This window comes from Burkholderia sp. JP2-270, from assembly GCF_003233675.1.
Classification (GTDB): Bacteria; Pseudomonadota; Gammaproteobacteria; order Burkholderiales; family Burkholderiaceae; genus Burkholderia; species Burkholderia pyrrocinia_C.
Window position 1 is genome coordinate 57672 of the sequence record NZ_CP029824.1, and the last position, 57671, is coordinate 115342.

47 protein-coding genes and 2 pseudogenes (1 of these 49 only partly in view) are annotated in these 57671 nt (G+C 68.2%); 27 read left to right on the top strand and 22 right to left on the bottom strand.

The window, feature by feature from the left end; all coding sequences use genetic code 11:
* The 4 genes from dnaJ to grpE form a co-directional block, all read right to left on the bottom strand.
* On the bottom strand, positions 1–325 hold the start of the coding sequence (gene dnaJ / locus DM992_RS00235; RefSeq protein ID WP_111015253.1) for a molecular chaperone DnaJ. It extends 812 nt beyond the left edge of the window; only the first 325 of its 1137 coding nucleotides appear in the window; its start codon is at positions 323–325; its stop codon lies off the left edge, out of view.
* A gap of 267 nt (positions 326–592) precedes the next feature.
* Entirely contained in the window at positions 593–2545 is a 1953-nt protein-coding gene (gene dnaK, locus DM992_RS00245; protein WP_021162213.1) for a molecular chaperone DnaK, read from the bottom strand.
* A gap of 147 nt (positions 2546–2692) precedes the next feature.
* On the bottom strand, positions 2693–3103 hold the full coding sequence (locus DM992_RS00250; protein WP_111015254.1) for a thioredoxin family protein: 411 nt from the start codon (positions 3101–3103) through the stop codon (positions 2693–2695).
* 10 nt (positions 3104–3113) lie between these two features.
* Positions 3114–3659 (bottom strand): nucleotide exchange factor GrpE, encoded by a 546-nt coding sequence (grpE, locus tag DM992_RS00255; protein ID WP_027788315.1) that lies wholly within the window; start codon positions 3657–3659, stop codon positions 3114–3116.
* Positions 3660–4015: 356 nt separating this feature from the next.
* Here grpE and DM992_RS42210 point away from each other — a divergent pair, with 356 nt between their 5' ends.
* Positions 4016–4177: a hypothetical protein gene (locus DM992_RS42210; RefSeq protein ID WP_006476841.1), complete on the top strand. Its 162-nt coding sequence runs from the start codon at positions 4016–4018 to the stop codon at positions 4175–4177.
* On the opposite strand, the gene DM992_RS00265 is transcribed toward DM992_RS42210, so the two are convergent.
* The 3 genes from DM992_RS00265 to hrcA form a co-directional block, all read right to left on the bottom strand.
* The gene (locus DM992_RS00265; RefSeq protein WP_021162216.1) at positions 4149–4556 is read right to left on the bottom strand and encodes an RNA-binding S4 domain-containing protein; all 408 of its coding nucleotides are present in this window, start codon (positions 4554–4556) and stop codon (positions 4149–4151) included. The two genes, DM992_RS42210 and DM992_RS00265, sit on opposite strands and share 29 nt — an antisense overlap.
* Positions 4553–5626: a ferrochelatase gene (gene hemH, locus DM992_RS00270; RefSeq protein ID WP_111015255.1), complete on the bottom strand. Its 1074-nt coding sequence runs from the start codon at positions 5624–5626 to the stop codon at positions 4553–4555. Before hemH ends, DM992_RS00265 begins: the two co-directional genes overlap by 4 nt.
* Before the next feature lie 147 nt (positions 5627–5773).
* Positions 5774–6796, bottom strand: a complete 1023-nt coding sequence (gene hrcA, locus DM992_RS00275; protein ID WP_021162218.1) for a heat-inducible transcriptional repressor HrcA — start codon at positions 6794–6796, stop codon at positions 5774–5776.
* A gap of 131 nt (positions 6797–6927) precedes the next feature.
* On the opposite strand from hrcA, the gene DM992_RS00280 reads away from it, so the two are divergent.
* Positions 6928–7833 (top strand): NAD kinase, encoded by a 906-nt coding sequence (locus tag DM992_RS00280; RefSeq protein WP_111015256.1) that lies wholly within the window; start codon positions 6928–6930, stop codon positions 7831–7833.
* A 19-nt stretch (positions 7834–7852) separates the two neighbouring features.
* Positions 7853–9502, top strand: coding sequence for a DNA repair protein RecN (recN, locus tag DM992_RS00285; RefSeq protein WP_111015257.1), 1650 nt, complete (start codon positions 7853–7855; stop codon positions 9500–9502).
* A 112-nt stretch (positions 9503–9614) separates the two neighbouring features.
* Here the strand turns inward: recN and glnE are convergent.
* Positions 9615–12415: pseudogene (glnE, locus tag DM992_RS00290) on the bottom strand (bifunctional [glutamate--ammonia ligase]-adenylyl-L-tyrosine phosphorylase/[glutamate--ammonia-ligase] adenylyltransferase).
* Positions 12416–12645: 230 nt separating this feature from the next.
* Here glnE and DM992_RS00295 point away from each other — a divergent pair.
* From DM992_RS00295 to aroG, 5 genes are all read left to right on the top strand, one after another.
* Entirely contained in the window at positions 12646–16845 is a 4200-nt protein-coding gene (locus DM992_RS00295; protein WP_111015258.1) for a YhdP family protein, read from the top strand.
* Between the two features lie 51 nt (positions 16846–16896).
* Entirely contained in the window at positions 16897–17724 is an 828-nt protein-coding gene (locus DM992_RS00300; RefSeq protein ID WP_111015259.1) for a carbon-nitrogen hydrolase family protein, read from the top strand.
* An 85-nt stretch (positions 17725–17809) separates the two neighbouring features.
* Positions 17810–19276, top strand: coding sequence for a metalloprotease TldD (gene tldD / locus DM992_RS00305; protein WP_021163847.1), 1467 nt, complete (start codon positions 17810–17812; stop codon positions 19274–19276).
* Between the two features lie 140 nt (positions 19277–19416).
* Positions 19417–19605 carry a hypothetical protein gene (locus DM992_RS42580; RefSeq protein ID WP_162631556.1) on the top strand — a complete coding sequence of 63 codons (189 nt, stop codon included), beginning with the start codon at positions 19417–19419 and terminating at the stop codon, positions 19603–19605.
* Between the two features lie 70 nt (positions 19606–19675).
* Entirely contained in the window at positions 19676–20749 is a 1074-nt protein-coding gene (aroG, locus tag DM992_RS00315) for a 3-deoxy-7-phosphoheptulonate synthase AroG (protein ID WP_034182785.1), read from the top strand.
* Positions 20750–20823: 74 nt separating this feature from the next.
* Here the strand turns inward: aroG and hmpA are convergent, their stop codons facing one another.
* Positions 20824–22032, bottom strand: coding sequence for an NO-inducible flavohemoprotein (gene hmpA, locus DM992_RS00320; RefSeq protein WP_111015260.1), 1209 nt, complete (start codon positions 22030–22032; stop codon positions 20824–20826).
* Between the two features lie 95 nt (positions 22033–22127).
* Entirely contained in the window at positions 22128–22679 is a 552-nt protein-coding gene (locus tag DM992_RS00325; RefSeq protein ID WP_111015261.1) for a cob(I)yrinic acid a,c-diamide adenosyltransferase, read from the bottom strand.
* Positions 22680–22866: 187 nt separating this feature from the next.
* Between DM992_RS00325 and DM992_RS00330 the strand changes: the two genes are divergently transcribed.
* From DM992_RS00330 to proC, 6 genes are all read left to right on the top strand, one after another.
* Positions 22867–24225: an FAD-linked oxidase C-terminal domain-containing protein gene (locus tag DM992_RS00330; protein WP_111015262.1), complete on the top strand. Its 1359-nt coding sequence runs from the start codon at positions 22867–22869 to the stop codon at positions 24223–24225.
* 43 nt (positions 24226–24268) lie between these two features.
* Complete coding sequence (locus DM992_RS00335; protein WP_111015263.1) at positions 24269–25762, top strand: FAD-linked oxidase C-terminal domain-containing protein; 1494 nt, start codon at positions 24269–24271, stop codon at positions 25760–25762.
* A gap of 197 nt (positions 25763–25959) precedes the next feature.
* Entirely contained in the window at positions 25960–27048 is a 1089-nt protein-coding gene (glcE, locus tag DM992_RS00340; RefSeq protein ID WP_111015264.1) for a glycolate oxidase subunit GlcE, read from the top strand.
* A 2-nt stretch (positions 27049–27050) separates the two neighbouring features.
* Positions 27051–28277 carry a glycolate oxidase subunit GlcF gene (gene glcF, locus DM992_RS00345; protein ID WP_111015265.1) on the top strand — a complete coding sequence of 409 codons (1227 nt, stop codon included), beginning with the start codon at positions 27051–27053 and terminating at the stop codon, positions 28275–28277.
* A gap of 100 nt (positions 28278–28377) precedes the next feature.
* The gene (locus DM992_RS00350) at positions 28378–29076 is read left to right on the top strand and encodes a YggS family pyridoxal phosphate-dependent enzyme (RefSeq protein WP_111017751.1); all 699 of its coding nucleotides are present in this window, start codon (positions 28378–28380) and stop codon (positions 29074–29076) included.
* A 51-nt stretch (positions 29077–29127) separates the two neighbouring features.
* Positions 29128–29940, top strand: a complete 813-nt coding sequence (gene proC / locus DM992_RS00355; protein WP_111015266.1) for a pyrroline-5-carboxylate reductase — start codon at positions 29128–29130, stop codon at positions 29938–29940.
* Between the two features lie 96 nt (positions 29941–30036).
* Here proC and ubiA read toward each other — a convergent pair whose 3' ends face one another.
* From ubiA to DM992_RS43345, 4 genes are all read right to left on the bottom strand, one after another.
* Positions 30037–30900, bottom strand: coding sequence for a 4-hydroxybenzoate octaprenyltransferase (gene ubiA, locus DM992_RS00360; RefSeq protein WP_111015267.1), 864 nt, complete (start codon positions 30898–30900; stop codon positions 30037–30039).
* A gap of 180 nt (positions 30901–31080) precedes the next feature.
* Positions 31081–31245 carry a hypothetical protein gene (locus DM992_RS42215; RefSeq protein WP_204356096.1) on the bottom strand — a complete coding sequence of 55 codons (165 nt, stop codon included), beginning with the start codon at positions 31243–31245 and terminating at the stop codon, positions 31081–31083.
* Between the two features lie 110 nt (positions 31246–31355).
* Positions 31356–33542: a catalase/peroxidase HPI gene (gene katG / locus DM992_RS00365; RefSeq protein ID WP_111015268.1), complete on the bottom strand. Its 2187-nt coding sequence runs from the start codon at positions 33540–33542 to the stop codon at positions 31356–31358.
* Positions 33543–33664: 122 nt separating this feature from the next.
* Entirely contained in the window at positions 33665–33793 is a 129-nt protein-coding gene (locus DM992_RS43345; protein WP_275427572.1) for a hypothetical protein, read from the bottom strand.
* 3 nt (positions 33794–33796) lie between these two features.
* Between DM992_RS43345 and DM992_RS41430 the strand changes: the two genes are divergently transcribed.
* Complete coding sequence (locus tag DM992_RS41430) at positions 33797–34105, top strand: hypothetical protein (RefSeq protein ID WP_162631557.1); 309 nt, start codon at positions 33797–33799, stop codon at positions 34103–34105.
* 78 nt (positions 34106–34183) lie between these two features.
* On the opposite strand, the gene DM992_RS00370 is transcribed toward DM992_RS41430, so the two are convergent.
* Both DM992_RS00370 and recG read right to left on the bottom strand, forming a co-directional pair.
* The gene (locus DM992_RS00370) at positions 34184–35143 is read right to left on the bottom strand and encodes a LysR substrate-binding domain-containing protein (RefSeq protein ID WP_111015269.1); all 960 of its coding nucleotides are present in this window, start codon (positions 35141–35143) and stop codon (positions 34184–34186) included.
* A gap of 135 nt (positions 35144–35278) precedes the next feature.
* Positions 35279–37620: pseudogene (recG, locus tag DM992_RS00375) on the bottom strand (ATP-dependent DNA helicase RecG).
* A 167-nt stretch (positions 37621–37787) separates the two neighbouring features.
* Here recG and queA point away from each other — a divergent pair.
* The 6 genes from queA to DM992_RS00405 all read left to right on the top strand — a co-directional run bounded on the left by queA (position 37788) and on the right by DM992_RS00405 (position 45628).
* Positions 37788–38855: a tRNA preQ1(34) S-adenosylmethionine ribosyltransferase-isomerase QueA gene (queA, locus tag DM992_RS00380; RefSeq protein WP_111015270.1), complete on the top strand. Its 1068-nt coding sequence runs from the start codon at positions 37788–37790 to the stop codon at positions 38853–38855.
* 152 nt (positions 38856–39007) lie between these two features.
* Positions 39008–40195, top strand: coding sequence for a tRNA guanosine(34) transglycosylase Tgt (gene tgt / locus DM992_RS00385; protein WP_111015271.1), 1188 nt, complete (start codon positions 39008–39010; stop codon positions 40193–40195).
* 233 nt (positions 40196–40428) lie between these two features.
* Positions 40429–40752: a preprotein translocase subunit YajC gene (gene yajC / locus DM992_RS00390; protein WP_034182772.1), complete on the top strand. Its 324-nt coding sequence runs from the start codon at positions 40429–40431 to the stop codon at positions 40750–40752.
* 106 nt (positions 40753–40858) lie between these two features.
* Positions 40859–42880 (top strand): protein translocase subunit SecD, encoded by a 2022-nt coding sequence (gene secD, locus DM992_RS00395; protein ID WP_111015272.1) that lies wholly within the window; start codon positions 40859–40861, stop codon positions 42878–42880.
* A gap of 18 nt (positions 42881–42898) precedes the next feature.
* Positions 42899–43849: a protein translocase subunit SecF gene (secF, locus tag DM992_RS00400; protein ID WP_111015273.1), complete on the top strand. Its 951-nt coding sequence runs from the start codon at positions 42899–42901 to the stop codon at positions 43847–43849.
* Between the two features lie 219 nt (positions 43850–44068).
* A complete protein-coding gene (locus DM992_RS00405; RefSeq protein ID WP_204356097.1) occupies positions 44069–45628 on the top strand; it encodes a S41 family peptidase in 1560 nt (519 codons plus the stop codon).
* 19 nt (positions 45629–45647) lie between these two features.
* Here the strand turns inward: DM992_RS00405 and DM992_RS00410 are convergent, their stop codons facing one another.
* The 4 genes from DM992_RS00410 to DM992_RS00425 form a co-directional block, all read right to left on the bottom strand.
* Positions 45648–46925, bottom strand: a complete 1278-nt coding sequence (locus DM992_RS00410) for an MFS transporter (RefSeq protein WP_111015274.1) — start codon at positions 46923–46925, stop codon at positions 45648–45650.
* Positions 46926–47082: 157 nt separating this feature from the next.
* Positions 47083–47664, bottom strand: coding sequence for a YceI family protein (locus tag DM992_RS00415; RefSeq protein ID WP_034182767.1), 582 nt, complete (start codon positions 47662–47664; stop codon positions 47083–47085).
* A 63-nt stretch (positions 47665–47727) separates the two neighbouring features.
* Positions 47728–48288, bottom strand: coding sequence for a YceI family protein (locus DM992_RS00420; RefSeq protein WP_111015275.1), 561 nt, complete (start codon positions 48286–48288; stop codon positions 47728–47730).
* A gap of 8 nt (positions 48289–48296) precedes the next feature.
* Positions 48297–48857 carry a cytochrome b gene (locus DM992_RS00425; protein WP_111015276.1) on the bottom strand — a complete coding sequence of 187 codons (561 nt, stop codon included), beginning with the start codon at positions 48855–48857 and terminating at the stop codon, positions 48297–48299.
* Between the two features lie 257 nt (positions 48858–49114).
* Between DM992_RS00425 and DM992_RS00430 the strand changes: the two genes are divergently transcribed.
* From DM992_RS00430 to DM992_RS00460, 6 genes are all read left to right on the top strand, one after another.
* The gene (locus DM992_RS00430; RefSeq protein ID WP_034182765.1) at positions 49115–49789 is read left to right on the top strand and encodes a paraquat-inducible protein A; all 675 of its coding nucleotides are present in this window, start codon (positions 49115–49117) and stop codon (positions 49787–49789) included.
* The gene (locus tag DM992_RS00435) at positions 49786–50415 is read left to right on the top strand and encodes a paraquat-inducible protein A (RefSeq protein WP_111015277.1); all 630 of its coding nucleotides are present in this window, start codon (positions 49786–49788) and stop codon (positions 50413–50415) included. The genes DM992_RS00430 and DM992_RS00435 overlap by 4 nt, the downstream gene beginning before the upstream one ends.
* Entirely contained in the window at positions 50408–52027 is a 1620-nt protein-coding gene (locus DM992_RS00440; protein ID WP_111015278.1) for an MlaD family protein, read from the top strand. The genes DM992_RS00435 and DM992_RS00440 overlap by 8 nt, the downstream gene beginning before the upstream one ends.
* A complete protein-coding gene (locus tag DM992_RS00445; RefSeq protein ID WP_111015279.1) occupies positions 52024–52749 on the top strand; it encodes a PqiC family protein in 726 nt (241 codons plus the stop codon). Before DM992_RS00440 ends, DM992_RS00445 begins: the two co-directional genes overlap by 4 nt.
* 473 nt (positions 52750–53222) lie before the next feature.
* A complete protein-coding gene (locus DM992_RS00455; RefSeq protein ID WP_111015280.1) occupies positions 53223–55337 on the top strand; it encodes a site-specific recombinase in 2115 nt (704 codons plus the stop codon).
* Positions 55338–55492: 155 nt separating this feature from the next.
* On the top strand, positions 55493–56794 hold the full coding sequence (locus tag DM992_RS00460) for a class I SAM-dependent RNA methyltransferase (protein ID WP_111015281.1): 1302 nt from the start codon (positions 55493–55495) through the stop codon (positions 56792–56794).
* 59 nt (positions 56795–56853) lie between these two features.
* On the opposite strand, the gene DM992_RS00465 is transcribed toward DM992_RS00460, so the two are convergent.
* Both DM992_RS00465 and DM992_RS00470 read right to left on the bottom strand, forming a co-directional pair.
* A complete protein-coding gene (locus DM992_RS00465; RefSeq protein WP_111015282.1) occupies positions 56854–57318 on the bottom strand; it encodes an SRPBCC family protein in 465 nt (154 codons plus the stop codon).
* Positions 57311–57643, bottom strand: a complete 333-nt coding sequence (locus DM992_RS00470) for a winged helix-turn-helix domain-containing protein (RefSeq protein ID WP_072436302.1) — start codon at positions 57641–57643, stop codon at positions 57311–57313. Before DM992_RS00470 ends, DM992_RS00465 begins: the two co-directional genes overlap by 8 nt.
* Positions 57644–57671 lie beyond the last annotated feature (28 nt).

The following is a 57671-nucleotide window of genomic DNA, read 5'->3' on the forward strand; positions in this document are numbered from 1 at the left end:
CGGCGCCGCCCGCGGCCTGGCCGAAGATGTCGCCGAAGATGTCGCCGAACGCATCCGCGAAGCCGCCGAAGCCCTGTGCGCCCGCACCGCCCATGTTCGGATCGACGCCCGCATGGCCGTACTGGTCGTACGCGGCCCGCTTCTGGCTGTCCGAGAGCATTTCGTAGGCTTCCTTCACCTCCTTGAAATGCTCTTCCGCATCCTTGTTGTCCGGATTGCGGTCAGGGTGATACTTCATCGCAAGCTTGCGATATGCCTTCTTGATTTCGTCGTCGCTCGCATTCTTCGCGACGCCCAGAACCTCGTAGTAATCCCGTTTCGCCATATCGATTCACTGTGCCGCCACGCATCGCGCACGCGGCGGCTCCTTTCGCCCGCAGTAAAGTCTCTCGACTCGTCTGGCGCTGCGCCCGTCCGCGGACGGCTCGTGCAGCACCCGCCAAAAAACAAATGTGCCCGGAGGGCCGCAAAGCCCGCCAGGCGTGGAGTCGATCCGGCCATCCGGAAGGAAAGACAGACCGCTTGTCAGCCAGCCCGTCAGCCGCGCCGCGCGCGTGTTGCGCGCGCGGCGTGCGGCACCGGGCAACCCGGCTTAGTCCTTCTTCACTTCCTTGAACTCGGCGTCGACGACATCGTCGGCAGCCTGTTGCGCGCCGCCCGCGTGGGCCGCACCTTCCGCTGCACCCGCTGCGCCGGCCGCACCCGCTTGCTGGGCCTGCATGTCGGCGTACATCTTTTCGCCGAGCTTCTGCGAAACCTTGCCGAGTTCCTCGACCTTCGCGTCGATCGCAGCCTTGTCGGCCGACGTGTCCTTCAGCACTTCCTCGAGCGACTTCAACGACGCTTCGATCGCTTCCTTCTCGCCCGCATCCAGCTTGTCGCCGTACTCGGTCAGCGCCTTCTTCGTGCTGTGGACCAGCGCATCGCCCTGGTTGCGCGAATCGGCCAGCTCGCGCAGCTTGTGATCTTCCGCTGCGTTCGCTTCCGCGTCCTTGATCATCTGGTCGATTTCAGCCTCGGACAGACCCGAGTTCGCCTTGATCGTGATCTTGTTTTCCTTGCCGGTCGCCTTGTCCTTCGCGCCGACGTGCAGGATGCCGTTCGCGTCGATGTCGAAGGTCACTTCGATCTGCGGCACGCCACGCGGTGCGGGCGGGATGCCTTCGAGGTTGAACTCGCCGAGCAGCTTGTTGCCTGCTGCCATTTCGCGTTCGCCCTGGAACACCTTGATCGTCACGGCGCCCTGGTTGTCGTCCGCCGTCGAATACACTTGCGCGTGCTTCGTCGGGATCGTCGTGTTCTTGCTGATCATCTTCGTCATCACGCCGCCGAGCGTCTCGATACCGAGCGACAGCGGGGTCACGTCGAGCAGCAGCACGTCCTTGCGGTCGCCCGACAGGACCTGGCCCTGGATCGCCGCGCCAACCGCGACGGCTTCGTCCGGGTTCACGTCACGGCGCGGATCCTTGCCGAAGAATTCCTTCACCTTCTCCATGACCTTCGGCATGCGCGTCTGGCCGCCGACCAGGATCACGTCGTCGATGTCCGACACCTTGACGCCTGCGTCCTTGATCGCGATGCGGCACGGTTCGATCGTGCGCTCGACGAGGTCTTCCACCAGCGCTTCCAGCTTCGCGCGGGTGATCTTCAGGTTCAAGTGCTTCGGGCCCGACGCGTCCGCCGTGATGTACGGCAGGTTGATTTCGGTCTGCTGGCTCGACGACAGCTCGATCTTCGCCTTTTCAGCGGCTTCCTTCAGGCGCTGCAGCGCGAGCACGTCCTTCGACAGGTCGACGCCCTGCTCCTTCTTGAACTCGCCGATGATGTAATCGATGATGCGCTGGTCGAAGTCTTCGCCGCCGAGGAACGTGTCGCCGTTGGTCGACAGCACTTCGAACTGCATTTCGCCGTCGACGTCCGCGATCTCGATGATCGACACGTCGAACGTACCGCCGCCGAGGTCATACACGGCGATCTTGCGGTCGCCCTTCTCGGCCTTGTCGAGGCCGAACGCGAGCGCGGCTGCGGTCGGCTCGTTGATGATCCGCTTGACTTCGAGGCCCGCGATGCGGCCGGCATCCTTGGTTGCCTGGCGCTGGCTGTCGTTGAAGTACGCCGGCACCGTGATCACGGCTTCCGTGACCGGCTCGCCGAGGTAGTCTTCGGCCGTCTTCTTCATCTTGCGCAGCACTTCCGCCGAAACCTGCGGCGGCGCGAGCTTTTCGCCGTGCGCTTCGACCCATGCATCGCCGTTGTCGGCCTTGATGATGCTGTAAGGCATCAGGCCGATGTCCTTCTGGACTTCCTTCTCTTCGAAGCGGCGGCCGATCAGGCGCTTCACCGCGAACAGCGTGTTCTTCGGGTTGGTCACCGATTGACGCTTGGCCGGCGCGCCGACGAGCACTTCGTTGTCGTCCATGTAGGCGATGATCGACGGCGTGGTGCGCGTGCCTTCCGAGTTCTCGATGACCTTGACCTGGTTGCCTTCCATGATGGCAACGCACGAGTTCGTGGTGCCGAGGTCAATACCGATGATCTTTCCCATTTTTCCTAATCTCCAGAAATGCTTGTTTGCTGCGCAAAACCCCGCGTTTTGGGGCGGTTTCGCGCGCCAGAATTCAACTCTGTTCCCGAAATGCGTCCGGCCGATCCGTTTTCAAGACCCGCCGAGCGATGCGGATATTAAATTTTTTCAATCGCCGCCGGCTAGGGGATCGCTGCCCGCCGCTGCGATTTTCGCGCGCGCCGCCGACACGGCCGCCTGGAATTGCGCGAGGCCATGCCAGCCCGTCGCGCGGCCGAGCCGCTTGCCGCGGTGGAAGAAGAACCACGTCGGCACACCGTGCAGCCCGAAGCGGCGCCCCAGCTGGCGGTGTTCGTACACGTTGCAATGGAACCACTTCAAGCCCAGCGCGCGGATGGCGTCGGGCTGGGCGAGCATCGCCTTCTTCGCGATCTCGCAGTTGAAGCAGTCGACGCCCCAGAAGAACACCACCGCAAGCGCGTCTCCCGCGCCGTCGACCGCCGCGTCGAACGTGCCGGCGTCCAGCGCCTGCATGTCGAACGCGTCAAATGCGGCCGGATCGACGCCGGCGGGCCCCATCGCGACGCCCTTACTTCGGCTGCGCGACGGTGACGAGCGCCGGACGCAGCACGCGGTCGGCGATCGTGTAACCCTTCTGCAGCACCGTAACGACGGTGTTCGGCTCCTGCTCGGCCGGCACCATCGAGATCGCCTGGTGCTGGTGCGGATCGAACTTCTCGCCGACCGGGTTGATCGCGACGACGCGGCCCTTCTCGAGTGCGCTCGTCAGCTGGCGCAGCGTCAGTTCGACGCCTTCGCGCACCTTCGCGATGTCGCCGGACGTATCGTTGACGGCTGCTTCCAGGCTGTCCAGCACGGGCAGCAGGTGCTCCGCGAAGCTCTCGATCGCGAACTTGTGCGCCTTCGAGACGTCGTCCTGCGCGCGGCGGCGGACGTTCTCGGTCTCGGCCTTCGCCCGCAGGTAGCTCTCCTGCAGCTCGGCGACCTTGGCTTGAGCCTCCGCGAGCGCCGCGTCGGCTGCTTCGGCGGCGGGAGCAGCGCCTTGCGCCGCCTGCTTCTCGCTGCCGATATCTTCGGCCGATTGGGTAGACGGGTTCTCTTGCGTGTTTTCCATGTCGCTGAAAGTCGATTAGAGGTTGAAGCCAAATCGGCAACCGCCGGACCGTATACCCGGCGGCACCGCACATTGCTGGTGCAAATAAGGGTGAAAACTGCGATTTCAAGAGGGTTATTCGCCGGCATTCTCCAATGCCGCGAAACAACCGCGCGTCGCACCGGTGCATCGCACGCATAGTCCGCCAAAGCAGGCGAAACGGGCTGTAACAACGCTTACCTGGCAAGTACTAGCTTGGCACAGTCCCGCTGCACTACACTCCACTCAAGCGTCGGAAAAGCGTGTTTACCCTTAGCTGACCGACGCCTTACAACCACCCCCTGGCGCCGTTTTCACCCCTTCTCGAGGGGAGTACCGTGAAACTGACCTTTGCGATATCGGTGGTCGCGCTGGTACTCATTGCCGGCACCACCACCATCTGCCTGTCGGGAGCCGTGACCGACCGCACGACCGAATACGGGAGCGCGCGGGCGACGTTCGACCAGATGTTCAGCTCCCACCAGAAAATCTGTCGATGATGCGCCGGTCGCGCTTCGTCGGCCGGCCGTGCAATTCGGCCGCCGGCTCGCGATACGTGCGGCGCCGCTCCAGTTCGGCGAGCCGCGCGGCCCGCCCCGCTTCCGTTTCCTCGTAAAGCGTCTGCGCGACGCTCGCCGGCCCGCGCACGTCGCACACGCCGAGGACGGCAATGTGCCAGACGATGCCGTCGATCGCAATTTCGACCTCGTCGCCCACGCGCACTTCCTTCGCCGGCTTGACTGCAGCCCCGCCGATCTTCACGTGCCCCTTGTCGACCGCATCGGTCGCAAGCGAGCGCGTCTTGAAGAACCGGGCCGCCCACAGCCATTTGTCGATGCGCAGCTTCGCGCCCGGTTCGGTCGAAATCTTGTAATTCATCGCACCTCACCCGCCGTTTCGGGCTGCGCGGCCTTGACCGGCCAGCCCTGCAGATTCTCGGCGACGATCTCGCCGAGCGCGCCGATCCACGCGGGTGCGCCGTTCAGGCACGGAATCCGGTGGAATGCCTTGCCGCCACCGGCGAGGAACTCGTCGCGCACCTCCATGCCGATCTCCTCGATCGTCTCCAGGCAATCGGCCGTGAAACCGGGACAGAACACGTCGGCCCGCTGTACGCCGGCCTCGCCGAACTCGCGCAGCGTCGGCGCGGTATAAGGCTGCAGCCATTCGGCCTTGCCGAAACGCGACTGGAACGTGACGCGGCACTCGGTCGTCGACAACCCGAGCGCGGCCATCAGCAGCGCGCCCGTCTGCTGGCACTGGTCGTGATAGGGGTCGCCGAGGTCGAGCGTGCGCTTCGGCACGCCGTGAAAGCTCAGCACGAGCTTGTCGCCGGCCGCGAAATCCGGCCGGCCGTGCTGCGCCCAATACTGGCGCACCTGCTCGGCCAGCGCGTGGATATAGGCCGGATGGTCGGCGTAGTGCCGTATCGTGCGCACCTCCGGCTGGTTGCGCATGCGCGAGAGCGCGTCGAATGCGGCGTCGAATGCGGTGGCCGTGGTCGACGCCGAGTATTGCGGATACATCGGCATCAGCAGCACGCGCTCGACGCCGGCGCGCTTGAACTGCGCGAGCGCGTGCGAGATGTTCGGACTGCCGTAGCGCATCGCGTAGTCGACCTGCACGTGATAACCGTTCGACGCGAGCAGGTGCCGCACGCCGTCGGTCTGGCGCACGGTATGCACGCGCAGCGGCGAGCCCTCGGGCATCCAGACGGCCGCGTATTTCTTCGCGGACGCGCGGCCGCGCAGCGGCAGGATCAGCGTGCGCAGCAGCACCTGCCAGACGGCCTGCGGAATCTCGACGACCCGCGGATCCGACAGGAATTCGGCCAGATAGCGCCGCACGGCACGCGGCGTGGGCGCATCGGGCGTGCCGAGATTGATCAGCAGCACACCGATACGATGGGCGGCCGCGATACTCGAAGGCGGCTCAAGATCGAAACGCATGGGCAAGAACGTGCTCGGGGCACGGGACCGGACGGCTCTCAATTATAGCGGGCCGCCTCGCGCCGGTCGGCTGGCCGTTCGGCCGACTGTCGGCGCACGCGGCGCCGCGGCACGATGACGGGGCGGGATCGGGCTGGCGCTCGCAGGCTACTGCTGGCTCAGCGTGAGCGACAGCAGCCGCGCGGTGATGTCGACGATCGGGATCACGCGGTTGTACGCCATGCGGGTCGGGCCGATCACGCCGAGCGTGCCGACGATCTGCCCGTTCACCTCGTAAGGGGCGGTAACGACGCTCATTTCCTCGATCGGCACGAGTGTCGATTCGCCGCCGATGAAGATCTGCACGCCCTGGGCGTGGCTCGACACGTCGAGCAGTTGCAGGAGGCCCGTCTTTTGGTCGAATACGTCGAACAGCTTGCGCAGCCGGGCCATGTCGGACGACAGATCCGCCACCTCGAGCAGGTTGCGTTCGCCGGAAATCAGCACGGTGTCCTCGGTGTCGGGCACCTCGGTGCTGGCCGTCACGGCCGCATGCATCAGCGTGGTCATGTCGCCGCGCAACTGGTCGATCTCGTCGCGCAGGCGACGGCGCACCTCGTCGAACGACAGCCCGGCGAAATGCGCGTTGATGTAGTTGGACGCCTCGGTCAGTTGCGACGGCGAGTAGTCGCGCGGCGTCGCGAGCATCCGGTTCTGCACGTCGCCCTCGGGCGTCACGATGATCAGCAGGATGCGCTTGTCCGACAGGCGCATGAACTCGATCTGCTTGAACACGTGGCTGCGGCGCGGCGTCAGCACGACGCCCGCGAACTGCGACAGGTTCGACAGCACGCTCGCGGCGGCCGCCACGACGCGCTGCTGCGGCTCGCCGGCCTGCAGCGTGTTCTGCACCTGCCGCGCGACGGCCTCGGCGTCGATCGGCACCTCGACCGTCAGCATCGTGTCGACGAACAGCCTGTAGCCGCGCGGCGTCGGCACGCGGCCGGCCGACGTGTGCGGGCTCGACACGAGGCCGAGCTCCTCCAGGTCGGACATCACGTTGCGGATCGTCGCCGGGCTCAGCTCGAGCCCGGAGTAACGGGACAACGTGCGCGATCCGACTGGCTGACCGTCGGCGATATACCGTTCGATCAGGGTTTTCAGGAGGGTTCGTGCGCGAGGATCTAGCATGGTGGAAAATTTTAGCGCAACCGCGCGACCGCGGCGAGTGGCGTCGGCCACCGTTGCGCGGGCCGGCACGATCCGGCCCCGTCCGCGCGCAGCCGGTTCTTTTCGTCAACGAGCTATGGTGTAATGCCGGCATGAAAACCGGTAATCAGTTCAATACTGTCGCGCTCGTCGGCCGGAGCAACACGCCCGGCATCGCCGAGCCGCTCGCCACACTGGCTGCCAGCCTAGCAAAGCTGGGCTTCGAGGTCGTTTTCGAAGGCGATACCGCGCGCGAGTTCGGCATCACCGGCTATCCGGCGCTCACCCCGGCCGAAATCGGGGCGCGTGCGGACGTGGCGGTCGTGCTGGGCGGCGACGGCACGATGCTCGGCATCGGCCGCCAACTCGCGCCGTACCGGACGCCGCTGATCGGGATCAACCACGGGCGGCTCGGCTTCATCACGGACATCGCGGCGGCCGACATGCACGCGCTCGTCCCCGTGATGCTGGCCGGCAAGTTCGAGCGCGAGGAGCGCTCGCTGCTCGAGGCCAGGATCATGCGCGACGGCGAACCGATCTATCACGCGCTCGCGTTCAACGACGTCGTCGTGAACCGCAGCGGTTTCTCCGGGATGGTCGAGCTGCGCGCGTCGGTCGACGGCCGGTACATGTACAACCAGCGTTCGGACGGCCTGATCGTCGCCACGCCGACGGGCTCGACCGCGTATGCGCTGTCGTCGGCCGGCCCGATCCTCCATCCGCAGCTTCAGGGCATCGTGCTCGTGCCGATCGCGCCGCACGCGCTGTCGAACCGGCCGATCGTGCTGCCCGACGATTCCAAGATCGCGATCCAGATCGTCGGCGGTCGCGACGTCAACGTGAACTTCGACATGCAGTCGTTCACCTCGCTCGAACTGAACGACACGATCGAGGTGCGCCGCTCGAAGCACACGGTGCCGTTCCTGCACCCGATCGGCTACAGCTATTACGCGACGCTGCGCAAGAAGCTGCACTGGAACGAACACGCGTCGAACGAAGACGACGACACGGCGTCCTGACGCCCCACCGCCCGACACCATGCTCCGCCACCTCTCGATCCGCGACTTCGTCATCGTGGCCGCGCTCGATCTCGAATTCGACAGCGGCTTTTCCGTCTTTTCCGGCGAAACCGGCGCCGGGAAATCGATCCTGATCGATGCCCTCGCCCTCGCGCTCGGCGAACGTGCCGACGCGAGCGTCGTGCGCACCGGCTGCGGCCGCGCCGACATCACGGCCGAATTCACGCCGCACGACCGCGTCGCGCGCTGGCTCGACGAACACGCGTTCGACGCCGAGGACACCGTAATGCTGCGCCGCGTGATCGACGCGAACGGCCGTTCGCGCGCGTTCATCAACGGCACCAGCGCGACGCTCGCGCAACTGCGCGAACTCGGCGAGATGCTCGTCGACATCCACGGCCAGCACGCGCACCAGCTGCTGATGCGGCCCGATGCGCAGCGCGAGCTGTTCGACACGCATGCGGGGCTCGTCGCCGATGCCGCGAACGTCGCGCGCGCATGGCGCGTCTGGCGCGACGCGACGCAGGCGATCGACGCCGCGAAGGCGCACGAGCGCGAGCTGCAGCTCGAACGCGAAAAGCTTGCGTGGCAGCTCGCCGAGCTCGACAAGCTCGCGCCGCAAGCCGGCGAATGGGACGAAGTCAGCAACGAGCACAAGCGCCTGTCGCATTCGGCGAACCTGATCGAAGGCGTGCGCGGCGCGCTCAACGCGCTGTCGGAGTCCGACGACGCGATGCTCGCGCAGCTCGGCGCGATCGTGTCGAAGCTGCGCAGCCTCGCCGACTACGACACCGCGCTCGGCGACGCACTCGCGTCGCTCGAACCGGCCGAAATCCAGCTGCAGGAAGCCGTCTATTCGCTGTCGCACTATGCACAGCGCGTCGATCTCGATCCCGAGCGGCTCGCGCAGGTCGAAACGCGTCTCGATGCGCTGCACTCGACCGCCCGCAAGTTCCGGCTGCCGCCCGACACGCTGCACGAAGAACATGCGGCTCGCCGCGCGCAGCTCGCCGCGCTCGACGCGGCCGCCGATCTCGGCGCGCTCGAGGCAGTGCAGGCCAAGGCGCGCGAAGCCTATCTCGCCGACGCGAAACACCTGTCGAAGGCGCGCGCGCAGGCCGCCAAGGCACTGGGCACGGCCGTGACGGCCGGCATGCAGGAACTGTCGATGGCGGGCGGAAGTTTCGAAGTCGCGCTCGTGCCGCTCGCCGACGGCGGCCCGCACGGGCTCGAGCAGGTCGAGTTCCGGGTCGCCGGGCACGCCGGCGTGCCGCTGCGGCCGCTCGCGAAGGTCGCGTCGGGCGGCGAGCTCGCGCGGATCAGCCTCGCGCTCGCCGTGATCGCGAGCGCGGCGAGCCCGACGCCGACGCTGATCTTCGACGAAGTCGATACGGGGATCGGCGGCGGCGTCGCCGAAGTGGTCGGCCGCCTGCTGCACCAGCTCGGGCGCGAGCGCCAGGTGCTGTGCGTGACGCACCTGCCGCAGGTCGCCGCGCGCGGCGACCACCATTTCCAGGTCGCGAAGGGCGCCGACGACCGCGGCGGCACGGTGTCGACGGTCGTCGCGCTCGACCGCGCCAACCGGATCGAGGAAGTCGCGCGGATGCTCGGCGGGCTCGAGATCACGGCGACGACCCGCAAGCACGCGAAGGAAATGCTGGCGGCCTGACGCGGCCGCCGGGCTGTCCCGCTGCCCCGTCCATGCCGAACGGGCTCGCACCGTTCGGCTTTCAGCACTGAGCGCCTGCGCACGAAGCGCCCGCAACCCGCCCCGCCTTCGTTCAAACGCCCGTTTCGACTGCCCCGAACACCCGCGTCCACAGCGCCGTCACGGCCGCCCGCTCGTCTGCCACCACAGCAGGATCGACGCGCGCCTTCTCCATCCCGTCGAGTCGCAGCTTGTGCTGCAGCTTCCGGTACTTGCGGTAGGCCGCGCCGACGCGTTCGGCCTCGTCCTCGCCCATCAGCCCGAAGCGCGCGACCTCGCGCAGCAGCGCGATGTTGCCCGTGTTGCGGATCAGCTCGGCGTCGCTCGACGCGTGCAGCAGCACCCAGTACTGGACGATGAACTCGATGTCGACCATCCCGCCGCGATCGTGCTTCAGGTCGAACAGCTCGGTCTGGTTCGGGTGGCCGGCAAACACCTTGCCGCGCATGTCGACGATCTCCTTTGCGAGCACGCCGCCGTCGCGCGGCGTCGTCAGCACCTGCTGGCGGATCGCCTCGAAGTCCGCGCCGATCTGCGCGTCGCCCGCGCTGTAGCGGGCGCGCGTCAGCGCCTGGTGCTCCATACCCACGCGGTATTCGCGGCGTCGCCTTCGCGCAGCTGGTAGCGGCGGAACGCGTCGAGATCGGTGACGAGCAGCCCGGCCTCGCCGTTCGGCCGCAGCCGCAGATCGATGTCGAACAGCGCGCCCGCGCCCGTCGCCGTCGTGAGCCACGTGATGAGCCGCCGCGTGAAGGTCGTGTAGACGTCCGCCGAGCGCTCGTCGGGGTCGTCGTACAGGAAGATCAGGTCGAGATCCGATGCGTAGCCGAGCTCCTTGCCGCCTAGCTTGCCGTACGCGATCACCGCGAATTTCGGCACGTCGCGATGGCGCTTCGCGAGCTGCGACCAGACGACTTCGATCGTCACGTCGAGCACCGCATCGGCCAGCTCGGACAGCCGGTCGCTCACATGCTCGACCGACAGCTGCCCGGCGAGATCGATCAGCAGGATCCGGAACACCTCGGCGTGCTGCGCGTGCCGCAGCAGGTCCATCTGTTGCTCGGGGCCGTCGGCCGCCGCGAGGCGCGCGCGCAGCGCGTCCTTGAACGCGGGCCAGTCGAACGGGCTCGCGATCGCCTCGTCGTCGAGCAGTTCGTCGAGCAGTTGCGGGTGGCGGATCAGGTAACCGCCGCCCCAGCGCGTCGCACCGAGCACCGACAGCACGCGGTCGAGCGCGGCCGGATATTCGGTCAGCAGCGCGAGATAGACGCCGCGCCGGCTGACCGTCTCGAGCAGGTCGAACAGGCGCACGATCGTGTCGTCGCGGCGCGCGGCGTCGATCCGCGGCGCGGCCTCCAGCGCGCGTTGGGCAACGCGGTCGAAGCGGTGCCGGCTCTTTTCCGGCAGGCCCGTGTAGCGCGACGATTGCCAGACCGCGCGCAGCCGCGCGAGCACCGCCGCCGGATCGGCGAAGCCGAGGCCGTCGAGGCGGGCCGCGAGCGCGTCGTCCTCGCCGTCGTCGGCGAGCGCGCCGCTCCAGATCCACGCGGCGGCCGTCTCTTCGCCTGCGCCGCAAGGCGCGCCGTTCACCTTGTCGGCGAAGATCTGGTCGAACTGCGCCTCGACGAAGTTCCGGTACTCGTCCAGCACCGTCATCAGCGCCGCATAGTCGGCAAAGCCGAGCGACGCGGCCAGTGCCGCGCGTTCGTCGGGCTCGACCGGCATCGCGTGCGTCTGCGCGTCGTTGCGGTACTGCAGCCGGTGCTCGAGCGTGCGCAGGAATGTGTAAGCGTCGGTCAGGCGTGCGCACACGTCCTCGCCGATCAGCCCGCGCGCCTGCGCATGGCGCAGCACCGCGAGCGTCGGCCGCACGCGGAACTCCGCATCCTGGCCGCCGCGGATCAACTGGAACACCTGCGCGCTGAACTCGATCTCGCGGATCCCGCCGCGGCCGAGCTTGATGTCGTCGGCCTTGTCGGGGCGCATCGACGCGCGGCGCGCGGCCTCCTGCCGAATCTGCTGGTGCAGCGAACGGATCGCGCCGATCACGCCGAAATCGAGATAGCGGCGGTACACGAACGGCTTGACGATCGACTCGAGCTGCGACGCCAGCCGCCGCGCCGCGTCGCTGTCGCCTTCCGACACGAGCCGCCCCTTGATCCATGCATAGCGCTCCCACTCGCGCCCCTGCACGTAGAAATATTCCTCGAGCATCCCGATGCTGCACACGAGCGGCCCCGAATCGCCGTTCGGGCGCAGCCGCATGTCGACGCGAAACACGTAGCCGTCGGCGGTGACCTCGGACAGCACGCCGATCAGGCGCCGGCCAAGCCGCGTGAAGTATTCCTGCGTGGACAACGGCGCGCGCGCGCCGCCGGTCGTCTCGCCGTCGTCCTCGTACACGAAGATCAGGTCGATGTCCGACGACACGTTCAGCTCGCGGCCGCCGAGCTTGCCCATCCCGACCACGCCGAGTACGACGCGCTGGCCGTCGGCGCCGCGCGGCTCGCCGTACTGCGCCTCGAGTTCGGCCGACAGCAGCGCCAGCGAGCGCTGCACGGCCACTTCGGCAAGATCGGTCATCGCGCCCGTCACCTCGGCGACGTCCGCCAGCCCGCGCAGGTCGCGCTCCGCGACCGCGCCGAACGCCTCGGCGCGCAGTTGCCGCAGCGCGCGCTTCAGTTGCTCCTCGGACGGCGCGGCCGCGCCGTCCGGCATCGCGAGCAGTTCGGTGAGGCGCGCATCGAGCTGCGCGCGGGCGAGCGGCGCGGCGGCCCACGCGGCGACCTGCTCGGCCAGCGCGGGCCGCGCGGCGGCCGCGCGCGCGATATAACGGGAATAGGACGTGCTGATCAGGGCGGAAGCGTCGGTCATCGAGAAGCGGGCCTGGCGGTAAGGCCGGCCGGCGCGGGCAAACGCGTGCGCGCCCCGCTGCCGGCCGGCCCCATGGACTCGGCGCGGCATCGCGGGACGCGCGAGCGTCCGCCGCGAAACCGCGCGCCGGAAAGCCCGTGCCGTGCTGCCGCAACGGCCGCCGGCACGAACCCGTGTGATACATTTCAACGTCAATCTGCAAAACTACCATATCGCCGTCCGTCCGCCGCATGCCCGACCGTCAGGAATCCGCCGTAGCAGCGCCCGAAGCGGGACCTCCGAAGCACGATCATCCGGTCCTGCGTCGCGTGTTCAAGGTGACGCTGGCAGTCGGGATCGGCACTTACTTCGTTGCGGCCGGCGCGTTCCTCGGGCTGCGCTACGTGCTGCTGCCCCGCATCGACGAATTTCGCCCGCGCATCGAGCGCGTCGTGTCCGACAAGCTCCACGCGCAGCTTTCGATCGGCAAGCTTTCCCCGAACTGGTCCGGCATGCAGCCGGGCGTCGAACTCACGAACCTGACGATCCGCGGCCGTGACGGCAAGGTCGCGCTGTCGGTGCCGCACGCGACGGCCGCGCTGTCGTGGATGTCGCTGTTGCGGCTGTCGCCCGCGCTGTCGAGCCTGATCGTCGACCAGCCCGACCTCGTCGTCGCGCGCGCGGCCGACGGTTCGCTGAGCGTCGCGGGCGTCGGCGTGGCGACCACCCACGGCGGCAACGACACGTTCGGCACGTGGCTGCTGAAGCAGGAAGCGATCGTGCTGCGCGGCGGCACGCTGCGCTGGCGCGACGCGCAGCACGACGCGCCGGAACTCGCGCTGTCGGGCATCCGGATCGCGGTGCTCAACGACGGTCGCGTACACAAGGCCGCCCTGCAGGCGCCCGCGAACGGCACGCTGCTGCTCGGCCCGCTCGATTTCCGCGCGCGCTTCACGCACAAGGCGCTCGCGCCGGTCGGCAAGCCGTCGAACTGGACCGGCGACGCCTACTTGTCGACAGGCCCCGTCGATCTGCAGACGCTCGCCCGCTACCTCGACATACCGCTCATGATCCACGCGGGCCGGATCGACAATGCGATCTGGGCGACCTTCAGCGACGGCCACCTGCGCTCGGCCGGCGGCGACCTGCAGGGTGCCGACGTCGCGCTGCGCGTGCGTCCGACGCAGCCGCGGCTCGACGTGCCGACGGTCGGCTTCGGCTGGGACATGGTGCTCGATGCCGGCCACGACTACACGCTGCACCTGACGCGCTTCAACGCGGAACTCGGCCAGCCGCCGCTGCCTGACGGGACGCCGCTCGCGCGCTCGCTCGCGCTGTCGACGCTGACGGCCCGCTACCGCGTGCCGACGGCCAGCCAGGGGCAGCTGATCAGCGTCGTCGGCGACCGCGTCGATCTCGGCATCCTCAGCGAATTCATCCGCGGGCTGCCGCTACCGGCGCAACTGCGCAACGAGCTGATCAAGATCGACCCGCGCGGGATGGTGTCGAACTATCACATCGAGGTCGAGCGCGCGAAACCCGCGCGGGCCGAACTCGCCGACGAGGAGCGGCGCACCGGCGCCGCGCCGGTCGTCCGCTACCGCTTCCTCGGCGACCTGCAGGGCATCAGCTTCGCCGCGCAGGAGCCGCCGCCGGGCCTGTCGCCGCGCGGCCACCCGCGTGCCGGCTGGCCGGGCGTCGAGAACCTGTGGGGCCGCGTCGATGCGAACGAGACGGGCGGCGCCGCGCACTTCGACACGGTCAACGCGGCCGTCACGGTGCCCGGCGAGTTCGACGAGCCGCGCCTGACGTTCGACCGGCTGCGCGGCAACGCCAAATGGGTGGTCACGCCCGCGCCCGGCGACAAGCACGCGCGCGTCGACGTGACGCTGCCCGACCTGCTCGTCTCGAACCCCGATGCAGAAATCGCGGTGTCGGGCTCGTACACGAACCCCGGCCACGGCCGCGGCTCGCTCGACCTGCGCGCCGATTTCGCGCGCGCGTCGGTGGCGCGCATTCCGCGCTACCTGCCGACCGGGATGTCCGAGCACCTGCGCAACTATCTCGGCCACGCGCTGCAGGACGGCAAGGTGACCAAGGGCGCGTCGATCGTCGCCCGCGGCCCGCTCGAGAAATTCCCGTTCGAACACGAGCCGGACGCCGGCGTATTCCACATCGTCGCGCCGTTCACCGGCGGCCGCTTCGAGCCGACGCCGTATCCGCCGCGCAAGCTCGCGAACGGCACGCCGAGCGTCTGGCCGGCGCTCGACGGGATCGACGGCGTGTTCGAGCTCGCGCAGAACAAGCTGCGCTTCGACATCGACCGCGCGCACTACAAGCGCGTCGCGCTGACGAAGGTCGCGGGCCGCATCGACGATCTCGGCCGCCCGGCCGATTCGCCGCTCGTGATCGAAGGCCATGCGAACGGCCCGCTCGCCGATCTGCTCGACTACGCGGACAACAGCTCGCTCGGCGCGATGAGCGGCCACGCGGCGCAGCGGCTCGACGCGCAGGGCCCCGCGGCGCTGTCGCTCAAGCTGACGATTCCGCAGCGCATCGCGCACAAGCACACGGCCATCGAAGGCGCGCTCGCGTTCGGCGGCAACACGCTGTCGGCCGACGGCGTGCCGCCGCTGTCCGCGCTGCGCGGCCAGGTCCGCTTCACCGATGCCGGCGCGTCGCTGCACGAGCTGTCGGGCCGATTCCTCGGCGGTCCGGTACACGCGAACGGCAGCTTCCGGTCGCACGGCCCGTACGCGGTGGACGTCGACGGCCGGCTCGCGCTCGACGCCGCGCGCGGGCTGAACCTGCACGGCGCGGCTGCCGCGCTGCTCGAACATGTGATCGGCGACGCGCCGTACAAGGTCGCCGTGCGCGGCGTGCCGGGCCGCCTGCCCGACGTCACCGCGCGCTCCGACCTGACCGGCGTCGCGCTGGACTTCCCGGCGCCGTTCGCGAAGGCGGCCGGCACGCCGATGCCGTTCAGCTTCACGCTGCAGCCGGCGCCGCAGGCGGACGGCAAGCGCCTCGAACACGCCGACCTGACGCTCGGCCCCGTGTCCGCGACCTACCTGCTCGACGCGACGCGCGGCCAGCCGCTGCGCGCGGTGCGCGGCGCGATGGGCATCCACCGGATGCCCGACATGCCGCAGGACGGCGTAAGCGCGGCCGTCGACGTCGACGAACTCGATGCCGACGCGTGGCTCGCGCTCGCCCGCACGCTGAAGCCCGACACGCCGCGCGCGCCGGAGCCGCAGGCCGCGCCGCGCGTCGATCTCGCGAGCTTCGCGCCGAAACGCTTCGCGTTCCATTTCGGCACGCTGAAGCTGCTCAAGCGCAACTGGGAAAACGTGATCGTCGGCGCATCGCACGTCGACGAGCTGTGGCAGGCCAACATCGCGTCGAACCAGGTATCGGGCTACCTGTCATGGGCGCCGGGCGGCGGCTACAACGGCGCGGGCGTACTGAACGCGCGGCTCGCGAAGCTCGTGATTCCGGACAGCGCACAGCACGACCTCGTCGGCCGCGCGATGAACCTGCCGACGCCGACCGACCGCCCGATACCGTCGGTCGACCTGATCGTCGACCAGGTCGTCGCGCGCAACCACGACATCGGCCGCCTCGTCGTCAACGCGCGCAACATCGACGAAGACGGCACGCCCGTGTGGCAGCTCGACAAGCTGGAGCTGTCGAATCCGGCCGCGAAGCTGACGGCGACCGGCAACTGGCGCACGTCGCGCAGCGCGCTCGCCCGCGGCGCCGACGAAAACGATGCGCCGCGCCGCACCGTGTTCGACTTCAAGCTCGACATCGACAACGCGGGCGCGCTGCTCGACCGCGTCGGCCTGCCGCGCACGCTCGCGGACGGACACGGCACGGTAACGGGCAAGGTCGGCTGGCGCGGCGGCCCGACCGCGGTCGACTTCCCGTCGCTCGGCGGCCAGGTCGCGCTCGACCTCGAGCACGGGCAGATCCTGAAGGTCGATCCGGGCGCGGCGAAGCTGCTCGGGGTGCTGAGCCTGCAGAGCCTCGCGCGCTTCCTGACGCTGAATTTCCGCGACGTGGTCGGCAAGGGGCTGCCGTTCGACAAGATCACGGGCACCGGCCGGATCTCGAACGGGATCGCGCGCACCGACGACTTCTCGATGACGACCGGGCCCGCGAACGTGACGGTGCGCGGCGCGGTCGACCTCGGCACCGAAACCCAGGACCTGCACGCGCACGTCGCCCCGAAGATCGGCGCCGGCACGGCGGCGATCGCAGCCGCGATCGTCAATCCGCTGCTCGGCGTCGGCGTGCTGGCCGCGAACTACGCGCTGTCGGAAACGCTGTCGCACGCGTTCGCGCTCGACTACGCGATCACGGGCTCGTGGGCGCACCCGCACATCGAGCGGGTGCGGGGCGATCAGGGTAAGATGAATCACGGTCCGGCCGATGCAACGAACCATTGAGTTCCGCGCGCTGCCGGGCCGCACCCCATTTATGACGCAACCGATCCCGCGATGACCGACCACACCCGTTCCGCCACGCCCTTTCGGGTCGCCGCGCTGCAGATGGTGAGCACGCCGGACGTCACGCGCAATCTCGCCGAAGCCCGCCGCCTGATCGCGGAAGCGGCCGGCGAAGGCGCGCAGCTCGTGCTGCTGCCCGAGTATTTCTGCTTCATGGGCCACCGCGACACCGACAAGCTCGCGCTCGCCGAACCCTACCAGGACGGCCCGATCCAGCGCTTCCTCGCGGACGCCGCGCGCCGCCACGGCATCTGGGTGATCGGCGGCACGCTGCCGCTGAAGGCGCCGGAGCCCGATCGCGTGCTGAACACGACGCTCGTGTTCGATCCGTCCGGCAACGAGGCCGCGCGCTACGACAAGATCCACCTGTTCAACTTCGAGAAAGGCGACGAGTCGTTCGACGAGGCGCGCACGATCCGCGCGGGCGATACGGTCGTCACGTTCGATGCGCCGTTCGGGCGGGTCGGCCTGTCGGTCTGTTACGATCTGCGCTTTCCGGAGCTGTATCGCAGGATGGGCGACTGCGCGATGATCGTCGTACCGTCCGCGTTTACGTATACGACGGGCCGCGCGCACTGGGAAACGCTGCTGCGCGCGCGGGCCGTCGAGAACCAGTGCTACGTGCTCGCGGCCGCTCAGGGCGGCAAGCACGAGAACGGCCGGCGCACCTGGGGCCACAGCATGCTGATCGACCCGTGGGGCGAAGTCGTCGCGGTCCGCGACGTGGGCGCAAGCGTCGTGCTCGGCGCGATCGATCCGCAGCGCATCGCCGACGTGCGCCAGAGCCTGCCCGCGTGGCGGCACCGCGTGCTGACCTGAATCCGCCGCACCGCTTGAAACGCCGCGCGGCCAACCCATCTGCCCAGAAGCACCCGACAACTTTTTGAGAAACCCCGATATCCGCATGAACATCATCGAACCCGGCATCCGCAACCTCGCGCTGGCGAAGGACATCCTGCTCACGCCGTACGGCCTCGACGAAAGCCTGCTCACGCGCACGATCGCCGACATCTTCACGCATCGCGTCGACTATGCGGACCTGTACTTCCAGGCGACCCGCAGCGAAGCGTGGAGCCTCGAGGAAGGCATCGTCAAATCGGGCAGCTTCAGCATCGACCAGGGCGTCGGCGTGCGCGCGGTCGCGGGCGACCGGACCGCGTTCGCGTATTCCGACGACCTGTCGCCGGAAGCGATCGCGCAGGCGGCCGCGGCCACCAAGGCGATCGCGGCGGCCGGCGGCGGCCGGCAGAAGATCAAGGCGGCGACGTCGCTGAAGGGCATTTCGGGCCGCGACCTGTACCTGCCGTCCGATCCGCTCGCGTCGCTCGACGCGACGGCCAAGGTCAAGCTGCTCGAGCGCATCGAGCAGATGGCGCGCGGGCGCGACCCGCGCGTCACGCAGGTGATGGCGGGCCTCGCCGGCGAATACGACGTCGTGCTCGTCGCGCGCAGCGACGGCGCGCTCGCGGCCGACATCCGCCCGCTCGTGCGCGTGTCGGTCACGGTGATCGCCGAACAGAACGGCCGCCGCGAGATCGGCTCCGGCGGCGGCGGCGGCCGCTTCGACTACGGCTACTTCACCGATGAAGTGCTGTCGCGCTACGTCGACGACGCCGTGCACGCGGCACTCGTGAACCTCGACGCCCGCCCCGCGCCGGCCGGCGCGATGACGGTCGTGCTCGGGCCGGGCTGGCCGGGCGTGCTGCTGCACGAGGCGATCGGCCACGGCCTCGAGGGCGACTTCAACCGCAAGGGCTCGTCGGCATTCGCGGGCCGGATCGGCGAACAGGTCGCCGCGAAGGGCGTGACCGTCGTCGACGACGGCACGCTGCCGAACCGACGTGGCTCGCTGAACATCGACGACGAAGGCAACCCGACGCAGTGCACGACGCTGATCGAGGACGGCATCCTGAAGGGCTACATCCAGGACACGCTGAACGCGCGCCTGATGAAGATGCCGGTCACGGGCAACGCGCGGCGCGAGTCGTACGCGGCGCTGCCGATGCCGCGCATGACGAACACGTACATGCTGAACGGCGACAAGGATCCGCAGGAAATCATCGCGTCAGTGAAGAACGGCCTGTACGCGGTGAACTTCGGCGGCGGCCAGGTCGACATCACGAACGGCAAGTTCGTGTTCTCGGCGTCCGAGGCGTACATGATCGAGAACGGCAAGATCACGTATCCGGTGAAGGGCGCGACGCTGATCGGCAGCGGCCCCGAATCGCTGAAGTACGTGAGCATGATCGGCAACGACATGTCGCTCGACACGGGCGTCGGCGTGTGCGGCAAGGAAGGCCAGAGCGTGCCGGTCGGCGTCGGCCAGCCGACCCTGCGAATCGACAAGATGACGGTCGGCGGTACGGCATAACCGCATCGCAGCGCAGACAATCCGCGTATTTTGAAGAAAACGCGCGGATTGTCCGCATTTTTGACGCCTCCTGGTTGCCAGCCGCCCGGCGACGGGGTATAAATTCCGAATCAACTTTTTTGACGAACCGAATCTCCGTCATGTCCGCCAAGTTTTATTTTTACTTTTTTTTGGCATCTCAGACCGCTGGCGGATCGAGAGGGTTGATGGCGCGTAAAGCGCAACCGAAATTCCCGAAAAAACCGCCGGCAAACCCGGCGGTTTTTTTTTCGCCCTTCGCCACCCGGTCGCCGCCGCAGCGGTCCCGCGGCCCCGACCGAAACCACTGAATCGCTTGAATTGATGAATCTGCCGCACGCGCACTGACCGAACGGCGCCCGCAAAACCAGGAGAAACAGCATGCCCCCGCACAATACCGACGACGTCCGCATTCGCGAACTCAAGGAACTGACGCCGCCCGCCCACCTGATCCGCGAATTCGCGTGCTCCGAAGCCGCGTCCGAGCTGATCTACAACTCGCGCCAGTCGATGCACCGCATCCTGCACGGGATGGACGACCGGCTGATCGTCGTGATCGGGCCGTGCTCGATCCACGATACGAAGGCGGCGATCGAATACGCGGGCCGGCTCGTGAAGGAGCGCGAGCGCTTCAAGGGCGAACTGGAAATCGTGATGCGCGTGTACTTCGAGAAGCCGCGCACGACGGTCGGCTGGAAGGGGCTCATCAACGATCCGCACCTCGACAACAGCTTCAAGATCAACGAAGGGCTGCGCACCGCGCGCGAGCTGCTGCTGCAGATCAACGAGATGGGGCTGCCGGCCGCGACCGAATACCTCGACATGATCAGCCCGCAGTACATCGCCGACCTGATCTCGTGGGGCGCGATCGGCGCGCGCACGACCGAGTCGCAGGTGCACCGCGAGCTCGCGTCGGGGCTGTCGTGCCCGGTCGGCTTCAAGAACGGCACCGACGGCAACGTGAAGATCGCGGTCGACGCGATCAAGGCCGCGTCGCAGCCGCACCATTTCCTGTCGGTGACGAAGGGCGGCCACTCGGCGATCGTGTCGACGGCCGGCAACGAGGACTGCCACGTGATCCTGCGCGGCGGCAAGACGCCGAACTACGACGCGGACAGCGTGAACGCCGCGTGCGCGGACATCGGCAAGGCCGGCCTCGCCGCGCGCCTGATGATCGACGCGAGCCACGCGAACAGCTCGAAGAAGCATGAGAACCAGATCCCGGTGTGCGCGGACATCGGCCGCCAGATCGCGGCGGGCGACGAGCGGATCGTCGGCGTGATGATCGAGTCGCATCTCGTCGAAGGCCGTCAGGACCTGAAGGAAGGCTGCCCGCTGACCTACGGCCAGAGCATCACCGATGCGTGCATCGCGTGGGACGACAGCGTGAAGGTGCTCGAAGGGCTCGCGGAATCGGTCAAGGCGCGCCGCGTGGCGCGCGGCAGCGGCAACTGATCACTGGCGTCGCAACGAAAATGCCCGGCTCGCGCCGGGCATTTTTTATTGGCCGGAGACCACCCGTCAGCGCATCACTCGAGCGCGCCCGAGCCGAAGATTTCGGTATTGATGCGTTCCGGCGCGACGCCGAGCGCAACCAGCGCATCGCGCTGCGCCTTCATGAACGCAATCGGGCCGCAGATGTAGTAGTCGGCGCCCGGCACCAGCGCGAATTCCTTCACGCGTTCCGGCGTGAGCCGCCCTTCGAGGTCATGGTCGATGCCGGCGCGGTCGTCCGGGCCGACCAGTTCGTACAGCACCGTGCGCTTGAAGTTCGCATGCTCGCGCACCGTATCGTTCAGCCAGTCGCGGAACGCGTGCACCGCACCCGAACGGCATGCATGGACGAAGCGCACGTCGCGCTTGCTGCCTTCCGACACCAGCGTCGACGCCATCGACACCATCGGCGTCAGGCCGACGCCGCCGGAGATCAGCACGACCGGCGTATCGACGCCGCGCTTCAGCGAGAATTCGCCCATCGGCGCGGTCACTTCGACGATCGCACCCTCATCCACGCCGTCGTGCATCAGCGTCGACACCTTGCCGGCCGGGATCGCCTCGGGCTGGCCCGACTCGCGCTTCACCGAGATACGCAGCCACTTGCCGTGCGGCGCGTCGGACAGGCTGTACTGGCGAGGCTGGTCAACGCCGAGATCGCCGACGAAGCGCTTCACCGTGACGTACTGGCCCGGCTCGAAGGTCGGCGCCGTACCGCCGTCGGCCGGGCTCAGGTAGAACGACGTGATCTCGTCGCTCTCGCGCACCTTGCGCGCCACCTTGAACGGACGGAAGCCGCTCCAGGCCGCGCCCGCATACAGGTCGGCCTCGGCGCCGATCAGGATCTGCGCGAGCTGGCCGTACGCGACGCGCCAGGCTTCGAGCGTGTCGGCATCGACCGCGTCGCCGAGCACTTCGACGATCGACGCGAGCAGGTTCTCGCCGACGATCGGGTAATGCTCGGGACGGATGTTCAGGCTCGCGTGCTTGTGCGCGATGTGCGACACCGCACCGCCGAGCGCGCCGAGATTGTCGATGTTCGCCGCATACGCATAGACCGCCTTCGCGAGCGTTTCCGGCTGGCTGCCGGTCTTCTGATGCGTCTGGTTGAACAGGTTTTTCAGTTCCGGATGGCGCGCGAACATGCGCTGGTAGAAATGCTTCGTGATCGTCGCGCCGTGCACGGCGAGGACAGGGGCAGTGGCCTTCACGCGAGCCATCTGGTCAGCGGTGATCTGGGTCATGTTCGGTTCTCCGTTAAACATGCACATACGATACATGTTTAAAAACCTGCCTCACCCGGACAAATTGTCGCAGTGCGCAAAAGCGCCACGGCGCGCTAGCGGACGCGCCCGCGCTCCCACAGCACGTCCGTCCCGCCGTCGGCACAGTTCAGTACGCGCGCCAGCACGAACAGCAGGTCCGATAGCCGGTTCACGTATCGCCGCGGCGCATCGTTGAGCGTTTCGTCGCGGCCGAGCGCGACGATCGAGCGCTCCGCGCGGCGGCACACCGTCCGGCACACGTGCGCGAGCGACGCCGCGCGCGAGCCGGCCGGCAGGATGAATTCCTGCAGCGGCTGCAGCGTCGCGTTGTAGTCGGCGAGCCACCGGTCGAGGCGCGCGAGATGCGTGTCGTCGAGCACCGCATGGCCGGGGATGCACAGTTCGCCGCCGAGATCGAACAGGTCGTGCTGGATCGTGACGAGCGCGGTGCGCACGTCGTCCGGCAGCGTCTCGGCGAGCAGCACGCCGAGGTTCGAGTTCAGTTCGTCGACGTCGCCGATCGCCGCGATTCGCACGTCGTCCTTGCCGATGCGCCGTCCGTCGCCGAGGCCGGTGGTGCCGTCATCGCCCGTGCGCGTCGCGATCTTGCTCAAGCGGTTGCCCATGCGAATGTCCTCTCGTACGCGGCCGCGATGCGGCCCGGGTGGGTTGAAACACGATTATCGCAGCCCGCGGCGGGGCTCGCAGCAGGCGTTACAGCGTAGAATGGACCGAAAGTTCGACAAGCAGTCAGGAGACATTCGTGAATCACCCCGCCCGCCTGCCACCACGCGCCGCCCGCTGCCCCCCGCCATGCTCGATGCGCTGCGCGCCGCCTTCGGCGAGCGCGTGTCGACCGCCGACGCGGTCCGCGAGCACCACGGCCGAGACGAATCGCCGTTCGATCCGCAACTGCCCGATGCCGTCGTGTTCGCGCGCAGCGCGGACGACGTGCGCGAAGCCGTGTCGCTGTGCTCGCTCTACAGCGTGCCGCTGATCCCGTACGGCGCCGGCTCGTCGCTCGAAGGCCACCTGCTCGCGGTGCGCGGCGGCATCTCCGTCGACCTGTCGGAAATGAACCGCGTGCTGTCGATCAACGCCGAAGACCTGACCGTGACGGTCGAGCCGGGCATCACGCGCAAGGCGCTCAACGAAGCGCTGCGCGACACCGGCCTGTTCTTCCCGATCGACCCGGGCGCCGACGCCAGCATCGGCGGGATGACCGCGACCCGCGCATCGGGCACCAACGCCGTGCGCTACGGCACGATGCGCGAGAACGTGCTCGGCCTGACCGCCGTGCTCGCCGACGGCCGCGTCGTGAAGACGGGTTCGCGCGCGCGCAAGTCGTCCGCCGGCTACGACCTCACGCGCCTGTTCGTCGGTTCCGAAGGCACGCTCGGCGTGATCACCGAGATCACGCTGCGCCTGCACCCGCTGCCCGAAGCCGTGTCGGCCGCGATCTGCACGTTCCCGACGATGGGCGACGCGGTGCGCACCGTGATCGAGACGATCCAGATCGGCGTGCCGATCGCGCGCGTCGAATTCGTCGATTCGCTCGCCGTGCGCTCGATCAACCGCCACTCGAACCTGACGCTCACCGAAGCGCCGACACTGTTTTTCGAATTCCACGGCACCGAGGCCGGCGTGAAGGAACAGGCCGAACTCGTGCAGGCGCTCGCCGGCCAGAACAACGGCCAGGGCTTCGAATGGGCAACCCGCCCCGAGGACCGCAGCCGGCTCTGGGCCGCGCGCCACAATGCGTACTTCGCGATGCTGCAATTGAAGCCGGGCTGCCGCGCGGTGACGACCGACGTCTGCGTGCCGATCTCGCAACTCGCCGCGTGCGTCGAGGAAACCGAAGTCGACCTGCGCGCATCGTCGCTGCCCTGCCCGATCGTCGGCCACGTCGGCGACGGCAATTTCCACGTCGCGATCCTGATCGATCCCGACAAGCCCGAGGAAATCGCCGAAGCCGAGCACATCAACGACCGGATCGTCGAGCGCGCGCTGCGCCTCGGCGGCACCTGCACGGGCGAGCACGGCGTCGGGCTGCACAAGATGCGCTTCCTGCCGAAGGAGCACGGCGACAACGCGATCGACACGATGCGCGCGATCAAGCTCGCGCTCGATCCGCGCAACCTGATGAATCCCGGCAAGATTTTCACGTGCTGAGACGCGGCGGCGCGACGTCGCACCGCCTGCTGCAGGAGACCCCATGAACGCTCCCGTCGAACTGTCGAGCGCAGCACGCGCGCAGCGCCAGCGCGAAGTCGTGCAGGCCCTGATGGCCGTGCTGCCGACGCACTGCCTGCTGTACCGCGACGAAGACACGGCGCCGTACGAATGCGACGGCCTGTCCGCCTACCGCCGCCTGCCGCTCGCGGTCGCGCTGCCCGAAACGGAATCGCAGGTGCAGCGGATCGTGCAGATCTGCCGCCGCATGGACGTGCCGATCGTGCCGCGCGGCGCAGGCACGAGCCTGTCGGGCGGCGCGCTGCCGATCGCGCTCGGCGTCGTGCTGTCGCTCGCGCGCTTCACGCGCATCGTCGAAGTCGACCCGTACGCGCGCACGGCGACCGTGCAGCCCGGCGTGCGCAACCTCGCGATCTCGGAAGCCGCCGCGCCGTACGGCCTGTATTACGCGCCCGATCCGTCGTCGCAGATCGCCTGCACGATCGGCGGCAACGTCGCGGAAAATTCCGGCGGCGTCCATTGCCTGAAATACGGGCTGACCGTGCACAACGTGATGCGCGTGCGCGCGGTGACGATCGACGGCGAGATCGTCGAGTTCGGCTCGCTCGCGCTCGACATGCCGGGCCTCGACCTGCTCGCCGTGATGATCGGCAGCGAAGGGATGTTCGCGATCGTCACCGAAGTCACGGTGCGGCTGATCCCGAAGCCGCAGACCGCGCAACTCGTGATGGCGAGCTTCGACGACGTGGTCAAGGGCGGCGAAGCCGTCGCGGCGATCATCGCGTCGGGCATCATCCCGGCCGGGCTCGAGATGATGGACAAGCCGGCCACGCAGGCCGTCGAGGCGTTCACGCATGCGGGCTACGACCTCGACGCGAAGGCGATCCTGCTGTGCGAATCGGACGGCACGCCGGAAGAAGTCGCCGAAGAGATCGTGCGGATGACGGCCGTGCTGCGCGAGCACGGCGCGACGCTCATCCAGGTGTCGCGCAACGAACACGAGCGGCTGCGCTTCTGGTCGGGCCGCAAGAACGCGTTCCCGGCCGCCGGCCGCATTTCCGCCGACTATTACTGCATGGACGGCACCGTGCCGCGCCGCGCGATCGGCCCGCTGCTCGCGCGCATCGAACAGCTCGAGACGCGCTACGGCCTGCGCTGCATCAACGTGTTCCATGCGGGCGACGGCAACATGCATCCGCTGATCCTGTACAACGCGAACGATCCGGACGAACTGCACCGCGCCGAGGAATTCGGCGCGGAAATCCTCGAATGCTGCGTGGAATTCGGCGGCAGCGTGACGGGCGAGCACGGCGTCGGCATCGAGAAGCTCAATTCGATGTGCGTACAGTTCTCGCCGCAGGAGCGCGATGCGTTCTTCGCGGTCAAGCGCGCATTCGATCCCGCGGGGCTGCTGAACCCCGACAAGGGCATCCCGACCCGTGCGCGCTGCGCCGAGTACGGCCGCCAGCACGTGCGCGGCGGGCTGCTGCCGCACCCCGACCTGCCCCGCTTCTGAGCGTCGCGCCGGGGCGCGGGGCGCGCCGGCGGCACGGCCCGCGCCGTGCTGCCGTGCCCGCGCGGCCCATTCGCACGGCGGCGCGGGCATGCGGTCTGCCATGCGGCCTGCAATACGGGGCTTAGGGATAGTCGCGATGTGGAATCGCGCCACCCCGGTACAATCGACCGAACAACAAGTCGAGGCGGCAACAGAACATGGAAGAGGACGACATCGTCGCCGGATGGGCCGAGCGCATCCGCGCGGCCAGCGCCGACGGCCGGCCGCTGCGGATTCGCGGCGGCGGCACCAAGGACTGGTACGGCCAGGCGATCGAGGGCGAAATACTCGACACGCGCGCGTTTCAGGGCATCGTGTCGTACGACCCGGCCGAACTCGTCGTCACGGTCCGCGCGGGCACGCCGCTCGCTCAGCTTGAAACCGTCCTCGCCGAGTGCGGCCAGATGCTGCCGTTCGAGCCGCCGCACTTCGGCCGCGCGGCCACCGTCGGCGGCTGCATCGCGGCGGGCCTCGCAGGCCCGCGCCGCGCCACCTGCGGCGCACCGCGCGATTTCGTGCTCGGCGTCACGCTGATGAACGGCCGCGGCGAGGTGCTGCGCTTCGGCGGTCAGGTCGTGAAGAACGTCGCCGGCTACGACGTGTCGCGGCTGATGGCCGGTTCGCTCGGCACGCTCGGGCTGATGCTCGACCTGTCGATCAAGGTGCTGCCGATGCCCGTCGCCGAAGTCACGCTGAAGTTCGAGATGACCGCGATCGACGCGGTGCGCAAGCTCAACGAATGGGGCGGCCATCCGCTGCCCGTCAGCGCGAGCGCGTGGCGCAACGGCACGCTCGTGCTGCGCCTGTCGGGCGCCGAAGCGGCCGTGAAATCCGCGAAGGCGCTGCTCGGCGGCGAAGTCGTCGACGCGGTCGAAGCCGAGCGCTTCTGGGCCGGCCTGCGCGAGCATACCGACCCGTTCTTCAACGGCATCCCGCCCGGCTATGCACTGTGGCGCCTCGCACTGCCGTCGATCACCGAGCCGATGCACCTGCCCGGCACCCAGCTGATGGAATGGGGCGGCGCGCAGCGCTGGTGGATCACCGACGCCGATGCGCAGACCGTACGCATGAGCGCGAAGCAGGCCGGCGGCCACGCGACGCTGTTCCGCGCGGGCGACGCGTACGACCGCAGCGCGGGCGTGTTTACGCCGCTGCCAGCGCCGATGATGAAAATCCACCGCGGGCTGAAGGCCGCGTTCGATCCCGCTCGCATCTTCAACCGCGGCCGGCTCTACCCCGATCTCTGACGATGCAAACGAACCTCGCCGATTTCATCCGCAACACGCCCGACGGCGACGAGGCCGACGCGATCCTGCGCAAGTGCGTGCATTGCGGGTTCTGCACCGCGACCTGCCCGACCTATCAACTGCTCGGCGACGAACTCGACGGCCCGCGCGGGCGCATCTACCTGATCAAGCAGATGGTCGAAGGCGCGACCGTCACGCGCAGCACGCAGCAGCACCTCGACCGCTGCCTCACGTGCCGCAGTTGCGAGACGACCTGCCCGTCCGGCGTCCAGTACGGCCGGCTCGTCGAGATCGGCCGCAAGCACGTCGAGGCGCAGGTGCGGCGCCCCGTGCAGCAGCGTCTCGTGCGCCGCGTGCTCGCAAGCCTCGTGCCGAACGCCGCGCTGTTTTCGCCGATGATGCGGCTCGGCCAGCACGTGCGGCCGCTGCTGCCGAAGCGGCTGCGCGACAAGGTGCCGCCGCGCACGCGGCTGCTCGAATGGCCGAACCGCACGCATACGCGCAAGATGCTGATGCTCGGCGGCTGCGTGCAGCCGTCGATGCTGCCGAACATCAACATCGCGACCGCGCGCGTGCTCGACGCGCTCGGCATCGAAACGGTCGTCGCGCCCGACGCGGGCTGCTGCGGCGCGATCCGCCTGCACCTGAACTATCACGACGAGGCGCTCGACGACGCGCGCCGCAACATCGACGCATGGTGGCCCCATGTCGAACAAGGCGCCGAGGCGATCGTGATGAACGCGTCGGGCTGCGGCGCAACGGTGCTCGAATACGCGCACCTGCTGCGCGACGACCCGGCCTACGCAGAGAGGGCGCATCGCATCGTCTCGCTGACGCGCGACATCTCCGACGTGCTGCTCGCATTCGAGGCCGAACTCGCGACGCTCGCACGGCGCCGCGCGATCCATACCGTCGCGTACCATCCGCCGTGCACGCTGCAGCATGGGCAGCAGTCGCGCGGCAAGGTCGAACGCCTGCTCGAGACGCTCGGCATCGACGTGCGGCTGCCGGCCGACAGCCATCTGTGCTGCGGCTCGGCCGGCACCTATTCGCTGACGCAGCCGTCGCTGTCGTACCGGTTGCGCAAGCAGAAGCTGCTGAAGCTGCAGGCGCTCGAACCTCAGATGATCGTGTCCGGCAATATCGGCTGCATCGCGCACCTGCAGAGCGGCACGCAGATTCCGGTCGTGCACTGGATCCAGCTCGTCGAGCATTTGCTGTACGGCTAGGGCCTGTTCACGCGGCGTCCGTATAATGGGCGGATCGATGCGTCGCGTGCCGCGGCGCATCGGCTTCATGCCTGTTTCCGTGCCTGTCTTCGCGCCCGTCATGTCCGATCTCGCTGCCCGTCTCGAATCCGTTCATCGCCGCATCGCCGACGCCGCCCGCGCGGCCGGCCGCGATCCCGCCACCGTGTCGCTGCTCGCCGTCTCGAAGACGTTTCCCGCCGACGACGTACGCGCCGCGCACGCGGCCGGGCAACACGCATTCGGCGAAAACTACGTGCAGGAAGCGATCGACAAGATCGACGCGCTCGCCGATCTGCGCGCGTCGCTCGAATGGCATTTCATCGGGCCGCTGCAATCGAACAAGACGCGCCCGGTCGCCGAGCGCTTCGACTGGGTCCATTCGGTCGACCGGCTGAAGATCGCGCAGCGCCTGTCGGAACAACGCCCCGCGCACCTGCCGCCGCTCAACGTGTGCGTGCAGGTGAACATCAGCGGCGAGGCGTCGAAGAGCGGCGTCGCGCCAGCCGACGTGGCCGACGTCGCGCGCGCGGTCGCCGCGCTGCCGTCGCTGCGGCTGCGCGGCCTGATGGCGATCCCCGAACCGGCCGGCGACACCGAAGCGCAACGCGCACCGCATCGCGCGCTGCGCGCGCTGTTCGACGCATTGCGTGCCGGCGGCCTGCCGCTCGATACGTTGTCGATGGGCATGTCCACCGATCTCGATGCGGCCGTGCTCGAAGGCGCGACGATCGTGCGCGTCGGCACCGCGATCTTCGGTGCGCGCGATTATTCGCACTGAGCGCCGCGCCCTTTCCGCCTTTCCGTTCACTCACTCGCTCAATCGGACATCATGAAAATCGCATTCATCGGCGGCGGCAACATGGCCGCGGCCCTGATCGGCGGCCTGATCAAGCGCGGCGTAGCCGCCGACGGCCTGTATGCCATCGACATCAACGAGGACGTCCGCGCGCGCGCCGCGCAGCAATTCGGCGTGCGCACCGGTGCAGCCGTCGACGCGACGCTCGCCGATTACGACGCGGTCGTGCTCGCGGTGAAGCCGCAGGTGCTGAAGGACGTCGCAAAGGCGCTCGCGCCGCACCTGAAGTCGCAGCTCGTGATCAGCATCGCGGCCGGCATTCGCGGCACGGACCTCGCGCGCTGGCTCGGCGACTACGCCCGCGTCGTGCGCACGATGCCGAACACGCCCGCGCTCGTCGGCATGGGCGTGACGGGCCTCGCCGCGCTGCCGGGCGTCGACGCGGCGGGCCGCGAACTCGCGTCGAACGTGCTCGGCGCGGTCGGCGAGATCGTATGGTTCGACGACGAATCGCAGCTCGACGCCGTCACGGCCATTTCGGGCAGCGGCCCCGCATACGTGTTCTATTTCATCGAAGCGCTGCAGGAAGCCGCGCGCCGCCTCGGCATGAATGACGAACAGGGCCGCGCGCTCGCAGTCGCGACGTTCGCGGGCGCTGCGCAGCTCGCCGCGCAATCGGGCGAACCGGCGAGTGTGCTGCGCGAACGCGTGACGTCGAAGGGCGGCACGACGGCCGCCGCGCTCGCGTCGTTCGACGCGCAGGGCGTGAAGGAAGCGATCGTGCGCGGCGCGCTCGCGGCCGAGGCACGCGCAAAGGAAATGGGCGACGAGCTCGGCCGCGCGTAAGCGCGCCCGTGGTGCCGGCTTCGCTGGCACGGGACGAAAAAAAGCGGCCCCGCGGCCGCTTTTTTATTGGCAACCCGCGCGAACGCGCGGCTTCGTTCAGCTGCCGGCCAGCAGGTAATGCGCGGCGATCCCCGCGAACAGCACGCCACCGAGCCAGTTGTTGTGCCGGAACGCCGCGAAGCACGGCATCCGTTCGCGGTCCTTGATCAGCGTGTAGTGATACAGCGCGCAGCCGACCGCCGCCGCCCAGCCGGCCCAGTACGCCAGGCCGAAGCCGAGCGTCACGCCGATCCATACGTAGATGCCGAGCGTCGCCGCATAACACGCCATCACGGCCGCGACGTCGAAGCGGCCGAACGTCAGCGCGGACGTGCGGATGCCGATCTTGATGTCGTCGTCGCGATCGACCATCGCGTATTCGGTGTCGTACGCGACCGACCAGAAAATGTTCGCGACCAGCATCACCCACGCGATCGCCGGCACCGTGTCCTGCACGGCCGCGAACGCCATCGGAATGCCGAAGCCGAACGCGATGCCGAGGTACGCCTGCGGAATCGCGAAGAAACGCTTCATGAACGGATAGGAGCCCGCGACGAACAGCGCGACGACGGACAGTTCCTTCGTCAGCGTGTTCAGCGGCAGGATCAGCAGGAACGCGATGAACGACAGCCCGACCGCGATCGCGACGGCTTCCCATGCGCGGATCTTGCCCGACGTCAGCGGCCGGTCGGCCGTGCGCTTCACGTGGCGGTCGAAATCGCGGTCGGCGTAGTCGTTCATCGCACAGCCGGCCGAACGCATCAGCAGCGTGCCGAGCGTGAAGATCACGAGCAGCGGCCAGCGCGGGTGGCCATCCGACGCGATCCACAGCGCATTGAGCGTCGGCCAGAGCAGCAGCAGGCTGCCGATCGGCTTGTCCATCCGGACGAGCCGCAGATACAGGGGAAAGCGGGCAAGCATGGCGAAGCACCGGGAAGATAATCCCGGCATTTTAGAGCCGAGCGGCGCTTCCCGTCATGTCGGCGCGGGCCGCAGCCGGCAGCCGGCGGACGCGCCCGGGCCGCCGGGGCCCGCCGCACACGGCGGCGCGGCGATGCACGTAAATCAAGGGACAGGTTCGGCCCGCACGAAACTTCGCGCTCAGTTGCCCGCAACCGGCGCAAGCGCGTGCAGCGCCTGCGCGACCAGCACGGCCGCGCCACCGCCGGCGATCGCAAAGCCGACGAAGCGCCGCACCACCGCGGCCGGCGCCCGCGTCACCGGGGCCGCGAACGCGGCGCGCATGTCCAGCATCATTTGCGTCATGGTCGTCACTCCTTCGACAAGACGTCGGTTCCAGAAAAAACGGCCGATCGTTCGACCGGCCGTTTCACGTTACTGCGTTACCGCACTGCCGCATTACGCGGCGGCCAGGTTCATGCGAGGTCGAAGCGGTCGAGGTTCATCACCTTGTTCCAGGCCGCGACGAAGTCGCGTGCGAACTTCTCCTTCGCATCCGCGCTGCCGTACACCTCGGCCAGCGCGCGCAGTTGCGCGTGCGAGCCGAAGATCAGGTCGACGCGCGTGCCCGTCCACTTGACCTTGCCCGTCGCGCGATCGCGCCCTTCGAACACGTCGTTCGCGGCCGACACCGGCTTCCATTCCGTGCCCATGTCGAGCAGGTTCACGAAGAAGTCGTTCGTCAGCGTTTCCGGACGGTCGGTGAACACACCGTGCTTCGCATCGCCGACGTTCGTGCCGAGCACGCGCAGGCCACCGACGAGCACCGTCATCTCGGGCGCGCTCAGCGTCAGCAGTTGCGCCTTGTCGACCAGCAGCGCCTCGGCCGGCGTCTTGTACGCATGCTTCAGGAAGTTGCGGAAGCCGTCCGCCAGCGGCTCGAGCACGGCCATCGCGTCGATGTCGGTCTGCTCCGGCGACGCATCCGCGCGGCCCGGTGCGAACGGCACCGTCACCGCCACGCCCGCATTCTTCGCCGCCTGCTCGACACCGGCCGCACCGGCCAGCACGATCAGGTCGGCAAGCGACACCTTCTTGCCGCCCGTCTGCGCATCGTTGAACGCCTTCTGCACGCCTTCGAGCGTCGCGAGCACCTTCGCGAGTTCAGCCGGCTGGTTCACTTCCCAGTCCTTCTGCGGCGCGAGGCGGATGCGCGCACCGTTCGCGCCGCCGCGCTTGTCCGAACCGCGGAACGTCGCAGCCGACGCCCATGCGGTCGACACGAGCTGCGACACCGACAGGCCCGATGCGAGCACCTTCGCCTTCAGTGCCGCGACGTCGGCATCGTCGATCAGCGGGTGGTCGACAGCCGGGATCGGGTCCTGCCACAGCAGCTGCTCCGCGGGCACGTCCGGGCCGAGATAGCGGGCGCGCGGCCCCATGTCGCGGTGCGTGAGCTTGAACCACGCGCGTGCGAACGCGTCGGCGAACTCGGCCGGGTTCTCGTAGAAGCGGCGCGAGATCTTTTCGTATGCCGGGTCGAAACGCAGCGACAGGTCGGTCGTGAGCATCGTCGGGCGATGCTTCTTCGACGGGTCGTACGCATCCGGAATCACGTCGCCGGCGTCCTTCGCGACCCACTGGTGCGCGCCGGCCGGGCTCTTCGTGAGCTCCCACTCATAGCTGAACAGGTGCTTGAAGAAGTCGTTGCTCCACTGCGTCGGCGTCGACGTCCACGTGACTTCGAGGCCGCTCGTGATCGCGTCCGCGCCCTTGCCGGTGCCGAACGAGCTCTTCCAGCCGAGACCTTGCTGCTCGAGGCCCGCGGCTTCCGGCTCGGGGCCGACGTTCGATGCCGGGCCGGCGCCGTGCGTCTTGCCGAACGTGTGGCCGCCGGCGATCAGCGCGACCGTCTCTTCGTCGTTCATCGCCATCCGCGCGAACGTCTCACGGATGTCGTGCGCGGCCGCAACCGGGTCGGGGTTGCCGTCCGGGCCTTCCGGGTTCACGTAGATGAGGCCCATCTGCACGGCGGCGAGCGGGCTTTCGAGGTCGCGCTTGCCCGAGTAACGGCTGTTCGGGCCGCCGCTCAGTTCCAGCCAGATCTTTTCCGAGCCCCAGTAGACGTCGTCCGGCTCCCACGTGTCGACGCGGCCGCCGGCGAAGCCGAAGGTCTTGAAGCCCATCGATTCGAGCGCGACGTTGCCGGTCAGGATCAGCAGGTCGGCCCACGAGATGTTGCGGCCGTATTTCTGCTTGATCGGCCACAGCAGCCGGCGCGCCTTGTCGAGGCTCACGTTGTCCGGCCAGCTGTTGAGCGGCGCGAAGCGCTGCTGCCCGCCGCCCGCGCCGCCGCGGCCGTCGGCCGTGCGGTACGTGCCGGCGCTATGCCAGGCCATGCGGATGAACAGGCCGCCGTAGTGGCCGAAGTCGGCCGGCCACCAGTCCTGCGACATCGTCATCAGCGCATGCAGGTCCTTCTTCACCGCCGCGAGGTCCAGCTTCCTGAATGCCTCGGCATAGTCGAAATCCTTGTCCATCGGATCGGACAGCGCCGAATGCCGGTGCAGGATGTTCAGGTTCAGCTGATTCGGCCACCAGTCCTTGTTCGTCGTGCCGCTGCCTGCGGTGTGGTTGAACGGGCACTTCGTTTCGGTCGACATGCGTTTTCTCCTTGGCTTGCTCGTATGCCTCCACCTGCTCGCTCCGGCGGCATGCCGGGCGCTGTCTGTGGAGTGTCATTGCGGGGATGGGAAACGGAACAGGTAGGGTCCCTCCTGTCGTACTACGGGATGTCGTGCGTGACCTTTGCCGCGCGTTCCCGCTGCGACGCGCCGCAGGCGGGGCGCTCGGGGAACCGGCCCCCGGCAGACGTCGTGCCGGCGATGCGCGTGGTGTTCCAGCTTTCGGACATGCGATGCTCTCTCATGGCTTGACGGCGGGTGAAGCGGGGGCACGCAGGACCGGCATGCGGCAACGTTCATCCGCCGTACACACGGTCCGCCAGGTACGCGAATGCAATCGGACGCAGGCTGCGAACCGCAACCCTGGCGCGATGTACGACCCCGTCGCGCGACGGGATGTTCCGCTGCGCGTGCTGCAATACCGACCGCATCATGACATCCTCCTCTGGCGCTTGCATTCAGCGTGCAAATCGAACGTCGACATGACGCCGATCCATGTAAATGATTCTATTTACATCTATCGATTATTTGAATTTGATTAATTTTATCTATGCGATAGGGAAAAATAAACGGAGTCGCAAGACCCCGTTCATCGTGTTGTCACGCACGCCGCAGCTCGGTCAGTTCATCGTCGCCGGCATGTCGAGCTTCGCGACGCCCGGCAGTTCGCAGGCGGAAATCGCATCGCTGATCGCGTCGATCGCGGGCATCCGCGTGAAGCTCTTGCGCCACACGAGCACCACGCGGCGGTCGGGCACCGGCTCGTTGAACGGCACATACGACAGCAACTCGGCATCGGGGCCGTTCGCGCGCGGGCCGACCTCGGCGACCGACATCCGCGGCAGCACGGTGATGCCGACGCCGCTCGCGACCATATGGCGGATCGTCTCGAGCGACGAGCCCTCGAAGGTCTTCTGGATGCCGTCGGCCGTCTGCGAGAAACGCATCAGCTCCGGGCACACGCCGAGCACGTGATCGCGGAAGCAGTGGCCGTTGCCGAGCAGCAGCATGGTTTCCTGCTTCAGGTCCGCGGCGTCGATTTCCTCGCGCTTCTCCCACGGATGGCCGGCCGGCAGCGCGACGACGAACGGCTCGTCGTACAGCGGGCGCACCATCAGGCCGGTTTCCGGGAACGGCAGCGCCATGATCGCGGCGTCGATCTCGCCCTGCTTCAGCAGTTCGAGCAGCTTCAGCGTGTAGTTCTCCTGCAGCATCAGCGGCATCTGCGGGACACGCTGGATCATCTGCTTGACGAGCGTCGGCAGCAGGTACGGCCCGATCGTGTAGATCACGCCGAGACGGAACGGGCCGACGAGCGGGTCCTTGCCCTGCTTCGCGATCTCCTTGATCGCGAAGGTCTGCTCGAGCACGCGCTGCGCCTGCGTGACGATCTGGTCGCCGATCGGCGTCACGCTCACTTCGCTCGCGCCGCGCTCGAAAATCTGCACGTTGAGCTCGTCTTCGAGCTTCTTGATCGCCACCGACAGCGTCGGCTGGCTCACGAAGCATGCTTCGGCCGCGCGGCCGAAATGCCGTTCGCGCGCGACCGCGACGATGTATTTCAATTCAGTCAGCGTCATTGTGGGTCAATCAGAGATATACATGCGATAGGTTTAATTTATACACCCTCCGGCACCGGTTCGCCAAGTTTCTCTGCATCGCGATGCGTCGATCGACGGTTTTGGCGGCTCATGATCCGGCCCCGAACCGGTGGATCAGGCCTTCAGGTACTGCTCGCGAGCGCCGAGCCAGCGCGCGAGATGCTGCGTGACGACGTCGGGGTACGCGGCGATCAGCCGCGTCGCGGCCTCGCGGGCCGGGTCGATCAGCCAGCCGTCGGTCTCGAGGTTCGCGAAGCGCAGCATTGCCGCGCCCGACTGGCGCGCACCGAGGAATTCGCCGGGACCGCGGATTTCGAGATCGCGCCGCGCGATCTCGAAGCCGTCGGTCGTCTCGCGCATCGTCTTGAGCCGCTCGCGGCCGGTAATCGACAGCGGCCCCGTGTACAGCAGCACGCACACCGACGCCGCGGTGCCGCGCCCGACGCGGCCGCGCAACTGGTGCAGCTGCGCGAGGCCGAAGCGCTCCGCGTGTTCGATCACCATCAGCGACGCGTTCGGCACGTCGACGCCGACTTCGATCACGGTCGTCGCGACCAGCAGCTGCACGTCGTTGCGCGTGAACGCTTCCATCACGGCCGCCTTGTCGGCCGGCGACAGCCGGCCGTGCACGAGCCCGACCTTCAGCTCGGGGAGCGCCGCGGCGAGCGTCTCGTAAGTCTCGACGGCCGTCTGCAGCTGCAGCGTCTCGCTTTCCTCGATCAGCGGGCACACCCAGTACACCTGGCGCCCCGTCAGCGCGGCCTCGCGCACGCGGGCGATCACCTCCTCGCGCCGCGCGTCGCCGACGAGGCGCGTCAGCACGGGCGTGCGGCCCGGCGGCAGCTCGTCGATCGTCGAGACTTCGAGATCGGCGTAGTACGTCATCGCGAGCGTGCGCGGAATCGGCGTGGCCGACATCATCAACTGGTGCGGCTGGAAATCGCGCGCGCCGTTGGCCGCGTTCGCGGCCTTCGCGCGCAGCGCGAGACGCTGCTCGACGCCGAAGCGGTGCTGCTCGTCGACGATCACGAGGCCGAGCCGCGCGAATTCGACCGTGTCCTGGATGATCGCGTGCGTGCCGATCACGAGCTGCGCGGTGCCGAGCGCGGCCGCCTCGATCGCCGCGCGCTTCTCCTTCGCCTTCAGGCTGCCCGCGAGCCACGCGACCGTGACGCCGAGCGGCTCGAGCCATGCGCGCAGCTTGCGCGCGTGCTGTTCCGCGAGGATTTCGGTGGGCGCCATCAGCGCGGCCTGGTAGCCGGCGTCGATCGCCTGCGTGGCGGCCAGCGCCGCGACGACCGTCTTGCCGCTGCCGACGTCGCCCTGCAGCAGGCGCTGCATCGGGTGCGCGAGCGTGAGGTCGTGCGCGATCTCGTCGACGACGCGCGACTGCGCGCCGGTCAGCGTGAACGGCAGCGCCGCGTAGAGCCGCGTCGTCAGCGCATCGGCATCGCTCGCGGTGCGGCGCGGCATCGCGGGCGCCGCGCGCGTGCGGCGCTCCTCGTGCGCGCGCTTGAGCGACAGTTGCTGCGCGAGCAGCTCCTCGAACTTGATGCGCGTCCACGCCGGATGCGAGCCGTCCATCAGCGCGGCTTCGTCGGAATCGACGCGCGGGTGGTGCAGGATGCGCACGGCCTGCTCGAGCGACGGCACGCCGAGCGGCTTCAGGTAGTCGCGCTCGATCTCGGGCGGCAGCAGCTCGGGCAGCGGCGTGCGCTCGACCGCGTTCTCGATCGCCTTGCGCAGATAGGCCTGCGACACGCCGGCCGTGCTCGGATAGACGGGCGTGAGCACCTGCGGCAGCGGCGCATCCGCTTCGACGACGCGCACCGCCGGATGCACCATCTCCATCCCGAAGAAGCCGCCGCGCACGTCGCCGCGCACGCGCAGCCGCTGGCCGACGGCCATCTGCTTGACCTGCGAGCCGTAGAAATTCAGGAAGCGCAGCACGAGATGCTCGCCGTCGTCGTCCTGGATCTTCACGACGAGCTGGCGGCGCGGCCGGTACGCGACCTCGTTGTCGAACACGACGCCTTCGGTCTGCGCGATACCCCCGGCAGCAGTTCGCCGATCGGCGTGAGCGTGGTTTCGTCCTCATAGCGCATCGGCAGATGCAGCACGAGATCGATCGACCGCGTAAGGCCGAGCTTCGCGAGCTTGTCGACGGTCTTCACGGGTTTGTCGGCGGCAGCCTTCTTCTTGCGCTTCGTGCCGGTTGCGCCCGCGTCGTCGCTCGCGGCGCCGCCTTCGGCATCGGGCGCGGCGGCGGCCGGCTGCGCGAGCCGCCCGTCGGCGCCGCGCTTCGGGCCGGCGCGGCGGGGCGCGGCAGGCTCCCGCACGTCACGCGCCTCCGCGCGCTCCCCCGCACTACGCGCGGGCAACACAACATCCTCCGTGTCGAACGGATCGGCGGAATCGGCAACGGCGGCGGTGGAACGGCGTGGTGACACAGGCATCGGATCGTCTGGGTGCTTCGCAAGGCAAGTACAATAGCGGCTTTCACGTCGTCCGAACGAACGACGCCGGCCAGGCCGCGCATCCCGTCATCATAGCGGCTCGCGCGCCCCATTTACGCGTTTCCGCCCTGCCGGCGACGCCCGCCGGCCGCTTCGAACCAGCCCGCATGTTCACGCTTTCCGATTTCGATTTCAATCTGCCGCCCGAGCTGATTGCGCAAACCGCACTGCCCGACCGCACCGCGAGCCGCCTGCTCGAGGTCGACCGCACCGTCGAGCCCGCGCGCCTCGTCGACCGCCGTTTCGCCGAGCTGCCGTCGTGCATCGCGCCCGGCGACCTGCTCGTCTTCAACGATACCAAGGTGCTGAAGGCGCGTTTCTTCGGCCAGAAGGCCAGCGGCGGCAAGATCGAGGTGCTGATCGAACGCGTGACGGGCACGCACACGGCGCTCGCGCAGATTCGCGCGAGCAAGTCGCCGGGCGCCGGCACGACGCTGCGCCTCGCCGATGCGTTCGACGTGACGGTCGGCGAGCGCGTCGAGCCGTTCTTCACGCTGCACTTCCCGGAGCCGTGCCTCGCGCTGATCGAGCAGTACGGCCGCTTGCCGCTGCCGCCGTATATCGAGCACGATCCCGACGCGACCGACGAAACGCGCTACCAGACCGTCTACGCGAGCAATCCGGGCGCGGTCGCAGCTCCTACGGCCGGGCTGCACTTCGACCAGCCGATGCTCGAGAAGCTCGACGCGATGGGCGTCGAGCGCGCGACGCTGACGCTGCACGTCGGCGCCGGCACGTTCCAGCCGGTGCGCGTCGACAACATCGCCGAGCACAAGATGCACAGCGAGTGGTACGAGCTGCCGCAATCGCTCGTCGACAAGATCGCCGCGACCCGCGCGCGCGGCGGCAACGTGATCGCGGTCGGCACGACGTCGATGCGCGCGCTCGAAGCCGCCGCGCGCTCGGCCGACGAAGCGGGCCGCCCGCTCGCGGCGACGCAGGCCGAGACCGACATCTTCATCACGCCCGGCTATCGTTTTCGCGTGGTCGACCGGCTCGTCACGAACTTCCACCTGCCGAAGTCGACGCTGCTGATGCTGGTGTCCGCGTTCGCGGGTGTCGAGACGATCCGCGCCGCGTACCGGCACGCGATCGACCAACGCTACCGCTTCTTCAGCTACGGCGACGCGATGCTGCTCACGCGGCGCGACACGCCGGAGGCGCCGCGCGCTTAAGCGCGGCAGGCGCGACGGCCCGCACGCAGCGCGGCCGCCGTTCGCCCGCCGCGCGCTACGATGCGCGCACCCCGTTTTTCCCCGCTGCCGGCTCGCCGGCAGCGTTTCCAACATGCGCCGGACTGTTTTCCGGTAGCAAGGAGCACGACACGATGACCGAAGGCTCATCCCACGATACGCACGCCCCCGTGCACGACCGCCCGGCCAACGGGCTCGAATTCGAACTGCTGACGACCGACGGCCACGCGCGCCGCGGCCGCGTGAAGCTCAACCACGGCGTGGTCGAAACGCCGATCTTCATGCCGGTCGGCACGTACGGCACCGTGAAGGCGATCCAGCCGCGCGAGCTGCACGAGATCAACGCCCAGATCATCCTCGGCAATACGTTCCACCTGTGGCTGCGCCCGGGCCTCGACACGATCGACGCGCACGGCGGCCTGCACGGCTTCATGGGCTGGAACAAGCCGATCCTGACCGACTCGGGCGGCTTCCAGGTGTTCTCGCTCGGCGACCTGCGCAAGATCACCGAGGACGGCGTCACGTTCGCGTCGCCGATCAACGGCGACAAGCTGTTCCTGTCGCCGGAAGTGTCGATGCAGATCCAGAAGGTGCTGAACTCCGACGTCGTGATGCAGTTCGACGAATGCACGCCGTACGCAACCGACGGCGTGCCGACCACGCACAAGGAAGCGGCCGACTCGATGCGCATGTCGCTGCGCTGGGCGAAACGCTCGCTCGACGAGTTCGACCGGCTCGGCAACCCGAATGCGCTGTTCGGGATCGTCCAGGGCGGGATGTTCGAGGACCTGCGCGACGAATCGCTCGCAGGCCTGTCGGAGCTCGGCTTCCACGGCCTCGCGATCGGCGGGCTATCGGTCGGCGAGCCGAAGGAAGACATGATGCGCGTGCTGCAGCACGTGGGCCCGAAGCTGCCGGCCAACAAGCCGCACTACCTGATGGGCGTCGGCACGCCGGAGGATCTGGTCGAGGGCGTCGCCAACGGCATCGACATGTTCGACTGCGTGATGCCGACCCGCAACGCGCGCAACGGCTGGCTGTTCACGCGCTTCGGCGACGTGAAGATCCGCAACGCGACGCACAAGAACTCGCTGAAGCCGCTCGATGCAAGCTGCGCGTGCTACACGTGCCGGAACTTCTCGCGCGGCTACCTGCATCACCTGCACCGCGTCGGCGAAATCCTCGGCGCGCAGCTCAACACGATCCACAACCTGCACTACTACCTGCAGTTGATGAGCGAGATCCGCGACGCGATCGAGGCCCATACGTTCGACGCGTTCCGCCAGCGCTTCGCGGAGGACCGCGCCAGAGGCGTCGACTGACGGGCCGACGGCCCGCGCGGCGGTTCGTCACATGGAATGTGTACTAAATAACGCGCTCCCACTGCCGGACCCGACCGCCAAATATTACAATTGCCTTTCCAGACAAGTCGCAATGGCGTCGGTTCGCGCTTTAACAGCTTGATCCGAAAGCGCATTTGCTGCGCCGTTTGCGCATGGGGCCGGTGGTAGAATAACCGGCTTATTTTTCGATCTTCCCCTACGGAGAGACCAACGTGCCGTTCATTTCCAATGCCTTCGCTCAAGGTGCCGGTGGCGCCGAATCGAGCCTGATGAGCTTCCTGCCGCTCATCCTGATGTTCGGCGTGCTCTACTTCATCATGATCCGTCCGCAGATGAAGCGTCAGAAGGAGCACCGCAACATGCTCGCGGCCATGGCCAAGGGCGACGAAGTCGTCACGAGCGGCGGCCTCGTCGGCAAGGTGACGAAGGTCACCGAAGGCTACATCGGCGTCGAGATCGCCGAAGGCACTGAAATCACCGTGCAGAAGGCTGCGGTCACGACCATTCTGCCGAAGGGCACGATCAAGTCGCTGTAAGCCCTTCACCGAGCGTCCGGCTCCCCGCGCCGTGCCCGCCTGAGAGAGCGGGCCGCCGCGGCGCCGGACGCGACGCTTTCACGCCAACCACCCGTTCGGCCCCCTCATGAATCGTTACCCACTCTGGAAATATGTCGTGATGGTCGTGGCGCTCGCCATCGGCCTTCTGTACACATTGCCCAACTTCTTCGGCGAAGCGCCGGCGGTGCAGGTGTCGAGCGGCAAGGCCACGGTCAAGCTCGACTCGACCACGCTGACCCAGGTCGAATCGGCGCTCGCATCCGCGCAGATCACGCCGGACGACGTCACCTTCGAGAACACGGCGACCAGCGCGAACATCCGCGTGCGCCTGAAGGACACCGATACGCAGCTGCGCGTCAAGGACCTGCTGCAGAAGTCGCTGAACGCCGACCCGAACGATCCGCAGTACGTCGTCGCACTGAACCTGCAGAGCGCGTCGCCGCGCTGGCTGACTGCGCTGCACGCGCTGCCGATGTATCTCGGCCTCGACCTGCGCGGCGGTGTCCACTTCCTGCTCCAGGTCGACATGACGGGCGCGCTCACGAAGAAGCTCGACTCCGACGCATCCGACGCGCGCTCGCTGCTGCGCGACAAGAACATCCGCGACGGCGGCGTGAGCCGCGTCGACCAGTCCGTCGTCGTCAATTTCAGCGATGCGCAGACTGCTGAAGACGCCCGCAAGGTGCTCGCACAGTCGATCACCGAACTGCAATGGGCGACCCAGCCCGGCGGCGGCGGCACGCAGGTCGTCGGCACGTTCACGCCGGCCGTGCAGAAGTCCGTCGAGGACGCCGCGCTCAAGCAGAACCTGACGACGCTCCACAACCGCGTGAACGAACTCGGCGTGTCGGAACCGATCCTGCAGCAGCAAGGCAGCGACCGCATCGTCGTCGAGCTGCCGGGCGTGCAGGACACCGCGAAGGCGAAGGACATCATCGGCCGCACCGCGACGCTCGAGGCACGCCTCGCCGACCCGATCAACACGCACCCGAACCCGAACGACCCGGTACCGCCGGGCGAGGAACTGTTCACGCAGGGCATCCAGGCGCCCGTGCTGCTGAAGAAGGACGTGATCTTCACTGGCGACCGCATCATCGATGCCTCGGCCGGCTTCGACGAACACCAGCGTCCGTCGGTCAACATCCGCCTCGACTCGGCCGGCGGCCGCGCGGTGCGCACGGTGTCGCGCGACAACATCGGCAAGCCGATGGCGATGGTGCTGTTCGAGAAGGGCAAGGGCGAAGTGCTGACGGTCGCGACGATCCAGTCCGAACTCGGCGACCGCTTCCAGATCACGGGCCAGCCGACGCCGCAGGCCGCGGCCGACCTCGCGCTGCTGCTGCGCGCCGGTTCGCTCGCGGCACCGATGGACATCATCGAGGAACGCACGATCGGCCCGAGCCTCGGCGCCGACAACATCAAGATGGGCGTCCACTCGGTGATCTGGGGCTTCTGCGCGATCGCCGTGTTCATGATCGCGTACTACATGCTGTTCGGCGTGGTGTCGGTGATCGGCCTGTCGGTGAACCTGCTGCTGCTCGTCGCCGTGCTGTCGCTGATGCAGGCCACGCTGACGCTGCCCGGCATCGCCGCAATCGCGCTCGCGCTCGGCATGGCGATCGACTCGAACGTGCTGATCAACGAACGCGTGCGTGAAGAACTGCGCGCGGGCCAGCCGCCGCAGCTCGCGATCCAGGCCGGCTACGCGCACGCGTGGGCGACGATTCTCGACTCGAACGTCACGACGCTGATCGCCGGCCTTGCGCTGCTCGCGTTCGGCTCGGGCCCGGTTCGCGCATTCGCGATCGTGCACTGCCTCGGTATCCTGACGTCGATGTTCTCCGCAGTGTTCTTCTCGCGCGGGATCGTCAACCTCTGGTACGGCGGCCGCAAGAAGCTGAAGTCGCTCGCGATCGGCCAGGTGTGGAGGCCGGAAGGCGCGGCAGCCGCCGCGTCGTTCACCGACGCGGACGAATCGACCGACACCGCGCGCGCCGCGAAGCTCGCCGCACCCGCGAAGGGCAATGCGCCGCGCGCCGGCAAGCCGCAGCTGCGCAACCGCGCGCAGCAAGGCGTGTCGCCGAAGAAACCGGGCTCGACCCAATAAGGCCCCGGAGACGAGACCATGGAATTTTTCCGCATCCGTAAAGACATTCCGTTCATGCGGCACGCGCTGGTGTTCAACGTGATCTCGCTGGTCACGTTCCTCGCCGCCGTGTTCTTCCTGTTCCACCGCGGGCTGCACCTGTCCGTCGAATTCACCGGCGGTACGGTGATCGAGGTGCAGTACCAGCAGGCCGCGGAGCTCGAACCCGTGCGCGCGACGCTCGGCAAGCTCGGCTACGCCGACGCGCAGGTGCAGAACTTCGGCACGTCGCGCAACGTGCTGATCCGGCTGCAGCTGAAGGAAGGCCTCACGTCCGCGCAGCAGAGCGACCAGGTGATGACCGCGCTGAAGGCGCAGAGCCCGGACGTCGCGCTGCAGCGCGTCGAGTTCGTCGGCCCGCAGGTCGGCCGGGAGCTCGCGACCGACGGCCTGCTCGCGCTCGCGTGCGTCGTGATCGGCATCATGATCTACCTGTCGTTCCGCTTCGAATGGAAGTACGCGGTCGCCGGCATCATCGCCAACCTGCACGACGTCGTGATCATTCTCGGCTTCTTCGCGTTCTTCCAGTGGGAGTTCTCGCTGGCGGTGCTCGCGGCGATCCTCGCGGTGCTCGGCTACTCGGTCAACGAGTCGGTCGTCATCTTCGACCGGATCCGCGAGACGTTCCGTCGCGAACGCAAGATGAGCGTGCAGGAAGTGATCAACCACGCGATCACGACCACGATGTCGCGAACGATCATCACGCACACGTCGACGGAAATGATGGTGCTGTCGATGTTCTTCTTCGGCGGCCCGACGCTGCACTACTTCGCGCTCGCGCTGACGGTCGGCATCATGTTCGGCATCTACTCGTCGGTGTTCGTCGCGGGCTCGCTCGCGATGTGGCTCGGCATCAAGCGCGAAGACCTGATCAAGGACAAGAAGACCGCGCACGATCCGGACGATCCGAACGCGGGCGCGCAGGTTTAAGCGCCGCGCCGTTTCGGCAAAAGCAAGAAGGCCGGTCCTGTTGGACCGGCCTTTTTTCATGCGCGGGCCGCCGCCGTGCGGCGCGCGGCCAGCCCGACAGGCGCCGTCACGGGCGTCGGCTACAATCGTCACCGCCCTGCCCCGCTGCATGCCGGCCGCGCGCCGGCGTGCAAGCACCCTCGCCCCCCGTCAGAACATGCGGTCCCGATGATGCCTCCGATGTGTGTCGTTCGTCGCCTCGCCGTCTGCGCAGCCGTCGCGGCTGCGTTGCTGCCGTGCACGCACCCTGCCGGCGCACAGTCGGCATCCGCACCAACAGCCGCACCGCCTGTCTCACAACCCGTCGCCCCGCCTGCTCCCCCGGCCTCCCAGCCTGCCGGCGCATCGCCGTCGCCCTGCCCGCCCGACTGGGAGCCGCAGATCTGCGAACTCAAGGCCGCCGTCGAAGTGCTGAAGCGACAGCATCTGACCGACGTCGACATCGGCGCGCTGCTCGACGCGACGGTCCACGCCGGGATCAAGACGCTGCCGTACGCGCGCTTCTTCGACGCAAAGGAGGAACAGGAGCGGCGCGACGACGAGCGACGCGCCCGCGACGGCACGCCCGGCATCGGGATCGTGTTCGAGACGCGGCCCGACGGGCTGCACATCATCGACGTGATTCCCGACGCACCGGCCGAGAAGGCCGGCGTGCGTCCCGACGATCTCGTCGTCGCGATGAACGACCGGAGCGTCGTCGGCATCGACAGCGGCGAGCTCGTGAAACTCGCGAAGGGCGACGCGGGCGTCCCGCTGAAGCTCACGGTGCAGCGCGGCCCGAAGCATGCGGTGCTGAGCTTCGCGCCCGTGCGCGCGATCGTCAAGCCGCATCCGGCGATCGCGAAGCGGCTCGACGGCGACATCCTGTACACACGGCTGTCGAGCTTTCCGGAGCCGGCGGTCGGCGACTACATCGACGCGGTGCAGTCCGCGCGCCGCGCGGGCCCGCCGGTGAAAGGGATGATTCTCGACCTGCGCATCAACGGCGGCGGCGCGCTCAATGCGGCGATCGGCATCGCCGCGCTGTTCGCCGGACGCGACCGCACCGCGATGGTGACGGTCGAGCGCGGCGATGCCAACCGCCGCCGCTACACGACCAACTGGCCCGACTACGAACTGCCGGTGATGCACGGGCAGGATCCGCTCGCGCCGCTGCAGGCCGACGACTGGTGGCACACCGTGCCGCTCGTCGTGCTCGTCGACGGACAGAGCGCGTCGGCCGCCGAGGCAACCGCGGCGGCGCTGAAGGATCTCGGCCGCGCGACACTGCTCGGCATGCCGACCTACGGGAAGGGGCTCGCGCAGACCGGCGTCGACCTGATCGACGGCACGCGCCTGAATTTCACGTTCGCGCGCAATCTGCGGCCGAACGGCTGCCCGATGGACGGCTACGGCGTCGTGCCGGACTGGCTCGTGCCGCCGCGCCGCGACTCGGACGTCGACGGCGTGCTGCTGTGGTACCGGGAGGTCGATCTCTCACGCGCGCCGTATGCGGACCGGCTGGCGCCCGACCCGTTCGCGCCCGTGCGCAAGGAACGGCAGAAGCTGCGCGAAGCGCGCGTGCGCGCGAAGGTCGACACGTCGAAGAGCGCGGCGCTGCCGCAGCGCGCGTTCGGCACCGCCGACGACTGGCAGTTGCAGCAGGCGCTCGCCGCGCTCGCGGGGCGCCCCGTGCGGACCGTCGACGCGCCGGCGCAACTGATGCCCGCGCAGCCCGTATGCGAACGCGGCGGCAACTGACGCGCCGCCGCCCGTCCTGCTACCGGAAGCCGAATCGCCTGCGCAGCACGACCAGCGCCGCGAGGCTCAGCACGGCCGCGAACATCAGGTAGAAGCTCGGCGCGGTCTTCATCCCGGTCGCGCGGATCAGCCACGCGATGATGAACGGCCCGAAGCCGCCGAAGATCGTCACCGCGACGTTATATGCGAGCGACATCCCGGTCGTGCGCGTCTGCACCGGAAACACCTCGGACAGCAGACCCGGCAGCGCCGCGAAGTAGCCGGTCATCAGGAATGCGAGCAGCACCTGCAGCGCGATCAGCGTGCCGAAGCCCGGATGCGCGACGAGATATGCGAATGCCGGATAGATCAGCACGAGGATGCCGATGGCCGGCGCGATCATCACCCGCACACGGCCGTAACGGTCCGACCAGTGGCCGACGAGCGGCGCGAACGCCATCTGGATCACGCCGACGACGAGGATCGCCGCGAACGCGGCGGACGGTGCGAGGCCGAGCTGCTTCACGCCGTAGGTCGGCATGAACAGCACGAGATAGGTTGCGACGGTGCCGAGCACGACCACGCCCATTGCGGCGACCAGGCGCGCCTTGTGCGACGCGAACGTGTCGCGCAGCGGGTTCGCGGTGCCTTCGGCCGCGAGGAATTCGGGCGTCTCGTCGACCTTGGTGCGGATGTAGTACGCGACGGGCCCGAGCAGCAGGCCGAAGAAGAACGGCACGCGCCAGCCCCACGAAGCCATCTGCGCGGCTGACAGCTGCGCGTTCAGCACGGTGCCGAAGCCGGCGGCGAGCAGCGTCGTGAGCCCCTGGCTCGCGACCTGCCAGCTCGCAAAGAAGCCGCGCCGGCCCGGCACGTGTTCGGCGAGGAACGCGGTCGCGCTGCCGAATTCGCCGCCGGCCGAGAAGCCCTGCATCAGCCGCGCCGCGACGAGGATCACCGGCGCCGCGACGCCGATCGTCTCGTAGGTCGGTAGCACCGCGATGATCAGCGTGCCGACCATCATCAGCAGGATCGACAGCGTAAGCGCGGCCTTGCGGCCCGCGCGGTCGGCATACGCGCCGAGCACGATCGCGCCGAGCGGCCGCATGAAGAACGACACGCCGAACGTGCCGAGCGTGAGCAGCAGCGACACGGTGTCGTTGCCGGCCGGAAAGAACAGCTTCGAGATCGTCACAGCGAAGAAGCCGTAGACGACGAGATCGAACCACTCGAGCGCATTGCCGATCGACGCGGCGACCACCGCGCGCCACACGCGCGGCGACGAGGCAATGGAACGGGACTGCGTGGCGGCATGCATCGGGCGATCTCCTTGTCGTTATACGTTCTGTTCGCAGCGGCCGCGGCCGCGCTCGGGCGATTATAGGCGCGCAAAAAAATACCGCCGCGCCCCGGTGACGGGAACGCGGCGGTTTGCACGCGACGGGCCGGCGCGGCGGCAGGCCCGGCCGGCAGCGTTACTGCTGCTTGACGGCTTCGGCCGTGATCAGCAGCTTCGTCTTCATCTTGAAGCCGTACTGCTTGCCGTAGTCGAGGCCGAAATCGTCGCGGCTGAATTCGCCGACCGCGTCGACGCCGCACACTTCACGCTTGAGCATCGGATGCGGCATGCACTTGAACGAATCGATCTTCAGCGTCAGCGGCTTCGTGACGCCATGCAGCGTCAGGTTGCCGACCACCGACACCGGCTTGTCGCCGTCGAACTTGATGGCGCCCTTGTAGGTCGCTTCCGGGTACTTCGACGCGTCGAAGAACTCGGCCGTCTGCAGGTGCTCGTCGAGCTTCGTGCTGCCCGTGCTGATCGAGCCGACCTCGGTCGTCACGTCGACCGTGCCGGTCTTCGCCGCGCGATCGAGCGTCACCGAGCCCTTCGACTTGTCGAACTTGCCGCGCCAGACCGACAGGCCGCCGAAGTGGTCGGCCTCGAAGCTCGGGTACGTGTGGCTCGGGTCGAACTGGTAGGTCGCGCTGTCGGCGAATGCCGAGAACGACAGCGAAGCGGCCAGTGCGCCGGCGGCGATCATCAGATGCTTTTTCAACTCATTCTCCTTGAAACGGCGCCGCGCCCTCGCGCGGCATTCGGTGATGCGACAGGCCGCCGCTTACTTCGTGGCGACCAGATGGAACTTGATCTGCACTTCGTCCGCGACGATCGACGTGTCCTTCCATTCGCCGGTGCCGACGTTGAACACCGAACGCTTGATCGGCAGGACGCCGTCGAAGGTCTGCGTCGCGCCGCTCTGCGTGACCGTGACGGGCACGGTGACGGCCTCGGACTTGCCCTTGATCGTCAGCTTGCCGGTCACGTTGTACTTGTTGCCGCCGGCCGGCGCGATCGCCGACGACACGAACGTCGCCTGCGGATACGTCTTCGCGTCGAACCAGTCCTTGCCGGCGACCTGGTCGTTGTACATCTTGTCGCCGAGGTCATAACTCGCGACGTCGATCGTCATTTGCGCGCTGCCCTGCGCGGCCTTCGCCGGATCGAACTTCACCTGCGCGGAAAACTTCTTGAACGCGCCTTCGGTCGGCACGTTCATCTGCTTCGACACGGCGGACACCTTGCTCTTCGCGAGATCGACATCGGCGAGCGCCGCACCCGACGCGACAAGTGACACCGCGGCAAACGCGGTCAGCATGGAGCGGGAGAAAGACACTTTCATGGAATCCTTCATTTGGCAAAGGGAAGCATCCGCGACAGCAGGCCGTCGCGGTCCAACAACTGGTGCTTGAGCGCCGCGAGCACGTGCAGCGAGACGAGCGCAAGCAGAATGTAATTCAAAGACACGTGGAGCGTCTTGAAGGTTTCCTTGAGCACCGGATCGGGGTCGATCAGCCGCGGCAGCGGCACGATGCCGAGGTACACGACCGGGATGTTCGACGCCGAGCTGTACAGGTAGCCCGTGATCGGAATCGCCAGCATCAGCACGTACAGCAGGATGTGCACGCCGTGCGACGCCGCACGCTGCCACGCCGGCGTGCCGCCCGGCAGCGGCGGCGGCACGTGCGTCGCACGCCACAGCACGCGCACCACGGCCAGCGCGAACACCGTCACGCCGAGCCACTTGTGCCACGAGAAGTACTTCAGCTTCGTCGGCGTGAAGCCGGGGATGTCCGTCATCACCCAGCCCAGCGCGAAGGCGCAGACGATCAGCAGCGCGATCAGCCAGTGCAGCGCGATCGCGCTCTGCGTATAGCGTACCGGCCTGGCCGGCAGCGAATTCGATGCCATCTTGGGTTCCTCAGTTCAGCGAACAGCCGCGCCGGCCATGAGTCCGACGCTTGTCAAGGGCGCCATGCTACCGCAACCTTTAGACCCGCGCGGACTCTGAGGACAGGCATGTCAGCCTGCTGCCCGCTTCCCGCCATGTTACCGATCGGTCACTGAACACACGATCGTTGACACCGCGAAAAAGGCGTTTTGGTAAGATTGGCGCGGGTTTCGGCCCCGTCGACGCGTTTTCCAGCCGTCGCGCAACCGCTTTTTCCATGCAACGAAACGACCTGATTGCCTGTCACGAGTGCGACGCACTGTTGCACAAACCGCGCCTCGGCCACCGCGAAATCGCGCGCTGTCCGCGCTGCGGCGCACTGCTCTATCGCGACAGCACCACGCAGATCGAGCGGATCTGCGCGCTCGCGCTCGCGGCGCTGATCACGTTCACGATCGCACAGGCGTTCCCGATCCTCGAAATGGACGTGAACGGCAACCGCGTGCAGACGACGCTGATCGGCGCGATCGACTCGCTGTGGCGCCAGGACATGGCGGCCGTCGGCGTGATGGTGTTCTGCTCGACCGTGCTGTTCCCGCTCGTCGAGATGTCCGCGCTGCTGTACCTGCTGCTGCCGATCCGGCGCGGCGTCGTGCCGCCCGGTTTCAACCTGGTGCTGCGCGCGATCGAGCTCGTGCGGCCGTGGGGCATGATCGAGGTGTTCATGCTCGGGATCGTCGTGACGATCGTGAAGATGGTGAGCCTCGCACGTGTCGTTCCCGATGCCGCGCTGTTCGCGTTCGCCGCGCTCACGCTGATGATCGCCGTCGTGCTGATGTTCGATCCGCGCACGCTGTGGGACATCGCCGACGACCTGCGCGCCGGGCGCCCGCCCGGACAACCGGAGCCACCCGACACCGCCGCGCCGCCGCCCGAGGCCGCCCGCCGATGACGACGCCGACCGCCGCCCGCGAGGGCTATGCGAGCTGCCACACGTGCGGACTCGTGCAGACGCTCGACCGGCAGCATGCGCACTGCGCGCGCTGCGGCACCGCGCTGCATTTCCGCATTCCGAACAGCATCATGCGCACGTGGGCGCTGCTGCTCGCGGCCGCGATCCTGTACATTCCTGCGAACCTGCTGCCGATCATGCGCACCGCGTCGCTCGTCGGCGCGCAGGAAGACACGATCATGAGCGGCGTCATCTATTTCTGGGTGTCGGGCGACTGGCCGCTCGCCGTCGTCGTGTTCGTCGCGAGCATCCTCGTGCCGATGCTCAAGCTCGGCGTGCTGTTGATCCTCGTGATCAGCGCGCAGCGCCGCGCCACCTGGCGGCCGCTGCAGCGTACGCGCCTGTTCCGGATCGTCGAGCGCATCGGCCGCTGGTCGATGCTCGACATCTTCGTCGTGACGCTCACCGTCGCGCTCGTCCATTTCCGTTCGCTCGCCGTCATCACGGCCGGCCCCGGCGCGCTCGCGTTCGGCTCGGTCGTGATCCTGACGATGCTCGCATCGATGCAGTTCGATCCCCGCCTGATCTGGGATCCAGTCGAAACCTCAGGGAATCACCATGAATAGTCCGCAAGGCCCGCAGCACGACCAGCCCCGGCCGCCCGACCCGACGATCTCGACGAAAAGCGGCTGGCTGCCGTCGCTCGTCTGGCTCGTGCCGCTGATCGCCGCACTGATCGGCATCGGCCTCGTGATCAAGTCCGTGCGCGAGCGCGGCCCGGAAATCACGATCAGCTTCCACAGCGCCGAAGGGCTCGAGCCCGGCAAGACCCAGGTCAAGTACAAGGACGTCGAGATCGGCATGGTCAAGACGATCAAGCTGTCGAAAGACCTGTCGCGCGTGCTCGTCCAGGTGCAGCTCAAGAAGGAAGCCGAGGATTTCGCGGTCAAGGGCTCGCGCTTCTGGATCGTGCGGCCGCGCGTCGGCGCGACCGGCGTGTCGGGGCTCGGCACGCTGCTGTCCGGCGCGTATATCGGCGTCGACGCCGGCCACGGGCAGGATACGCTGACCGACTTCATGGGCCTCGAGACGCCGCCGGCCGTCACGGGCGACCAGAAAGGCACGCAATACGTGCTGCGCGGCGATTCGCTCGGCTCGGTCGACATCGGCTCACCCGTTTACTACCGCCGCGTGCAGGTCGGCCAGGTGGTCGGCTTCTCGCTCGACAAGGACGGCACGGGCGTCACGTTCAACGTGTTCGTCAATGCGCCGTACGACCAGTATGTCGGCGTGAACTCGCGCTGGTGGCAGGCCAGCGGCGTCGACCTGCGGCTCGATTCGAGCGGCCTGAAGCTGAACACGCAGTCGCTCGCGACGGTGATCCTCGGCGGCATCGCGTTCCAGACGCCGCCGAACCAGGGCAGCGGCACGACGGCGCCGAACAATACGACGTTCCGACTGGCCTCCGACGAGGGCGACGCGATGCGCGACCCGGACGGCCTGCCGCTGCAGGTCGTGATGAACTTCAACCAGTCGCTGCGCGGGCTAGCCGTCGGCGCGACGGTCGACTTCCGCGGCATCGTGCTCGGCGAAGTGACGAACATCGGCATCGACTACGATCCGAAGGCGAAGAACTTCACGATGCCGGTGACGATGAACGTGTATCCGGAACGTCTCGGCCGCCGCTTCCGCGAGACGATCGAGAGCAAGGGCGAACCGGCCCGCCGCGAGATCGTCGAGCGGCTCGTCCAGCACGGGCTGCGCGGCCAGCTGCGCACCGGCAACCTGCTGACGAGCCAGCTTTACGTCGCGCTCGACTTCTTCCCGAAGGCGCCGGTCGTGAAGATCGATACGTCGCGCCAGCCGCTCGAGCTGCCCACCGTGCCGAACACGCTCGACGAGTTGCAACTGCAGGTCGCCGACATCGCGAAGAAGCTCGACAAGGTGCCGTTCGACCAGATCGGCGCGAACCTGAACAGCGCGCTGTCGAACGCCGACAAGCTGTTCAAGCAGCTCGACACGCAGGTCGCACCGGAAGCGCGCGACACGCTGTCGGCCGCGAAGCAGACCTTCTCGACCGCCGAGGCGACGCTGCAGCAGGATTCGCCGCTGCAGTCCGACGTGCGCGGCGCGCTGAAGGAGCTTACGCGCACGCTGCAGTCGCTGAACGCGCTCGCCGATTATCTGGAGCGTCACCCCGAATCGCTGCTCAAGGGCAAGCCAGGAGATAAACAATGACGACACGCGTGAACGGTTTCGCGAGCGGCACGGCGGCGGCCTTCGCCGCACTCGCGCTCGCCGCGTGCAGCTCGCCGCCCGCGCGGTTCTACACGCTCAGCCCGGCCGACGCCGCGGCCCCGGTGCGCACCGCGCCGGCCAACCCGGCGTTCCTGATCGAGGTGCCGTCCGTCGGCGTGCCCGAGCAGGTCGCGAAGAACCAGCTGGTCGTGCAGAAGAACGCCGCGCAGGTCGACGTGCTCGAGCAGGAACGCTGGGCGTCGCCGCCCGCCGACGAGATCCGCCGCGCGCTGTCGGACGATCTCGCCGCGCAGCTCGGCACGATCGACGTCGCGAATTCCGCGTACCCGCCCGGCGTGCCCGTGTATCGCGTCAGCGTGAACGTGCAGCGCTTCGAGTCGTGGCCCGGCAAGCGCGCAGCGGTCGACGCCGTGTGGAGCGTGCGCCCGCTCGGCACGCAGGCCGTGATGACCTGCCGCACGAGCGTCGCGGAACCGGTCGCCGACAGCTACGACGCGCTCGTCGCCGGCCACCGGCGCGCGCTCGACGTGATCGCCACGCAGGCCGCGGCCGGCGTGCGCGCGATGGCCGCACGCCGCGGCACGACGCCCGCGGCAGCACCCGCGGCCGGCAACAAGACGGCCGCCGCGCCGGTCGTGCCGTGCCCGGCCAACCCGACGTCCGGCGGCGACGCCGGCGCGACGGGCAAGTCCGGCGCATAAGCGGGCAGCACGCTGGCGGACGTCTGAAACGGCGTTCGCCGGTGCTTGCTGCTTCGTCCGACGCGGCGCGTCCGCCGGCAGCCGCTTGCATGACGCAGACACTGCCGCCGCCGATCGCACAGCGCTTCATCGGCCGAACGGCAACTTTGCATTGTTTGTCAAAGTCGACCGGAACCGGCACCATGCAACGCAGTCGGCTTGCGTTTTCCGGCCCGATTGACGATCCTACGCACTTTCAGGCTCGCGCCGCTCGTCGTGCGCGCGAGCCGGCGGCACCGGGCCGCGTTCGGCCCGGCTGCCGTGCCTCCCGGCGCCCGCACGCGATCGGCGTGCACCGCAGCGGGGCAGCCGTACCGCGGGTCGCCGCGCATCGTCCGGCAACCGGCCCCGTCTCACCCGTTCTCCCCGGCGCCGTGCCGCGTTCCCGGCCGGCATCCCGAACCCGCCCGTCCAGGGCTTTCGCTATTCCGTTTATGTTTCGTTCCCTGACGACCCTGATCAAGAAGTGGCGCGCGTCGCGCAATGCCGGTCACCAGCTCGACGCGCTGCTCGCGCACGCCGACGCCGATGCGTCGTACGCCGAGCGCAGCGAATGGCTGATCGAGCTCGCGCACTGGCTGCGCCGCAACGGCACGATGCAGGACGCGCCGGCCGAGCGCGACGCTGACGCACGCGCGTATCCGGCCCATGCGCGGCTGCGCTATCTGTTCCACGTGCTCGATCGCAACCCCGCATGGAAATCGCATGCCGCGCGCATCCTGCGCGGCATCCTGCGCGAGTGCGACGGCATCTCGCTGCTGTGCGACGCCGGCATGCCCGTGCACTCGGGCTTCTTCGGCGCGCTGTTCGAGCGGATCGACTCGTCGCTGATCCCGCCCGCGCCGAACCGCCGCGAACTGTCGGCGCTGTTCACGCTGATGTTCCCGGCACCCGGGGACGCGCAATGGATCGACGCGCTGCCCGACGACCTGCTCGCGCGCCTCGCCGAGCTGTTCTCGTTCGACGTCACCGACGAAGAGCGCCACGAGCCCGGCTCGTTCTCGCGCGATCTGCTGGCCGCGCTGCACAACCTGACCTGCCAGATCAGCTCGACCGGCCTGTCGCAGACGGTGCGCAGCCGGCTGTCCGACGACGATGCGCGCCAGCCGCTCGAAACACAGCCGTTCTACCGCCTCACCCGCGCGATGCTCGCGGTCGAGACCGCGCACGCGGCCGTCGAGGACGGCGGCGATCCGAGCAAGCTGCTGCACGAGGTGAACTACCTGCGCGTGCTGCTCGACGAATGCCGGATCGCGGTCGACAACGTGTTCTCGCACCTGTATCGCAACGGCGTGTCGGTCGACATCGTGTTCCAGGTCGAACGGATGCGCATGCGCATCCTGCGCGCCGAAACGCTGCTGAACGCGTGGATGGCACGCGACGACCTGCACGGGATGGCACGCCTGACGGCCGAGCTGGTCGACGCGAACCAGAACAGCCAGAGCGTCACGCACCTCGTGCGCAGCAACTTCTCGCTGTTCGCGCGCAAGCTCGTCGAGTCCAACGCGGACACCGGCGAGCACTACATCTCGCGCGGCCGCACCGAGTACCTGAAGATGCTGCGGATGGCCGCGGGCGGCGGCCTCGTCACGGTCGTGACCGTGTGCGTGAAGTTCGCGATCACGGGCGCGCACCTGCAGTCGATGCTCGAAGGGCTGCTCGCGGGCATCAACTACGCGGCCAGCTTCATGCTGATGCACTTCCTGCACTTCACGCTCGCGACCAAGCAGCCCGCGATGACCGCGCCGACGCTCGCGCGCGAACTCGACGACACCGGCCACGACGAGGGCGTGAAGGCGTTCGTGTCGTCGGTGATCTCGCTGATCCGCACGCAGGCGGCCGCGATTTCCGGCAACGTGCTCGTCGTGCTGCCCGTGTGCCTGCTCGTGCAGCTGTTCGCGGGCAACGTGCTACACGCGAACCTGATCTCGCCGGAGAAGGCGCATGCGACGCTGCACTCGTTCTCGCTGCTCGGCCCGACGCCGCTCTACGCGGCGCTGACGGGCGTGCTGCTGTGGGCGTCGAGCCTGCTGGCGGGCTGGGCCGACAACTGGTTCGTGCTGCACCGGGTCGGCGACGCGCTCACCTACAACCGCCGGCTGCGCCTGACGCTCGGCGCGGCCGGCGCCGCGAAGCTCGCGCACTTCTGCCGGTCGAACGTCGCGGGCGTCGTCGCGAACGTCGGCCTCGGCCTGATGCTCGGCCTCGTTCCGGCGATCGTCACCGTGCTCATGTCCCCGTTCGAGGTGCGGCACGTGACGCTGTCGGCCGGCTCGATCGGAATCGCGCTCGGCGTGCTGGGCAAGGATGCGCTAGGGACGCCCGAGCTGTGGTGGGCCGGCGCCGGCGTGCTCAGCATGGCGATCCTCAACGTGCTCGTGAGCTTCGCGCTCGCGTTCACGATGGCCGTGCGCTCGCGCAGCCTGCGCCCGACCAAGGTGCGCGCGCTCGTCGCCGCGATCGTGCGCACGGTGCTGTCGAATCCGCTCGCGCTGTTCTGGCCGGCCGGCGGCCAGGCCGCGCGCACCGGCCAGCCTGGCGCGCACTGAGCCTGCGGCGGCGCGGCGGCGCCCGGCCGGGCGCCGCCGCGCTGGCCTCCCCGCGCGAGCGCGGCCGTCGCGCCTGCGTCGCTGCGCCGAAACGCCGGCCCCGGTCGCCGGCGCCGCGTACAATGGTGGACTTTTGCACGTCCTCACCCGCCTTTATGTCCTCGCCCACCCTGTACGAATTCTTCGCCCCCTGCCCGCGCGGCCTCGAAGCGGCGCTTGCCGCCGAGCTGGCCGAAATCGCCGGCCGCCACCTGAACGGCGCGCCGTTCACCGCGGGCGCGCAGGTGCCGGGCGGCGTCCATTTCAGCGGCGGCTGGGCCGCCGGCATGGCCGCGAACCTCCATTCGCGGATCGCGAGCCGAATCCTGCTGAAGATCGCGCACCGCGCGTACCGCAACGAGCAGGATGTCTATGCGCTCGCGCTCGAGCAGCCGTGGGAGCGCTGGTTCGCGGCGACACAGACGCTGCGCGTCGACATCACCGCGATCAAGTCGCCGCTGAAAAGCCTCGAATTCGCGACGTTGCGCGTGAAGGACGCGATCTGCGACCGGATGCGCGACAAGACCGGCGCGCGTCCGAGCATCGACACGGGTGCGCCGGACGTACGCGTGTTCGCGTTCCTGACGGCCAACGAATGCACGCTGTACCTCGACACGTCGGGCGAGCCGCTATTCAAGCGCGGCTGGCGCCTCGACAAGGGCGCGGCGCCGCTGCGCGAGAACCTCGCGGCCGGCATCCTGCGCCTGACCGGCTGGACGCCCGGCACGCCGCTGTACGACCCGATGTGCGGCAGCGGCACGTTCCTCGCGGAAGCCGCGCAGATCGCGCTCGGCGTGGCGCCGGGCGTCGAACGCCGGTTCGGCTTCGAAAAGCTCAAGCAGTACGACATCACCGCGTGGCAGGGGCTGAAGGTCCCTGCGCTGGATGCGAAGCGCGCGGCGCGCGGCAAGCGCGGCGACGCGCTCGGCGTGTACGGCAGCGACATTTCCGGCGACATGCTCGAGAAGGCGCGCGCGAACCTCGAGCGCGCGGGCGTGCCGTCGGTGTGGCTCAAGCAGGTCGACGCACGCGGGATGACGCCGCCGTGCGATGCGCCGGGCATCATCCTCGCGAACCCGCCGTACGGCGAGCGGATCGAAGTGCGCGGCCGCGGCCCGCGCGGCGACGTGCGCGAGACGGGCCGCAACCGCGGCAACGACGACGCGTTCCGCCGCACGCACACCGACGCGCCGGACAGCGAGTTCTTCAACGCGCTCGGCGATGCGCTGAAACAGCGCTTCACGGGCTGGCAGGCCTTCCTGCTGACGTCCGACCGTTCGCTGCCGGGCCAGTTGCGGCTGCGCGAATCGGCGAAGACGCCGCTGTTCAACGGCGCGCTCGAATGCCGGTTGTTCCGCTTCGACCTGATCGCCGGCAGCGTGAAGGCGCGCCCGGCCGCGCCGGAAGGCGACGCGTAAGCGACACCATCGCGCGGGGCGCCATCGCGGCGCCCGCGCGCTCTTCCCGCCGGCGCGCGTCAGTGCTTCGACTTCGACCAGCGCCCCATCGTGAACGGCAGTGCCTGCCCCGTCTCGAGCAGCGTCTTCAGGCTCGACAGCACGACCGGCCACCCGCCGCGAATCCCGCGATCCATCTCCAAACCGGCCACGAGCCCGTCGTGCGTGACGGTCAGCTTCACGACGCCCTCGTGCGGCTCGACGAGATAGGTCACGCGCGACTCCTCGCCGTCTCCCGACGGCGTACGCCACGTGACGACCAGCCGGTGCGGCGGATCGTTCTCGACCACTTCGCCGACGATGTCGACCCGCGACGGATCGTCGTAGTCCTGATGCTCCCACCGCGATCCCGGCCGCCAGTCGGACGACGCGTTGCGATGCCGGACCCAGTAGTCCTTCGTCAGCTCGGCGTTGGTCAGTGTGTCGAACACGCGCTCGGGCGTCGCCGCGATGAAGGTCACGTACACAAAGGCGGGATTACCCATCGTCGTCTCCAGTGCCGCGGGCCGCTTCCAGCCCGCGCTTGAGATCCGCCAGCGCCTGCAGACGCTGACGCTCGAACTTGCCGATCCAGCGTTCCGCGATGTCGTGGATCGGCACCGGATTCAGGTAATGCAGCTTCTCCCTGCCGCGCCATGCGGTCGCGACGAGATTCGCGGCCTCGAGGAGCGCGAGATGCTTGCTCACGGCCTGCCGGCTCATCGCGAGTCCGTCGCACAAGCCGGACAGGGTCTGGCCGCTTTTCGCATGTAGCAGGTCGAGCAACTGACGGCGCGTGGCATCGGCCAGCGCCTTGAAAACGAGATCCATGCCGCTCCCGGGTCGATGGCTTTATTAT

Excerpts from the sequence above, each read along its gene's own strand:
- secF (WP_111015273.1), top strand. The coding sequence starts at position 42,899 with ATGGAATTTTTCCGCATCCGTAAAGACATTCCGTTCATGCGGCACGCG.
- DM992_RS42215 (WP_204356096.1), bottom strand. The coding sequence starts at position 31,245 with ATGACGCAAATGATGCTGGACATGCGCGCCGCGTTCGCGGCCCCGGTG.
- DM992_RS00445 (WP_111015279.1), top strand. The coding sequence starts at position 52,024 with ATGACGACACGCGTGAACGGTTTCGCGAGCGGCACGGCGGCGGCCTTC.
- tldD (WP_021163847.1), top strand. The coding sequence starts at position 17,810 with ATGAACATCATCGAACCCGGCATCCGCAACCTCGCGCTGGCGAAGGAC.
- aroG (WP_034182785.1), top strand. The coding sequence starts at position 19,676 with ATGCCCCCGCACAATACCGACGACGTCCGCATTCGCGAACTCAAGGAA.
- DM992_RS00250 (WP_111015254.1), bottom strand. The coding sequence starts at position 3,103 with ATGGGGCCCGCCGGCGTCGATCCGGCCGCATTTGACGCGTTCGACATG.
- DM992_RS00440 (WP_111015278.1), top strand. The coding sequence starts at position 50,408 with ATGAATAGTCCGCAAGGCCCGCAGCACGACCAGCCCCGGCCGCCCGAC.
- DM992_RS00410 (WP_111015274.1), bottom strand. The coding sequence starts at position 46,925 with ATGCATGCCGCCACGCAGTCCCGTTCCATTGCCTCGTCGCCGCGCGTG.
- DM992_RS00300 (WP_111015259.1), top strand. The coding sequence starts at position 16,897 with ATGACCGACCACACCCGTTCCGCCACGCCCTTTCGGGTCGCCGCGCTG.
- DM992_RS43345 (WP_275427572.1), bottom strand. The coding sequence starts at position 33,793 with ATGTCCGAAAGCTGGAACACCACGCGCATCGCCGGCACGACGTCTGCC.
- DM992_RS00330 (WP_111015262.1), top strand. The coding sequence starts at position 22,867 with ATGCTCGATGCGCTGCGCGCCGCCTTCGGCGAGCGCGTGTCGACCGCC.
- DM992_RS00370 (WP_111015269.1), bottom strand. The coding sequence starts at position 35,143 with ATGACGCTGACTGAATTGAAATACATCGTCGCGGTCGCGCGCGAACGG.
- DM992_RS00265 (WP_021162216.1), bottom strand. The coding sequence starts at position 4,556 with ATGAATTACAAGATTTCGACCGAACCGGGCGCGAAGCTGCGCATCGAC.
- DM992_RS00325 (WP_111015261.1), bottom strand. The coding sequence starts at position 22,679 with ATGGGCAACCGCTTGAGCAAGATCGCGACGCGCACGGGCGATGACGGC.
- hmpA (WP_111015260.1), bottom strand. The coding sequence starts at position 22,032 with ATGACCCAGATCACCGCTGACCAGATGGCTCGCGTGAAGGCCACTGCC.
- DM992_RS00405 (WP_204356097.1), top strand. The coding sequence starts at position 44,069 with ATGTGTGTCGTTCGTCGCCTCGCCGTCTGCGCAGCCGTCGCGGCTGCG.
- DM992_RS00465 (WP_111015282.1), bottom strand. The coding sequence starts at position 57,318 with ATGGGTAATCCCGCCTTTGTGTACGTGACCTTCATCGCGGCGACGCCC.
- DM992_RS00430 (WP_034182765.1), top strand. The coding sequence starts at position 49,115 with ATGCAACGAAACGACCTGATTGCCTGTCACGAGTGCGACGCACTGTTG.
- DM992_RS42580 (WP_162631556.1), top strand. The coding sequence starts at position 19,417 with ATGTCCGCCAAGTTTTATTTTTACTTTTTTTTGGCATCTCAGACCGCT.
- proC (WP_111015266.1), top strand. The coding sequence starts at position 29,128 with ATGAAAATCGCATTCATCGGCGGCGGCAACATGGCCGCGGCCCTGATC.
- DM992_RS00280 (WP_111015256.1), top strand. The coding sequence starts at position 6,928 with ATGAAAACCGGTAATCAGTTCAATACTGTCGCGCTCGTCGGCCGGAGC.
- DM992_RS00425 (WP_111015276.1), bottom strand. The coding sequence starts at position 48,857 with ATGGCATCGAATTCGCTGCCGGCCAGGCCGGTACGCTATACGCAGAGC.
- hemH (WP_111015255.1), bottom strand. The coding sequence starts at position 5,626 with ATGCGTTTCGATCTTGAGCCGCCTTCGAGTATCGCGGCCGCCCATCGT.
- tgt (WP_111015271.1), top strand. The coding sequence starts at position 39,008 with ATGACCGAAGGCTCATCCCACGATACGCACGCCCCCGTGCACGACCGC.
- grpE (WP_027788315.1), bottom strand. The coding sequence starts at position 3,659 with ATGGAAAACACGCAAGAGAACCCGTCTACCCAATCGGCCGAAGATATC.
- ubiA (WP_111015267.1), bottom strand. The coding sequence starts at position 30,900 with ATGCTTGCCCGCTTTCCCCTGTATCTGCGGCTCGTCCGGATGGACAAG.
- DM992_RS00435 (WP_111015277.1), top strand. The coding sequence starts at position 49,786 with ATGACGACGCCGACCGCCGCCCGCGAGGGCTATGCGAGCTGCCACACG.
- katG (WP_111015268.1), bottom strand. The coding sequence starts at position 33,542 with ATGTCGACCGAAACGAAGTGCCCGTTCAACCACACCGCAGGCAGCGGC.
- dnaK (WP_021162213.1), bottom strand. The coding sequence starts at position 2,545 with ATGGGAAAGATCATCGGTATTGACCTCGGCACCACGAACTCGTGCGTT.
- DM992_RS00295 (WP_111015258.1), top strand. The coding sequence starts at position 12,646 with ATGCCCGACCGTCAGGAATCCGCCGTAGCAGCGCCCGAAGCGGGACCT.
- hrcA (WP_021162218.1), bottom strand. The coding sequence starts at position 6,796 with ATGCTAGATCCTCGCGCACGAACCCTCCTGAAAACCCTGATCGAACGG.
- DM992_RS00350 (WP_111017751.1), top strand. The coding sequence starts at position 28,378 with ATGTCCGATCTCGCTGCCCGTCTCGAATCCGTTCATCGCCGCATCGCC.
- recN (WP_111015257.1), top strand. The coding sequence starts at position 7,853 with ATGCTCCGCCACCTCTCGATCCGCGACTTCGTCATCGTGGCCGCGCTC.
- secD (WP_111015272.1), top strand. The coding sequence starts at position 40,859 with ATGAATCGTTACCCACTCTGGAAATATGTCGTGATGGTCGTGGCGCTC.
- DM992_RS00455 (WP_111015280.1), top strand. The coding sequence starts at position 53,223 with ATGTTTCGTTCCCTGACGACCCTGATCAAGAAGTGGCGCGCGTCGCGC.
- DM992_RS00420 (WP_111015275.1), bottom strand. The coding sequence starts at position 48,288 with ATGAAAGTGTCTTTCTCCCGCTCCATGCTGACCGCGTTTGCCGCGGTG.
- DM992_RS00460 (WP_111015281.1), top strand. The coding sequence starts at position 55,493 with ATGTCCTCGCCCACCCTGTACGAATTCTTCGCCCCCTGCCCGCGCGGC.
- DM992_RS00335 (WP_111015263.1), top strand. The coding sequence starts at position 24,269 with ATGAACGCTCCCGTCGAACTGTCGAGCGCAGCACGCGCGCAGCGCCAG.
- DM992_RS41430 (WP_162631557.1), top strand. The coding sequence starts at position 33,797 with ATGCTCTCTCATGGCTTGACGGCGGGTGAAGCGGGGGCACGCAGGACC.
- glcF (WP_111015265.1), top strand. The coding sequence starts at position 27,051 with ATGCAAACGAACCTCGCCGATTTCATCCGCAACACGCCCGACGGCGAC.
- queA (WP_111015270.1), top strand. The coding sequence starts at position 37,788 with ATGTTCACGCTTTCCGATTTCGATTTCAATCTGCCGCCCGAGCTGATT.
- DM992_RS00470 (WP_072436302.1), bottom strand. The coding sequence starts at position 57,643 with ATGGATCTCGTTTTCAAGGCGCTGGCCGATGCCACGCGCCGTCAGTTG.
- glcE (WP_111015264.1), top strand. The coding sequence starts at position 25,960 with ATGGAAGAGGACGACATCGTCGCCGGATGGGCCGAGCGCATCCGCGCG.